General features: G+C 43.0%; 56 protein-coding genes (2 of these 56 cut by a window edge). 37 read left to right on the forward strand and 19 right to left on the reverse strand.

Annotation, left to right across the window (positions count from 1 at the left end):
- The 4 genes in view from IEV61_RS05370 to IEV61_RS05385 are tightly spaced (at most 50 nt apart) and all read left to right on the forward strand, a layout consistent with a single transcriptional unit that may run on beyond the window.
- Positions 1 to 2,265, forward strand: the 3' portion of a protein-coding gene (locus IEV61_RS05370) for an efflux RND transporter permease subunit (RefSeq protein WP_188414536.1). It extends 855 nt beyond the left edge of the window; only the last 2,265 of its 3,120 coding nucleotides appear in the window; its start codon lies beyond the left edge, outside the window; its stop codon occupies positions 2,263 to 2,265.
- 7 nt (positions 2,266 to 2,272) lie between these two features.
- Positions 2,273 to 3,607, forward strand: coding sequence for a TolC family protein (locus IEV61_RS05375; RefSeq protein ID WP_188414537.1), 1,335 nt, complete (start codon positions 2,273 to 2,275; stop codon positions 3,605 to 3,607).
- A 50-nt stretch (positions 3,608 to 3,657) separates the two neighbouring features.
- A complete protein-coding gene (locus IEV61_RS05380; protein ID WP_188414539.1) occupies positions 3,658 to 4,041 on the forward strand; it encodes a response regulator in 384 nt (127 codons plus the stop codon).
- On the forward strand, positions 4,038 to 4,904 hold the full coding sequence (locus tag IEV61_RS05385; protein ID WP_188414540.1) for an N-acetylglucosamine kinase: 867 nt from the start codon (positions 4,038 to 4,040) through the stop codon (positions 4,902 to 4,904). Before IEV61_RS05380 ends, IEV61_RS05385 begins: the two co-directional genes overlap by 4 nt.
- A gap of 695 nt (positions 4,905 to 5,599) precedes the next feature.
- On the opposite strand, the gene IEV61_RS05390 is transcribed toward IEV61_RS05385, so the two are convergent.
- The 8 genes from IEV61_RS05390 to dapF form a co-directional block, all read right to left on the reverse strand.
- A complete protein-coding gene (locus IEV61_RS05390) occupies positions 5,600 to 7,027 on the reverse strand; it encodes a hypothetical protein (protein WP_188414541.1) in 1,428 nt (475 codons plus the stop codon).
- Positions 7,028 to 7,165: 138 nt separating this feature from the next.
- Positions 7,166 to 7,966 (reverse strand): hypothetical protein, encoded by an 801-nt coding sequence (locus IEV61_RS05395; RefSeq protein WP_188414542.1) that lies wholly within the window; start codon positions 7,964 to 7,966, stop codon positions 7,166 to 7,168.
- Positions 7,967 to 7,972: 6 nt separating this feature from the next.
- Positions 7,973 to 8,455, reverse strand: coding sequence for a heavy-metal-associated domain-containing protein (locus IEV61_RS05400; protein WP_188414544.1), 483 nt, complete (start codon positions 8,453 to 8,455; stop codon positions 7,973 to 7,975).
- 83 nt (positions 8,456 to 8,538) lie between these two features.
- Positions 8,539 to 8,940 carry an HYC_CC_PP family protein gene (locus tag IEV61_RS05405; RefSeq protein ID WP_188414546.1) on the reverse strand — a complete coding sequence of 134 codons (402 nt, stop codon included), beginning with the start codon at positions 8,938 to 8,940 and terminating at the stop codon, positions 8,539 to 8,541.
- A gap of 107 nt (positions 8,941 to 9,047) precedes the next feature.
- Positions 9,048 to 10,244 carry an MFS transporter gene (locus IEV61_RS05410; RefSeq protein WP_188414547.1) on the reverse strand — a complete coding sequence of 399 codons (1,197 nt, stop codon included), beginning with the start codon at positions 10,242 to 10,244 and terminating at the stop codon, positions 9,048 to 9,050.
- A gap of 33 nt (positions 10,245 to 10,277) precedes the next feature.
- Positions 10,278 to 10,652 (reverse strand): hypothetical protein, encoded by a 375-nt coding sequence (locus tag IEV61_RS05415; RefSeq protein ID WP_188414548.1) that lies wholly within the window; start codon positions 10,650 to 10,652, stop codon positions 10,278 to 10,280.
- 10 nt (positions 10,653 to 10,662) lie between these two features.
- A complete protein-coding gene (locus IEV61_RS05420; protein ID WP_188414549.1) occupies positions 10,663 to 11,334 on the reverse strand; it encodes a hypothetical protein in 672 nt (223 codons plus the stop codon).
- Positions 11,335 to 11,366: 32 nt separating this feature from the next.
- Positions 11,367 to 12,191 (reverse strand): diaminopimelate epimerase, encoded by an 825-nt coding sequence (gene dapF / locus IEV61_RS05425; protein WP_188414550.1) that lies wholly within the window; start codon positions 12,189 to 12,191, stop codon positions 11,367 to 11,369.
- Between the two features lie 170 nt (positions 12,192 to 12,361).
- Here dapF and IEV61_RS05430 point away from each other — a divergent pair, with 170 nt between their 5' ends.
- The 3 genes from IEV61_RS05430 to IEV61_RS05440 all read left to right on the forward strand — a co-directional run bounded on the left by IEV61_RS05430 (position 12,362) and on the right by IEV61_RS05440 (position 16,203).
- Positions 12,362 to 13,927 carry a trypsin-like peptidase domain-containing protein gene (locus IEV61_RS05430; protein WP_188414551.1) on the forward strand — a complete coding sequence of 522 codons (1,566 nt, stop codon included), beginning with the start codon at positions 12,362 to 12,364 and terminating at the stop codon, positions 13,925 to 13,927.
- A gap of 197 nt (positions 13,928 to 14,124) precedes the next feature.
- Positions 14,125 to 14,736, forward strand: coding sequence for a hypothetical protein (locus IEV61_RS05435; RefSeq protein WP_188414552.1), 612 nt, complete (start codon positions 14,125 to 14,127; stop codon positions 14,734 to 14,736).
- A gap of 9 nt (positions 14,737 to 14,745) precedes the next feature.
- The gene (locus tag IEV61_RS05440; RefSeq protein WP_188414554.1) at positions 14,746 to 16,203 is read left to right on the forward strand and encodes a rhomboid family intramembrane serine protease; all 1,458 of its coding nucleotides are present in this window, start codon (positions 14,746 to 14,748) and stop codon (positions 16,201 to 16,203) included.
- Positions 16,204 to 16,238: 35 nt separating this feature from the next.
- Here IEV61_RS05440 and IEV61_RS05445 read toward each other — a convergent pair whose 3' ends face one another.
- The 4 genes from IEV61_RS05445 to IEV61_RS05460 all read right to left on the reverse strand — a co-directional run bounded on the left by IEV61_RS05445 (position 16,239) and on the right by IEV61_RS05460 (position 20,306).
- Positions 16,239 to 17,159, reverse strand: a complete 921-nt coding sequence (locus IEV61_RS05445; RefSeq protein WP_188414556.1) for a helix-turn-helix domain-containing protein — start codon at positions 17,157 to 17,159, stop codon at positions 16,239 to 16,241.
- 12 nt (positions 17,160 to 17,171) lie between these two features.
- The gene (locus IEV61_RS05450; protein WP_188414558.1) at positions 17,172 to 18,071 is read right to left on the reverse strand and encodes an NmrA family NAD(P)-binding protein; all 900 of its coding nucleotides are present in this window, start codon (positions 18,069 to 18,071) and stop codon (positions 17,172 to 17,174) included.
- Positions 18,072 to 18,249: 178 nt separating this feature from the next.
- Positions 18,250 to 19,395, reverse strand: coding sequence for a hypothetical protein (locus IEV61_RS05455; RefSeq protein WP_188414560.1), 1,146 nt, complete (start codon positions 19,393 to 19,395; stop codon positions 18,250 to 18,252).
- A gap of 17 nt (positions 19,396 to 19,412) precedes the next feature.
- Positions 19,413 to 20,306: a TssN family type VI secretion system protein gene (locus IEV61_RS05460; protein ID WP_188414562.1), complete on the reverse strand. Its 894-nt coding sequence runs from the start codon at positions 20,304 to 20,306 to the stop codon at positions 19,413 to 19,415.
- A gap of 116 nt (positions 20,307 to 20,422) precedes the next feature.
- On the opposite strand from IEV61_RS05460, the gene IEV61_RS05465 reads away from it, so the two are divergent.
- Positions 20,423 to 21,361, forward strand: a complete 939-nt coding sequence (locus IEV61_RS05465; protein ID WP_188414564.1) for a type VI secretion system baseplate subunit TssG — start codon at positions 20,423 to 20,425, stop codon at positions 21,359 to 21,361.
- Here IEV61_RS05465 and IEV61_RS05470 read toward each other — a convergent pair.
- Positions 21,358 to 23,205 (reverse strand): type VI secretion system baseplate subunit TssF, encoded by a 1,848-nt coding sequence (locus IEV61_RS05470; protein ID WP_188414566.1) that lies wholly within the window; start codon positions 23,203 to 23,205, stop codon positions 21,358 to 21,360. The two genes, IEV61_RS05465 and IEV61_RS05470, sit on opposite strands and share 4 nt — an antisense overlap.
- 3 nt (positions 23,206 to 23,208) lie before the next feature.
- Positions 23,209 to 23,643 carry a GPW/gp25 family protein gene (locus IEV61_RS05475; RefSeq protein ID WP_188414568.1) on the reverse strand — a complete coding sequence of 145 codons (435 nt, stop codon included), beginning with the start codon at positions 23,641 to 23,643 and terminating at the stop codon, positions 23,209 to 23,211.
- Positions 23,644 to 23,840: 197 nt separating this feature from the next.
- Between IEV61_RS05475 and IEV61_RS05480 the strand changes: the two genes are divergently transcribed.
- The 19 genes from IEV61_RS05480 to IEV61_RS05570 all read left to right on the forward strand — a co-directional run bounded on the left by IEV61_RS05480 (position 23,841) and on the right by IEV61_RS05570 (position 42,037).
- A complete protein-coding gene (locus IEV61_RS05480; RefSeq protein ID WP_188414570.1) occupies positions 23,841 to 24,359 on the forward strand; it encodes a type VI secretion system TssO in 519 nt (172 codons plus the stop codon).
- A 5-nt stretch (positions 24,360 to 24,364) separates the two neighbouring features.
- The gene (gene tssO / locus IEV61_RS05485) at positions 24,365 to 24,859 is read left to right on the forward strand and encodes a type VI secretion system TssO (RefSeq protein ID WP_188414572.1); all 495 of its coding nucleotides are present in this window, start codon (positions 24,365 to 24,367) and stop codon (positions 24,857 to 24,859) included.
- Between the two features lie 42 nt (positions 24,860 to 24,901).
- On the forward strand, positions 24,902 to 25,861 hold the full coding sequence (locus IEV61_RS05490; protein WP_188414574.1) for a PKD domain-containing protein: 960 nt from the start codon (positions 24,902 to 24,904) through the stop codon (positions 25,859 to 25,861).
- Between the two features lie 16 nt (positions 25,862 to 25,877).
- Positions 25,878 to 28,259 carry a type VI secretion system protein TssR domain-containing protein gene (tssR, locus tag IEV61_RS05495; RefSeq protein ID WP_188414576.1) on the forward strand — a complete coding sequence of 794 codons (2,382 nt, stop codon included), beginning with the start codon at positions 25,878 to 25,880 and terminating at the stop codon, positions 28,257 to 28,259.
- Between the two features lie 20 nt (positions 28,260 to 28,279).
- Positions 28,280 to 30,760: an ATP-dependent Clp protease ATP-binding subunit gene (locus tag IEV61_RS05500; RefSeq protein ID WP_188414578.1), complete on the forward strand. Its 2,481-nt coding sequence runs from the start codon at positions 28,280 to 28,282 to the stop codon at positions 30,758 to 30,760.
- A gap of 98 nt (positions 30,761 to 30,858) precedes the next feature.
- Positions 30,859 to 31,299, forward strand: coding sequence for a type VI secretion system contractile sheath small subunit (locus tag IEV61_RS05505; RefSeq protein ID WP_188414580.1), 441 nt, complete (start codon positions 30,859 to 30,861; stop codon positions 31,297 to 31,299).
- 39 nt (positions 31,300 to 31,338) lie between these two features.
- A complete protein-coding gene (locus IEV61_RS05510; protein ID WP_188414582.1) occupies positions 31,339 to 32,727 on the forward strand; it encodes a DUF5458 family protein in 1,389 nt (462 codons plus the stop codon).
- Between the two features lie 116 nt (positions 32,728 to 32,843).
- The gene (locus IEV61_RS05515) at positions 32,844 to 33,413 is read left to right on the forward strand and encodes an NAD(P)H-dependent oxidoreductase (protein WP_188414584.1); all 570 of its coding nucleotides are present in this window, start codon (positions 32,844 to 32,846) and stop codon (positions 33,411 to 33,413) included.
- A 114-nt stretch (positions 33,414 to 33,527) separates the two neighbouring features.
- Positions 33,528 to 33,929, forward strand: a complete 402-nt coding sequence (tssD, locus tag IEV61_RS05520; protein WP_188414586.1) for a type VI secretion system tube protein TssD — start codon at positions 33,528 to 33,530, stop codon at positions 33,927 to 33,929.
- A gap of 76 nt (positions 33,930 to 34,005) precedes the next feature.
- On the forward strand, positions 34,006 to 34,398 hold the full coding sequence (gene tssD, locus IEV61_RS05525) for a type VI secretion system tube protein TssD (protein ID WP_188414587.1): 393 nt from the start codon (positions 34,006 to 34,008) through the stop codon (positions 34,396 to 34,398).
- 88 nt (positions 34,399 to 34,486) lie between these two features.
- Positions 34,487 to 35,389, forward strand: a complete 903-nt coding sequence (locus tag IEV61_RS05530) for a hypothetical protein (RefSeq protein ID WP_188414589.1) — start codon at positions 34,487 to 34,489, stop codon at positions 35,387 to 35,389.
- A 54-nt stretch (positions 35,390 to 35,443) separates the two neighbouring features.
- Positions 35,444 to 36,001 carry a hypothetical protein gene (locus tag IEV61_RS05535; protein WP_188414591.1) on the forward strand — a complete coding sequence of 186 codons (558 nt, stop codon included), beginning with the start codon at positions 35,444 to 35,446 and terminating at the stop codon, positions 35,999 to 36,001.
- Positions 36,002 to 36,019: 18 nt separating this feature from the next.
- Entirely contained in the window at positions 36,020 to 37,897 is a 1,878-nt protein-coding gene (locus IEV61_RS05540) for a type VI secretion system Vgr family protein (protein ID WP_188414593.1), read from the forward strand.
- A 5-nt stretch (positions 37,898 to 37,902) separates the two neighbouring features.
- Positions 37,903 to 38,976: a PAAR domain-containing protein gene (locus tag IEV61_RS05545; RefSeq protein ID WP_229747049.1), complete on the forward strand. Its 1,074-nt coding sequence runs from the start codon at positions 37,903 to 37,905 to the stop codon at positions 38,974 to 38,976.
- Positions 38,977 to 39,106: 130 nt separating this feature from the next.
- Positions 39,107 to 39,397, forward strand: a complete 291-nt coding sequence (locus IEV61_RS05550; RefSeq protein ID WP_188414595.1) for a hypothetical protein — start codon at positions 39,107 to 39,109, stop codon at positions 39,395 to 39,397.
- Positions 39,398 to 39,504: 107 nt separating this feature from the next.
- Positions 39,505 to 40,041: a hypothetical protein gene (locus IEV61_RS05555; RefSeq protein WP_188414597.1), complete on the forward strand. Its 537-nt coding sequence runs from the start codon at positions 39,505 to 39,507 to the stop codon at positions 40,039 to 40,041.
- 9 nt (positions 40,042 to 40,050) lie between these two features.
- Positions 40,051 to 41,211, forward strand: coding sequence for a hypothetical protein (locus IEV61_RS05560; RefSeq protein WP_188414600.1), 1,161 nt, complete (start codon positions 40,051 to 40,053; stop codon positions 41,209 to 41,211).
- Between the two features lie 20 nt (positions 41,212 to 41,231).
- Positions 41,232 to 41,531 (forward strand): hypothetical protein, encoded by a 300-nt coding sequence (locus IEV61_RS05565; protein ID WP_188414602.1) that lies wholly within the window; start codon positions 41,232 to 41,234, stop codon positions 41,529 to 41,531.
- A gap of 59 nt (positions 41,532 to 41,590) precedes the next feature.
- The gene (locus IEV61_RS05570; RefSeq protein ID WP_188414604.1) at positions 41,591 to 42,037 is read left to right on the forward strand and encodes a hypothetical protein; all 447 of its coding nucleotides are present in this window, start codon (positions 41,591 to 41,593) and stop codon (positions 42,035 to 42,037) included.
- Between the two features lie 83 nt (positions 42,038 to 42,120).
- On the opposite strand, the gene IEV61_RS05575 is transcribed toward IEV61_RS05570, so the two are convergent.
- Complete coding sequence (locus IEV61_RS05575; protein WP_188414606.1) at positions 42,121 to 42,462, reverse strand: zinc ribbon domain-containing protein YjdM; 342 nt, start codon at positions 42,460 to 42,462, stop codon at positions 42,121 to 42,123.
- Between the two features lie 220 nt (positions 42,463 to 42,682).
- The gene (locus IEV61_RS05580) at positions 42,683 to 43,897 is read right to left on the reverse strand and encodes a peroxiredoxin family protein (RefSeq protein WP_188414608.1); all 1,215 of its coding nucleotides are present in this window, start codon (positions 43,895 to 43,897) and stop codon (positions 42,683 to 42,685) included.
- An 845-nt stretch (positions 43,898 to 44,742) separates the two neighbouring features.
- Between IEV61_RS05580 and IEV61_RS05585 the strand changes: the two genes are divergently transcribed.
- Both IEV61_RS05585 and pnuC read left to right on the forward strand, forming a co-directional pair.
- Entirely contained in the window at positions 44,743 to 46,785 is a 2,043-nt protein-coding gene (locus tag IEV61_RS05585; protein WP_188414610.1) for a M13 family metallopeptidase, read from the forward strand.
- 132 nt (positions 46,786 to 46,917) lie between these two features.
- Complete coding sequence (gene pnuC, locus IEV61_RS05590) at positions 46,918 to 47,541, forward strand: nicotinamide riboside transporter PnuC (protein WP_188414611.1); 624 nt, start codon at positions 46,918 to 46,920, stop codon at positions 47,539 to 47,541.
- On the opposite strand, the gene IEV61_RS05595 is transcribed toward pnuC, so the two are convergent.
- Positions 47,538 to 48,314, reverse strand: a complete 777-nt coding sequence (locus tag IEV61_RS05595; protein WP_188414612.1) for an SDR family oxidoreductase — start codon at positions 48,312 to 48,314, stop codon at positions 47,538 to 47,540. The two genes, pnuC and IEV61_RS05595, sit on opposite strands and share 4 nt — an antisense overlap.
- Positions 48,315 to 48,502: 188 nt before the next feature.
- Between IEV61_RS05595 and fumC the strand changes: the two genes are divergently transcribed.
- From fumC to IEV61_RS05615, 4 genes are all read left to right on the forward strand, one after another.
- The gene (gene fumC, locus IEV61_RS05600; RefSeq protein WP_188414613.1) at positions 48,503 to 49,900 is read left to right on the forward strand and encodes a class II fumarate hydratase; all 1,398 of its coding nucleotides are present in this window, start codon (positions 48,503 to 48,505) and stop codon (positions 49,898 to 49,900) included.
- Between the two features lie 45 nt (positions 49,901 to 49,945).
- The gene (locus IEV61_RS05605) at positions 49,946 to 50,473 is read left to right on the forward strand and encodes a fumarate hydratase (protein ID WP_188414614.1); all 528 of its coding nucleotides are present in this window, start codon (positions 49,946 to 49,948) and stop codon (positions 50,471 to 50,473) included.
- A 13-nt stretch (positions 50,474 to 50,486) separates the two neighbouring features.
- A complete protein-coding gene (locus IEV61_RS05610) occupies positions 50,487 to 51,278 on the forward strand; it encodes a S1/P1 nuclease (RefSeq protein WP_188414615.1) in 792 nt (263 codons plus the stop codon).
- Between the two features lie 81 nt (positions 51,279 to 51,359).
- Entirely contained in the window at positions 51,360 to 51,809 is a 450-nt protein-coding gene (locus tag IEV61_RS05615; protein WP_188414616.1) for a low molecular weight protein-tyrosine-phosphatase, read from the forward strand.
- On the opposite strand, the gene IEV61_RS05620 is transcribed toward IEV61_RS05615, so the two are convergent.
- Entirely contained in the window at positions 51,803 to 52,309 is a 507-nt protein-coding gene (locus IEV61_RS05620) for a GNAT family N-acetyltransferase (RefSeq protein WP_188414617.1), read from the reverse strand. The two genes, IEV61_RS05615 and IEV61_RS05620, sit on opposite strands and share 7 nt — an antisense overlap.
- Positions 52,310 to 52,378: 69 nt before the next feature.
- On the opposite strand from IEV61_RS05620, the gene hisS reads away from it, so the two are divergent.
- Entirely contained in the window at positions 52,379 to 53,809 is a 1,431-nt protein-coding gene (gene hisS / locus IEV61_RS05625; RefSeq protein ID WP_188414619.1) for a histidine--tRNA ligase, read from the forward strand.
- 32 nt (positions 53,810 to 53,841) lie between these two features.
- On the opposite strand, the gene IEV61_RS05630 is transcribed toward hisS, so the two are convergent.
- Entirely contained in the window at positions 53,842 to 55,437 is a 1,596-nt protein-coding gene (locus IEV61_RS05630) for a S41 family peptidase (RefSeq protein ID WP_188414620.1), read from the reverse strand.
- A gap of 97 nt (positions 55,438 to 55,534) precedes the next feature.
- On the opposite strand from IEV61_RS05630, the gene murQ reads away from it, so the two are divergent.
- The 3 genes from murQ to IEV61_RS05645 all read left to right on the forward strand — a co-directional run.
- Positions 55,535 to 56,350 (forward strand): N-acetylmuramic acid 6-phosphate etherase, encoded by an 816-nt coding sequence (gene murQ / locus IEV61_RS05635; RefSeq protein WP_188414621.1) that lies wholly within the window; start codon positions 55,535 to 55,537, stop codon positions 56,348 to 56,350.
- Positions 56,351 to 56,382: 32 nt separating this feature from the next.
- Positions 56,383 to 56,949, forward strand: coding sequence for a hypothetical protein (locus IEV61_RS05640; protein WP_188414622.1), 567 nt, complete (start codon positions 56,383 to 56,385; stop codon positions 56,947 to 56,949).
- Positions 56,950 to 57,065: 116 nt separating this feature from the next.
- Positions 57,066 to 57,671, forward strand: the 5' portion of a protein-coding gene (locus IEV61_RS05645; protein WP_188414623.1) for a Bax inhibitor-1/YccA family protein. It continues 126 nt past the right edge of the window; only the first 606 of its 732 coding nucleotides appear in the window; it begins with the start codon at positions 57,066 to 57,068; the stop codon falls past the right edge of the window.

Raw genomic sequence — 57,671 nt, forward strand, 5'->3', positions numbered from 1 at the left:
GTGCCGCAACCGGGTGCTAATTACGTACAGATAGCCAAAGATTTTTATGTAAGGCTGGCACAGGTAAAAAAAGACCTTCCTCCCGATATTAAACTGGAAGTAGCGTTAGACAATACCCGCTTTATTAACCAGTCTATTGAAGAGGTGGAAGAAACGCTGGCTATATCCTTTGTGCTGGTAGTTATTATCATCTACTTGTTCTTCCGCGATTGGCTCATTGCTTTCCGCCCGCTGATAGATATCCCGGTATCGTTGATCGGGGCTTTCTTTATCATGTATGTGTTCGGGTTCTCTATTAACATTTTGACCTTGTTAGGTATTGTACTGGCCACCGGTTTGGTGGTGGATGATGGTATTGTGGTCACGGAGAATATTTATAAAAAGATAGAGGGCGGTATGCCGGTAAGGCAGGCCGCCTTCGAGGGTTCGGCAGAAATTTTCTTTGCGGTTATTTCTACGTCGGTAACGCTGGCGGCTGTGTTTTTACCTATCGTATTTTTGCAGGGATTTACGGGGCGCTTGTTCCGGGAGTTTGCGGTGGTAGTAGCCGGGGCAGTATTAATATCAGCATTTGTGTCGTTATCATTAACGCCTATGCTTAATGTTATTATGGCACGCAAAAGCAATAAGAAATCGGCCTTTTACGAAAAAACAGAGCCTTTCTTTGAGCGCATGACTAACGGGTATACCGAAACGTTGATCTCATTTATGAAATTTAAATGGGTATCGGTAGGTATCCTCATTGTGTCTATCGTATTGGTGGGCATCTTAATTAAGATCATCCCATCGGAATTAGCTCCCTTAGATGACCGCAGCTTGCTTCGCTACACCGCAACCGGGTCTGAAGGTGCCACCTACGAGTTCATGAACAAGTATATGGATAGGGTGGCTCAACTGGTAGAAGATTCTATCCCCGAGGCCAACATTAATATCGAGATCGTATCGCCCGGCTTTGGTTCGGCTTCCACCAACTCGGGGTTTGGCCGTATTGGTTTGGTAGCGCCCGATAAGCGTACCCGAACGCAGGCCCAAATAGCCGATTGGCTAAACGCCAAACTCAAACGTTTTCCGGATGCCCGTGCGCTGGTAGTGCAGGAGCAAACCATAAGCGGCGGCGGTAGCGGTGCCCGTACCTCGCTGCCCGTACAGTTCGTAATTCAGAACCAGGATTTTGAGAAGATCCGTAAGGTATTGCCCGACTTTTTTACCGAGGTAAGCAAAAGCCCTATCTTTTCCAGTTCGGATGTGAACCTTAAATTTACCAAGCCCGAGTTACGTATAACCACCGACCGCGACCGCGCGCGCGATCTGGGTGTGTCGGTGGCTTCCATTTCGCAAACGTTACAGTTATATTATAGTGCCGGCCGCTTAGACTACTTTTTAATGAGTGGCAAGCAGTACCAGGTTATAGCCCAGGTAGATCGTGCCAACCGCGACGAACCCCTGGACCTTAAATCGGTTTATGTACGGAGCGATAAAGGCCAGCTGATACAGTTAGACAATGTGGTTAAAGTAGAAGAAAGCGCTGCCCCACCAGCCATTTATCACTTTAACCGTTATAAATCGGCCACGGTACAAGCCGGTTTGGCCGAGGGTTATACTATTGGCCAGGGTATTGAAGAAATGCAGCGCATTGCCAATAAAATGCTCGACCCAAGCTTTAGTACTGCCCTAAGCGGTCCATCGCGAGATTTTGCCGAAGGATCATCCAACATCTTATTTGCCTTCGGTTTTGCCTTGCTTTTGATCTACTTGGTATTGGCCGCCCAGTTTGAAAGCTTTATGGACCCGGTAATTGTAATGCTTACTGTGCCGTTGGCTATCTCGGGGGCATTCATTTCCTTATGGCTGTTCAACCAAACGTTAAACATCTTTAGTGAAATTGGAATGATTACCCTGGTAGGTTTGGTAACCAAGAATGGTATCCTGATAGTAGAGTTTGCCAACCAGCGTATGGAGCATGGCCTTAAAAAATATGATGCCGTGGTTGAAGCCGCCACCGCCCGTTTACGCCCTATTTTAATGACCAGTTTTGCGGTAGTGTTAGGTGCCGTGCCTATTGCCTTTGCCTTGGGTGCAGGTGCTAAAAGCCGGGTATCATTAGGTATTGTTATTATGGGCGGTATGATGTTCTCGCTCATTTTAACGCTATATGTGATCCCGATGATGTATGTGTTGCTGGCCGCCAAAACCCGCCGCGACCCTGATACCGAACCACCGGTAGATACTACGCCAAAAGAACCCTTATTAATTGAAAACCTGTAAGCTGTTTATGAGATCAAGTAAATTTATCTGTCTTGTTTTGAGCTTAATTATAGGGGCAACTACTGTAAGGGCGCAAAACAACAAGGTGCCTAACGCCCCCATACTTACCCTTAAAGATGCTATTGAGATATCGCTGCAAAATAATTACGATATCCGCCTGTCAAGAAACACATCGGTTATTGCGCAAAACAACGTAACCCTGGGTAACGCCCGCTTTTTGCCTACGGTAACGGGCAGCTATACCATTGCCAACAGTATTCAAAGTACCACGCAAACCCGGTCAGACAGTACCGTGAACCGTATTAATGGTGCCAACAATACCGGCAGTAATTATGGGGTAGACCTAAACTGGACCATATTTGACGGCTTTAACATGTTTGCCACGTATGATGCCTTGAAGCAGCGCAGGCAATTAGGCCAGGTGCGTTTGCAGGATACTGTTCAGCGTACGGTTGCAGCGGTAATAACCACGTATTTTGACCTTATTAACCAGCAAAAGCAAATTGAGGCTTTGCAAAGTGTTATTGCCATTTCGCGTACGCAGCTACGCTATGCTAACGACCGTTTCCAGGTAGGCCGCGTGGCGCGGTTAGATGTGTATAATGCACAGGTGGCGTTGAATACCGATACGGCCACACTCATTGGCCAGCAGCAAACCTTTAAAGCCAGCAAAATTGAACTGAACCGTATCCTCTCGCGCGATCCGCAAACAGAGTTTAACGTGGCCGATACCATTGTGGTAGATCAAGGCCTTATTTTAGCCAACATCATTAACCAGGCGCAAACACAAAACCCGACTATTTTGTCGGCGCAAATTAGCCAGCGGCTATCCGAAATCAATCTGAAACAGATCAGGGCTACGCGTTACCCGCAGGTATCGGTTACTACGGGTTATACCTGGAGTAACAGTAGTAATCCGGCTGGTTTTGCACGGGTGCAAAATTCGAGAGGCTTAAACTACGGTTTGGCGGCTACTGTAAATATTTTCGACGGTTTTAACCAGTGGCGAAGAGAGCGTAATGCCAAACTGCAAATAGACAACTCAAAATTAAATTCGGCACAAACCCGTATAGAGGTCGAAGCGCAGATCAGCAACTTATTCAGCAGCTACCTTTCGGGTTTAGAATTGATTAAGCTGGGGCAGTCAAATGTAGAACTGGCCCGTAAGAGTTTAGATATTTCGTTAGAGAAATACCGCCTGGGTACCATTACTCCACTGGAAATCAGGGAGGCACAGCGTAATTTTTTGAATGCCCAGTCAATTTTCTACAATTCGCAATACCAATCTAAAGTTGCCGAAACTACCTTAAAGCAAATAACAGGAGCAATTAGCCTTCAGTAAAAAGTAACTGTTATTTTTTTATTTGAGTTAAAAGCATAAATTTGGTCACAATGTTCAATGGCTATAAAACCTGTTTACTGATAGACGATAATTACATCGATAATTTTGTGACGCGCAGAATATTGGAAAGCAGTAATTTTGCCGAAAAAATTATTGTGCAACAATCTGCCGCGGCAGCCATTGACGCCATTAGAGACGGTTCTATTAGGCCAGATGTTATTTTTTTAGACCTGCGTATGCCTCTCATGAACGGCTTTGAGTTTTTGCAGGAATACGACAAACTGAAAGAACAGGACAAGAGCGCTACTAAAATATTCATGCTTTCTTCATCGTTAGACCCGGTTGATGTAAAGCGCTCGGGCCAAAATAAATACATTACCCAATTCATCCATAAACCGCTTACCCAAAAAATACTGGAAGAACTAAGCGCATGATATTAGTAGCCGATAGCGGATCTTCAAAAACCGACTGGGTGCTGGCATCAGATAAGCAAACGCCGGTAAAATTTAGCACAGGCGGCTTAAACCCCTACTTTTTAACCGAAAAGGAAATTATTAAGATCATACAGGAGCAGGCTCCCGTTATGGTAAACCATTTTCCGCTAATTGAAGAAATTTACTTTTTTGGCGCAGGCTGTTCCAGCCCTGATAAGCGCGAGGTGGTTTCTAATGCCCTCAGCCAGCTTTTTCCGCGTGCCTTTATTAGTGTAGACAGCGACTTGCTGGGTTCGGCGTATGCCACCTGCGGTCATCGCAAAGGTTTAGTATGCGTATTAGGTACAGGCTCAAATATTTCTTACTTTAACGGTGAAGAGGTAGACGCCGGCAAGCATGGCTTGGGTTATATTTTGGGCGATGAAGGCTCGGGTACGTGGTTTGGCAAAACTTTAATTACCCAATACCTTTATGATACCATGCCTGCCGAGGTAAGCACCTTGTTTAAAGCCGCCTTTCCCATCAGCAAGAATGATGTGATAGAGAACGTGTATTTGAAAGGAGCAGGCAACTCTTACCTGGCCTCGTTTGCACGCTTTTTAACCGATATACAACACACGGCCTACGGCAAGGCCCTGCTGCGCGAGGGACTGCTCGAATTTATTAATGTTAACATTAAATCGTACACACAATACCCCGAATACACCTGCCACTTTGTAGGTTCTATAGCCTACTTTTTCCGCGAAGAATTGAAAGCTCTCTGCGAAGAAAGTGGCGTAAACGCCGGCAAAATTATACGTCAACCCATTGATGAACTCGTCAGCTTCATCGTCTCCCGTAACCAAATACAAGCGGGCGAGTAGCCGCGGGTGTAGTTTCCCACACACGTTAGCCGTACTATAAGGCGCCAATCCTGCACAGCAACAAAGCACCTGTTACTTTGAGCCTGTCGAAGACTTAGCAAAGCGACGAATGCTTCGACAAGCATAGCATGACAGATTTGATAAACCCACCGTAAGTTCAAGCGTCCACTCTGCACGACAATATAAGACCTGTCAGTCTGAGCCTGTCGAAGACTTAACCAAGCGGCGAGTGCTTCGACAAGCTCAGCATGACAGATCAGTCAACCATCGCACATTAAACGTAAGCGTGGACGCTTACACCAAGATACGCACAGGCATGGACGCCTGTACGGGCGGTAGTAAATATTTAATGAGCTAAAAGCACTGCCCAATTCTTTTCCTCCCGCGGCATCAGTGTTTTGCGGGTAGCACCAGCCTATTTAAAGCACTAACTTTCATAGCAAATAAACGTAGCCGCAAGTTTTTTCACAGTTATTTGTTGTTGGTGTTCATGAGATCGCTTCGCTATGTTTTCTTTGGTTACTTTCTTTTTGTACAAAAAGAAAGTAACATCCACTGCCGTGAGGCAAAGCACATCCTAATCTTAACAAGGCACAGTTCAAAGTAGCAGCATCAACCCAATACCTTGCAACCAAGTAGGCGGAGGGTCGAGCGGCGAATTCTTCGACAAGCTCAGCATGACAGGTTAATTATTCTTACATATTCATTCCACTCATATCCATACCCGCTTTATGCTGATGCCCACCCATCATCTTCATTAACGATGGACTGATGCGGATATAAACCTCAAACCCTACCGGCATACGGCCATAAAACGGCTGAAGCATTTGGGGCGAAAAGTTGAGCGTAGCTTGTGCACCTACACGCAGGTCGGTATTTTTAACGGTGGTCAGGATACGGTTAGCACCGACGGTTGCCGCCTGGATGTTAAAGTTTGGATCTGACGGGAAAATATGGAAGTCGAGTTCGTGGGCATCTTTGCGTACATAAGTATAGCTGCCATACAGCGCCGTTTTGTGCAGTTGCAGATTACTCTCGAACACCAGCCCGGGCAGGGTTTTACCGTTATTGCTGTAATGGTTTTGCCCGTAAACCAGCGTTGCATTGAAGTGGCTATCCTCAGCTAACCTCTTGGCATACATAGCCGATGCGGTAAATAGTTTTACGTTTGCCTGCGGTTCCAGCGCTTCGGGGCTTTTGATCCACCCGTGCGATACTTGCAATGCCCAATTTTTTGACGGATTGTAAGATAAACGCATGGCGTACGAATCAAATTTTGGTGCATCAAAACCATAACGCTCTTCATCAGGCTCCCGGCCTTTGAAGGTAGATCCTTCTATTTTTAGGTCCTTGTAACGGAAACCTAAAGTGGCTACACCGAAGGTAATATGCGTAGCATCGGCATAGTGGTGCTGCAAGGGTGCATCGGGGTTATTGGTGGCCGATAGCCGGTGCATAAACACCGGCGGACCCAAAGCCGGTTCGGCCGGGTAACCTACAGATACATAAACATCAGTATTAGGGGCAATACGTTGCGCGTAGGAAATGTTGAGTTCGGCAAACAGGTCGTGCGGGTGCTGGCGGTCTACCAGTTTTTGTCCTTTGTAAGATTCGCCGGTTTGATAAAGCAACGGATAGCCGTCTAACCCCACCAACAGCGGGTCTAAAGAGATCATGGCATTGGCCGAGAATAAGCCGTTGCGGCCAACCTTTCGCTGGGTCATGCCCATAAGCCAGTTTGGTGCGTCGAACTCGCTGCCGCCGCGGGTTCCTTTATTAAACAGGTCTTGTTTAGTATAGCGGGCAAACACGTTGCCGTGAACCATGCTCATCCACTTTTTGCCATGCACCATGTATCCGTACACAGGTGTTTCATCAGGCACCCAGGAAGTACCCGAACCATTTCGGCTCATAGGCAAATCGCGCGAGAGCTGGCTGCTCATCATCATTTGTGTAGTATCGGTTTGTTCCTGTTTAGGAATTAAGCGGTGACGACTATCAGGCGGGTTCATCTTTTTACGATGCTCGCTGTGAGCGGCGCTGTCCATTTGCATATGGTCGTGTTGCGCTAATGCTATCGTGGTTGATAGCAGGGTTATCAGGAATATGATATATGTTTTCATTAGAGTTTGTAAATCCTTATTGTCATCTCGAACGATAGTGAGAGATCCTGTTTAGTAAGACAGGTTGACGACTGGTTACATCGAACAAGATTTCTCACTATCGTTCGAAATGACAGCATGCATTAAAAGGAATTGTTGTTAGAAGAGGTTAAACAAATTATACTCTACCCTCACCAAATACATGTTTTGCGTATTACGCACCATGCGGTTGGTTAAGGGCGTGCGGTACGAAAGGTCTACACGCAGCACGCTGTTAAAAATAAACTGTACGGCGGGGGCAATGTCCAGGTAACTCTGGCCTTTGCCCGGGTTGGTTTTACCCAGCAATTCGGCATACAGGTTAATGTTAGTTTGCTCGTAGTTAGTATACTGCTTAGGAAACATCAGGTACCCGGCAGATAGGGTGTAGCCCACGCTGTTACGCGTAAGTGGCTCATAACCTCCCCGGTTTTGAAATGCACGCAGGTAACTTACCGAACCCGACAGGGCCAGCTTATGCAGCAGTTGCGTAGCTACAAGGCCGCCCTGCATACCCGAGTTATCGCCCTCCAAGGCAATTTCCTGATTAGGAATGGGATTGCGGATGCTGGCTACCTTGGCAAAAGCCGCTACCCTAAAATGCCGCTGCACCGAATCGGCCGAATAGAGGCGATACTTGGCATAAGCACTTACGCCCTCAAAACGTTGCTTGCTTTGGTAATAGTCGGACATGTAGAGCGTGCTATGCACCATAAGGTTCCTGTTCACACCATACATCAACTCCAGGATGCTTCGGTTTTTAAACCCTGGCTTAAAGTAACCCTGGTTCTCTAACCTGATACCTAATGAGTTGGCGGCCATATTACTGGCGGGCTCGGTGTTAACGTATAACTCCTGCGCCATGGCAACGCACGCGCAAAGCAGCATACCTATCGTAAGCCGTATTACTTTACTGAACATAGCTGCTTAAATAACCAGTTGGTAAGCCTTGCCGTTAGCCGCGGCATTATACTTTTTCACCACAGCCGCAGGTGCAAAACCCTTATTCACTACGGTTACGGCTACTTGGCCGTCCAGTTCTTTACCGGCACTGTTAAGCACCTGGAAAGTATCGCCGGCATAGTTAAAGCTGCTGTTGCTCACCTTGAGTTTGTCAAAATCGAGCGTGGCTTTAAGCTGGTTAATGGAGAAACCCGCGCTTTGAACTTTTTTGCTCATTTGCTCCAAACTTACCGGGGTATTGGCCTTAAAAGTAATGGTAAATAAGTTGCGGTTAAGGTCGGGCTTAATATCGCTGATGAAGGGTAAAGTACGCAACGATTTTTCGGTTGCCTTGGAGCACATGGAGCAGGTGAGACCGCTTACCTGTAACTCGGCTTTAACAAATTGGGCTTTGGCTGCGCCGATAGACACCGCACATAGAAATATGAAGATTTTTAAAGTTTTCATGTAATAATCAATAAATAATTGTGGAAAAATGAACAGGCATGAACCGTTTAGGCCATGCTTTACATAGTACAATTATAAATTGATCAGATACGGATGTTGCAGTTGCGGATGAACGCAGCCACCTTACTACCGGGCTGCCTGGCCGGCGGACCGCGGTCAAAGAATTTTTCGAGCAGGGCTTTTTGTGCCGAAAATACAAAGTCTTCGAAAGGCAGCTTAGGCATTTCAAAGGCGAATACTTTAGCTAAAAACGAGGATTGCTGCGTTTCATGGGCATCTTTAACCTTTACATCAACCTGATGGTTTTTGCAGCAGTTCATTTTCATGCCGCAGGTGGCACCAGTTTTTTTAGCATCCTTGTTAACCGGGGCGGTAATTTTCACCGAGGCTACTTTGGCGCCGCAGTAATGTAAGTTCAGGGCGAAGCCTAACACCGTAATGGTGTATAAGATGGCTAAACTTAATGCTCCCGACCTTTTAAACATGCAGCAAAGGTAAGGTGGAAAATAATGCAAAGCAAATTATTTTAAAGATAACTTACTGAAAAGTATGATGTTATAACACTTACCCAAACCCAGGAAGCAACCGTTCGTTATTCTCCAACGCTTTGTATTGAAGAGCTTTGCGTTTCTTTCCTGTTATTAAATAATGCGGCCAAACCCAGTATAGGGCCTATTGCTAATAGCATGTACAGGTAGGTAGCATTGGCTTCGGTACGCAGTGCACTAACCAATTGTATACTAACAATGGTGATAAAAAAGCCGATGCAGTTGACTATAGTAAGCGAAGAACCTTTGGAATCGGCTGGCGCATTTTGCGCTACCAGGGTCGAAAACATAGGCGAATCGGCAATGATAACTACACTCCAAAAAAGCATAAAAGCCAGCAATAAGGTTATCTGTCCTTGGGCTATAAACAACGGAGAAATCAGGCAACACAGGCAAGAGAGCAGCAGTGCTATAGTGGCAGTTTTTTTTGCGCCCCAATATTGCGACACGTAACCGCTTAATACACAAGATAATGAACCCATCGCTATGATTAAAAACGACCACAAGGCAACGTTCAGTTGAATGCCCGGATGACGTTGTTGATAGGTTATTAAAATAACCGGCACAAATACCCAAAAGGCATATAACTCCCACATGTGCCCAAAATAGCCGAAGGCAGCAGCTTTAAAACGGAGATTGCGAAAGCTATTTAAGGAAGCTTTCCAGTTTGGTTTTTTGCCGAGTACAGCGTAAGGGCCTTGGGGCACCAGCAAATACATGGCTATGCCGCCCAAAACCGATAACAGGGAGGTAGCCGCTACGATATACTGCCACGGAAAGCTTGCGGACAGGCCCTTTAACAAATGTGGAAAAGCCGTACCAATAACCAGTGCTCCTACCAAATACCCTAAAGATTTGCCCAAACCTTGCTGGTAATGGTCGGCCGCTATCTTCATCCCAACTGGGTAAATGCCCGCTAAGAAAAAGCCAGTGGTAAAGCGGAAAGCAAGTAATGTTAAGGTCGTAATGCCCGGCAAGCAAATACCCAGGTTAATTATTGCTGCGACAATAGCGCATACCATGAATACCCGGGTGGATAAAAAACGGTCGGCTATACTCAACAACGCAAACACCAGGGTACCGGTAATAAAGCCGGCCTGTACAGCGCTGGACAGGTAAGCTAAATAGGCAGGCTCAAGCTGCAGTTGCCTGGCTATATCGCCAATTACAGCATTGCCTGCAAACCACAGCGAAGTGCAAAAGAATTGTGAGATCACAATAACAGGGAGTATCCGCTTCATAGTTAGCAATCGGGTTGAAGGTTTATGAAACCCTTATTCCTGTTCAAAAATGTACCCCTCTACGGCACCGCATAAAATGAAGTCGTTATCGTCTTCGGAGATGCCGTCGTACCCTTCTTCGCTTTCATCCGGATCGGCCGAGAAGTATATTTTGCTGCCGATGTGATAAAATTTACATGAATCTATTTGGTAAGGCTCCGCCGCCGGGTTGCCTTCAAAGCCATTTTTATAGATATCAGTAAAGGTGAGCATCACATCAGCATCGGTATAAGCCAGCTCAAACAATATACTTACCGCCGGACCACCCTCCACCTCGTGGAGTTTGTAACTTTTAATGGTTGCATTAAGCAACGTAAGATCGTTAACGAGGTAATTAATTATGTCGGAATTATAACCTATAAGTTTCATGTGTTATACTTTAATTCAAATCAATACCAAACAATACCCCTATCCAGGGTTTGCCATGGTATATCCAGCTGCTGCGATTCTTATCTACTAAAAAATCGGTGCCAACGGCCAAGCCTATGTTAAACTTCTTGGCATCGTAAATACCGGCAAACCCACCGTTAATAACAAAGCCGTCGTATTCGTAATCTATAGCGTTTTGTGTTACGTACGGGTTCATAGCTACAGAGCCGAGGCCAATAAAGCCGCCGTAACCGTAACCCGCACCGGTAAGCTGCAGTTTAGAGTTTCCCCGTGTTTTAACATTCTTAATGGTATAATTGTCCCGGCGCTTTCCTAAGTACAAAGCCGCATCAAAATCGGCGGTTAGCTGCTCAGGAAAGCCTCTGACCGATGGTCTTATTTTAAAGGGAACAGTTAAAATATCAACATCAAAGGTGTTGCGGTGCAATTTGATCTGCTTAATATCCCACAGGTTTACGATAAACGGCTTGCTATGTTCTGTAAGTGGTGTAAACATAAGCGTGGTATCAGAAACCTGCTCTATATCCATTTTTACCAGCTGATGCACTTGGCTTACCGTATCAAACAGCTGGTAGTCTTTAGGCTGAATGAGGTAAGTATCGGTAGGTAATTGAGTGATAGAGTGTATGCTTTTACAAGAAAAGCATACACATATAATCATAAAGCAAATGTAGATATAGTAGCGTTTAACCATTATGCAGGCTGATTTACAGCTTTATGGTCGGCTGTATATTCTGCCTCTATCTCTCCCTCAAAAACCTTTACCGCCGGGCCTTCCAAAAATATTTGGGTAAATTTTAAGCCATCGTAATTAAAGCGGATGTTGAGGTTACCGCCAAGCACTTTAACGGGTGTGCTAATCTGCCCTGTCAAACCATTTTCTTTAGCCATTGCCAGCGCAACGGCGGTAACACCCGTACCGCAGGCATAAGTTTCATCTTCTACGCCACGTTCGTAAGTGCGTACAAAATAGCCATTATCTAAAGGCTCAACAAAATTTACGTTGATGCCTTTGGCCAGGTAGGTAGGATTGTTGCGAATGGCATAACCCTCGTTGTAAACATCTTTATGTTCAAGATCGTTGGTTAGCTGCACGTAATGCGGCGAGCCGGTGTTTAATACGTAGGCATCGACATCACGGTTCACGGTATCAACATCAATCATTTGCAGGCTTACCCAATCGCCGCTTGCTGAAATTTTGGCATAATGCGGACCATCAACTGCCAAAAAGTTTGTTTCGGTACCAATTACGTTGAGGTACTTTGCAAAGGCCACAATACAGCGACCACCGTTACCGCACATGCTGCTGGGCTGACCATCGGCATTGTAATAAACCATTTCAAAATCATAACCATCGGCATTTTGCAAGAACATCATCCCATCGCCGCCAATACCAAAACGCCGATCACATAATTTACTGATTAACTGTGGATTATGGTGATCGATTTGTCCGCTACGGTTATCAACCAATATAAAATCGTTACCTGCTCCCTGATATTTGTAAAAAATAAGCTTCATTTGATGTTTAAGTTAAAACAGGCCAACACCTTACAACAACGTAATTGTAATATGATTAGGCATTTAACATTTTTTAACAAAAATGGCAATAACTTATTATTGTTCCTATCGTCTTAATGGTATTAAATTTGAAAAGTAAATAACGAACCTAGAATTAATTGAATAATAATATGAGAAAAATTGGTTTAACCTTGCTAACTGCCTTTGCTGGCGGGGCAATGGCGCTCGGTACTTATAAAGTATTCGAGAAAAATCCGGCTGAGGGCATGACCTTTGAGGATCGCCAGAAAGTATATTTTGCCAGCAATAAAAACACATCTAACGTGGTATCATCTGCGGGCGATGTTGACTTTACCCAGGCTGCAGCAGCAGTAACTCCTGCCGTGGTTTACATTCGTACTACCTACTCAGCACAACAAGGCCGCAGCAGTGGCCGCGACCCTATTGAAGAAATGTTTGGCGATATGTTTGGCCAGCGCATGCAGCCGCAGCAAAGCCAGCCACAACGTGCATCGGGTTCGGGCGTAATTATCTCAACCGATGGTTATATTGTAACCAACAACCACGTGGTAGCTAACGCCAGCAAAGTAGAAGTAACCACTAATGACCACCGTGTATTACAGGCCAAAGTAATTGGTACCGACCCAAATACCGACCTGGCCCTGATCAAAGTGAGTGCTACTAACCTGCCTATTGTAAAGTTGGGCAACTCTGACGATGTACGCGTGGGCGAATGGGTATTAGCCGTAGGTAACCCTTTTAACTTAAACTCTACCGTTACCGCAGGTATTGTAAGCGCCAAAGGCCGTAACATTGGTATTATTGGCAGCGAAGATAATGACGATCAGCAAAGCAGCCCGTTTGGTAGCCGCAGCCGTTACCAGCAACAACCTGCAGCTCCGCGCTTAAATAAAGCTATCGAGTCGTTCATACAAACTGATGCTGCCATTAACCCTGGTAACAGTGGTGGTGCCTTAGTAAACACCAAAGGCGAACTGATCGGTATTAACTCAGCCATTGCATCGCACACAGGTTCGTATGAAGGTTATGGTTTTGCCGTACCGGTTAACCTGGCTAAAAAGGTATTAAATGACCTTGAAAAATTTGGCTCAGTTAAACGTGGTTATATTGGCGTAAGCTTCCAAGAGCTAAATTCTGATGTGGCACAAACACTTAAAATAAACACTACCAACGGTTTATATGTTAACGAACTGGTAGCAGGTGGTGGTGCCGAAGCAGCGGGCTTACAAAAAGGTGATATCATTACCAAAGTGGAAGGTAACAAAGTTTACGAATCTTCTGACCTGCAAGAACGCGTTGGTCGTTTACAACCTGGTGATAAGATACACCTGACTGTATTACGCGCTGGAGCCGAAAAGAACTTTACCATTACTTTAAAGGGCGAACCGGCAGCAACTAACCGTACAGCAGCCAACAGCAAAACAGCTGAGGAATTGTACAATAAGTTAGGTGCCAGCTTCCAGCCTTTAACACAGGCACAAAAAAGCAAGTTCCGCTTAAACTCAGGTGTGGTAGTAACCCAGGTGCGCCGTGGTGGTTTCTTTGAAAACTACGACATCCCAGAAGGAACTATTATTACCGGCATTAACGGACAGGCTATCAATAGCACTAATGATATTGATAAAGCCATAACCAACCTTAAAAATGGCCAAATGGTTATTGAAGGTTACAGCGCCGATGGTATGCGTTTTAGAAACAGTTTTGATGTGCGTTAAGCCATTGCTGTTGATTATATAAAGTTCATCAATTTTGAAAAAGTCCGGCTACTGGAAACAGGCCGGACTTTTTTTGTATTTGACGCGTGCGTTAATTCATATACCACAACCCGTAATGAATAATAAAACACAAAGCAAAATTTGAAGTTATTACAGATATTTATTCAGCCTATTACAACCAAAAGCACTATAACCATATGATCTTAACTATCGGCTTTGTGGTAATATTGCTGTTGATATATGCCGGTGTTTTAAGCCTTGTTGTTAAACCTCATCGCCAAACCAAGCCTTTAACCTTTTTGCCCGGCACCGAAGTTATTTTATTACCTCCACATCGTATTGCGGCTACGGGTATAATGCTCATAATGCTTGGCGTATTTGGTGTTGCCGGGGCAGCAGTTATGCTTTCTCAATCGTTCAATTATACCTCTTCGTTGTACTGGGGGGCTTTACTCCTTTTAGCAACCATGCTGGGCATCACCGTTTATGGCTTACACTTATATTTTATCCGCCAGCAAATCGTGCAGCTCCGTTTAGAGCCAAACGGCATGTATTACCCCGATTTAGGTTTAACACCTATGCGGCGGCCCTTCTGGACGTTACTGCAAAACAAGAAATTCAAATTTGTTAAGTATACCGATATAGAAAGCATTGAACTGACGGAACTTTTTGAGGGCTGTAAATTGGTGATCAGAACCTACACAGGCGGCTTTACAATGCCTTTTTACGATAGAGACAAGTATAGCCTTGAAACACTGCTTCACAAGATCAATCACAAGCGGCAACAACAAATAACGGCAGCACAATAAACGAAACGCATGGCAAAATATATACAAACCAAAACCCTGGATGGACTTTCAACGGAGCACTTTCTTGTTGTAGCCTTTGAGAGTATCAGAGAACTGGGCTGGCGCATTAAATTTGTTTCGGATGCGGGCGTTATTGCTTACACCGAAAACGGAGGATTTTCATGGAACGGTGAAATAACGGTGAAGCTTGAAGGCGAAGTGGCCAGCATTGAATGTATCTCCATTTCAAACGTGGTAGAGGATTATGGCCACAATAAAACCGCGGTAGAGCAGTTCATAGATACCTTCGACAGATTGAAAACCACTTTTAATGAGGAGCAGATAGAACACCTGTATGCCGAGTATGAAAAAGACTTTTTGCCCCCTTACGAAGATACCTTAAAACCCGACACCAGGCCAACCTTCAATTATTTCAGCAACTTTTGGTCGTACTTTATACCGGCCCCCAATTACTTTATTACGCCCATTATTGTTAACCTCAACATCATCCTCTTCATTATTATGGTGTGTACAGGCATCTCCTTTTTTGAGCCCGATGCACAAAGTATGGTTTCGTGGGGTGCCAACTCTACTACAACCACTTTAGACGGACAATGGTGGCGTTTACTTACCAACTGCTTTTTACATTTCGGCGTTATTCACCTTCTGCTTAATATGTACGCCCTGGTTTTTGTAGGCTTACTACTGGAGCCTTTTGTAGGAAAGGTAAAGTATATAACCGCTTATCTTTTAACGGGAATTATTGCCAGTCTGGCTAGTCTTTGGTGGCACGACTATACGGTAAGTGCCGGCGCATCGGGTGCTATATTTGGTTTATATGGTGTTTTCCTGGCTATTTTAACTACTAACCACATAGAAAAATCTATGCGTAACGGGTTAATGGTTAACATTGGCATTTTTGTGGTTTACAACCTGGTTTATGGTGGTTTTAAAGGTGGTATTGATAACGCCGCTCACATTGGGGGCCTGGTAAGCGGCATTGCCGTAGGCTACCTGTATGTACCTGCTTTAAGAAAGCCAGGCAATAAAAAGCTGAATCAGCTTATCGTAGCCGGATCGCTTATTTTCTTTTTAGCAGGCGCAGCACTGTATTATACATATTTATCAAAAAGTGACCGCATTGTTTACTTTAAACGTATAGAAACTTTTTACAAACTGGAAGATAAAGCACTGGAAGTTATCAAAAACCAGGAAAAAAAATCAGGCGAACAAATGCTGGCGGGTTTTGGCCAGGGCATTGGTTATTGGCAAAAGAGTATTGCCCTGCTCGAAGAGTTGCAGCAGCTGAAACTTCCGGATGATGTAGAACAACGAAACAAGCTTCTTATTCAATATTGCAGGCTCAGGCTAAAAAGCTATGAACTAATGCATGAAGCTATAGCGCAAAATAGGGATGCTAACGAAATACAATTAGGAGCTATTAACACCAACATCAAACAATTGCTCGATCAGCTTTCATCACGTTAACAAACGTAAATGAGGTTGCTAATTGAGCAGAAACGCTAATTGAAAGCTTGCCTGAATTCTTGCGGCGACATATTAGTTTTACTTTTAAAGAGCTTACTTAAAGACTGTGGATAATTAAACCCCAACTCGTAGGCAACCTCGCTAATCGATAGTGTGGTAGACGAAAGCCTTTCTTTAGCCTTTTCTATCAACTTATCGTGAATATGTTCCTGGGTGCTTTTACCAGTTAAGGTTTTGAGCAGGCCGCTTAAATAATTGGGCGATACATTTAAAGTGTTAGCTACATCTGTTACGGCGGGAAGGCCTTTACTGGCTAAATCATCACTATTAAAATATGCCGAAAGCACCTCTTCCAATCGGGCAAGCAGGTTGTGGCTATTTATTTTGCGGGTAATAAACTGCCTTTGATAAAATCGCTGTGCGTAGTTGAGTAGCACCTCCAGCTGGCTGATGATAATGTTTTGGGTATATTGATCTATACAGGTTTTATATTCCTGTGAGATACTTTGCATGATGCCCGCTACGGTAGCTTCTTCCTGCTCTGAAAGAAATAGCGCTTCGCTTACCGAGTAATCAAAATATTCATATTGCCGTATGGTTTTAGCCAATGGTGTATTCCACAAAAAATCTGGATGAAAAATGAGCAGCCAACCGGAGTGCTTAATAAGCTCATCCGGATTTACTTCGATGCCTATCTTTTGCCCTGGCGCCATAAACGTCATTACACCTTCATCAAAATCATATACCTGCTGACCGTATTTAAGCTTCGCATTGAAGTTGTTTTTCAACGCAATGGCATAAAAGCCAAGCACCCAGCTACGCGGATGATCTTGAGCCATGTCCCAAATATCCTCGAACCGCAGCACGCTTATTAACGGGTGCACGGGCCCGGGTTGCGCTCTAAGCCGGTGAAACTCCGTAATAGATTTAATAAGAAAAGGCTGTACGTTGGCCATAACACAATATACTTATTTTTGGTGATAAGCTGCAGCAAACTCCTTTGCAAAATCGGTCATTTTAATTTTACCAAGTACCGCCGGCCTGTGCAAGTTATAATCCTCGGCAATAATACCCCGGTGATGGCCAGCCTGAAGTTCTACCAGCAGTGCTGCAGACCGTGGCGGCAAACCCGCAGCTTCCAGATTTTGCTGTGCCTGTTCATTAGAAATAAGCTCCCATTGTAAATGGGGTTTGCCAATAGCCTCACCTAACATACTGGCAACCTCGTTGCAGGTAAGCTCGTCGCTGGCTACATAACGTACTTTTCTGCCTTCGGTTATGCTTTCGAGTTCTTCACATACGGCAGAGGCAATATCGGCCGGAGCTACCAGGACAGTACGATCGGTATCGCCATAGTTAGCTGCTATTTTGCCGGTATACTTAATGGCGGGTATAAAGCTGTATAAATTATAATAGAAAGAAGTGGGGCGAATGTGCGTGATACTTATAGTCGCAGGCAACTCGTTTAAAATCCGTTCCAAATAATAAGTACCCTTAATACCGCCCGTACCATCTTCACGATGCGCTCCCCAGCTGCTCAAATTAACAACATGGGGCACGCCCGCTTTCATTATAGCCGCAGCATAGTTTTTCCCTATTGCGCTAAAATGCTTAACAGGGTCTAAGTCTACCTGCAAATAGCTTACAGGCGGCACCATGGTGTATACAGCGTCGGCCCCGGTAAAGGCAGTGGTTAAAAATTCCGCATCCTGTACGGAGCCAATAGCGGCGGTTGCACCCATGCCCTCAATAACCACCTTTTTATCCGGGTTACTGCTAATGATAGTTAGTGCATGGCCTTTAGCAATCAATTCCTGGGCAAGAGGCTTGCTAATGTGTCCTAATGATCCTGTTATAACGATTTTCATAGTGATAATTTATATAACAAAGTTGCATTTATACGCCACCATATACCTAACCAAATCTATGCAAGTTGTGCTCAAATCTAATTATTGACCTCGTGGAGGTCTATAATTAGTAAACAAATCCACTTCAAACAAAAAAAGCCCTTTAAGGGGGCTTTAAAATCTATTTAAAAGAGCATTTTTAATCCAACAAGGTCCAGCTGCGTTTAGCCTGTACGGTTTGTACCATTTGCTGCTCGGCAACCACGATGTTTTCTTTGCGTTGGCCAATGTACTCTAATGTGCTTAGTTTGTTCCAAAGTGCTGTCAGCACCCGTAAAAACTCATCTACAACCGTCATGGATGTACGTATATCATGATGGTTATAAACCACCTCAATTAAACGGGCCAGCAGTTCTTCAAAGTTACCCGGCGTAACGTCTTTCCATTCGTAAAAATACTTCAGCAGTTCTTCACGCTCATTACCCGCAATACTTTTAATGGAACTGAAAAAGATGTGTGCCATTTCAGAAAAGTAACCAACCAAAACAATGGGAGGTTGCTGAAAGGCCACATTACGATAAGAAAAATAGATGCGGGCAATATAATCCAGCATTTTATCGCAAAGCATTTTTACGTTTCTTCCAATAGGCGATATCGTATCCTTAGAAGTGATTTTGTCTATTATACGGAACGACAATAACTGAAACTCGTTAAGCTGGTTACTAAAAACCTCATAATACTTGATCAGATCGATATGGCTCATTAAAGTATTACATGGCGGTATGTAATCATTAATAAGTTGTACGCCTGTGCTGCTTCGGGTAAACTTGCCTATTTCTAAATAATGATTATTCTTGCTGCTTATTTGCGAGGCCGACAATATGGTAATACCATAAAAGCTGCTCACCTCGGGGTATCTTAAAGGGGTTTCCTCAGGGTCGGGCTTACCTGCTGGTACCCTTTCGTGCGGGTTAACGGTTAATACAATGTAGTAGGTTTCTACTACATCGCTTACAGCATCTTGCGTAAAATAGTGGGTATAAGTAAACTCTTCGCCCAGTGCCTGTGGTGTAATATGAATACGATACCCCTCTGAGGTTACGGCATTGCATTGCCTTATTTTAACCTGAATGTGGTTAGATGCGCGCTCGCTGATCTGAATGTCTAACGACGTATTTTCACCGTTAAAAGGAGCCAGCAAACCAAAGTTGTTATTGTTTAGCGTCAGCGAGTTGCTATCTCTTATAATGTCCTGAATGAAATTATCCGTTTGCACAAAATGACCGCTTGAGATCTTCATGCCGTCAACCCAGTTCACGGATTTATATTTTAATGGTAAATACATAGTTAAGGCTTTAATACTTATAAATAAACGGCTTCATCGCCTTTGCGCTCGGTTACACTGGCTACTTCCGATACCCGTTTGGCAAAAATGGCGTACGACTCGGTAATATGATTTTGTTCTATATCCAGATCTGGGTCAACAAACTGCCTTTGTTTAAAAAACGAGGGCTTTATGTAAAAGATCCATTTATAATACTCTGTGTTTGCCTGGGTATATTGTATAGGCGATTCGGGGAACTTAAGGTTATAGTCATCAATAAACTTTTGAAACCACAGCCCGAAATTCATGTTTCGCGGTGCCTTGGCCTTTACTTTGAGCGGCTCAGCATCATTAGTATTCTTGTATAAGTTTACCTCTAATACCAGCAAACGGTTAAAGTCGAGGTGCTCCATGCTTATATCTGCCGGAACAGTAGGGTATTGCCATACTTTGTAAATTTCTAACGGTATATTTAAGAAAGCTATGTAAGCCCACCAGAAAAGTGTTGGCAGTAAAAATATGAATACAGAAGAAGCAGCCCAAATGCCGTATTTCAAATCGCTAAGCCAATCGAACGCCAGCTTAAACAAGAACGCGCCAAGCAGGGTGGTTATTAAACTGCAAATGAAAAAAAAGCCCCGGCGCTCCAGCAACTCATCCTCGTAGTAAAGGCTGGCCAGCCAAACAAAAACAACACCCAAGCTAATATAATAGAGTTGACAGATAATGTACCCCCAAGGCATAAATTGCAGGTTTAACATGCCTAAAAAACCAGGCAGGCCAAGCGCTACAGCTGTAAGCAGCATAATAACGATGAGCTTTTTGTTGTTTAGAACTTTGTTTTTTTTGTTGATAACCGTCATGATTGCGGTAGCAACCATGAAAATTACAGGGAACAGCAGGTAGCGAATAAAAAAGGATTTAACGTCCATAAAAGTATAGGTCTGTATATATAGAAAAAGTCCACTAATTAAATGTGAACTTTTTCTAAATCAATTACCAATAATTGGGGTTATTTGTTTTATAGCCATGCACAAAAAAAGGTTAAATGATTGTTAGCCCAAACCAACTCGAAACCGATTTCAAAGCCGTTACCTTAGCTGCCGAACTTATTGAGCAGGGAAACACCCCTGCAGACAATATCGTAATACTGCCCCTCGGCCCTAAAAAGCGGGCTTATGCCAAAGAAATAGATAGTATTACCAATTATACATCGGCCTATCGTAACCGGCAAATGCTGTCAATCAACATCAATCGTGAGGGATTGTACGACATGCTGCCCGAGGGGTTATTTCACCAGTCGCCGGCATCAAGCGTGATGATCACCGAGGAGGCAATGGTTAAAGACATTGTTACCCGCCGTGAGGAAGAAAAGCAGGCACGCTTGTTTTTTGCTCCTTTTGAAACGGAGTTGTACCACATTCGTACCGTAGTTGAGCTTTATGAAAGCCGTCTTGATAAGAAAAGCGACTATGATGAACTTGTAAATATTTTTCTAAAAGAATGGCGTGAGTTTAAGTGTTTTACTAACCAGCAAATGGTAATACTTATGCATGTATTACCGGTTATACATGAGCAGCGCAATAATCTAACGTTCATCAGCAGTGTGCTTAGCATTATGTTTCATGCCGATTTTGAATTGCTTTACGAGTTAAAAGACGCAAAACCCTCACCTGCCGAAACCGGCCCGTTGGCAACCCAGCTTGGATCGGGCGTTTTGGGTGTAAATTTTATAGCAGGCCAGGTTTTTGAGCCCGAAGAGGAACTTACAATTACCATTGGGCCGGTTACAGCTAACCAAATGCTCAACTATTTGCCTGGAACACGTACTGCACAGGCGCTGGAGGTATTTCTTTCTTACTTTATACCATTGCAAACCACCGTTAATACCCGGTTTGTTGTAGAGCCCGATTACCAGAAAACGGTTTTGGGTTTTGAGCAGGAAAACGCTTGCCTTGGCTTTACCACATATCTTGGCAGCAATTAATTTTTCACGAATAGACGATAATTTGAGTTAATTACACTCCTGCTGGTTAGTTTCGATTCCAACAGCGTTAGCAGTGTATCCCATTCTTCTGCTGATAGTTTTACCTCGTCAGCAGGTTTTAAATAGACGTCAACCGTCTTTTTAAAGCCCTCTTTAGGGTTGCTCGATACCATCAGGCCTTTATCAATTTTTACGTCGGTAACCTTGTTGCCCAATTCATAATAGCAAAAGCTAATCAAATCGGCCTGGGTAACTATACGATCTTTAGTGGTTAAGCCGTACTTGTAGGCCTGAATACGTTCGGTTGCACCTAATCTATCGCGGCCGCCAATGGTAGAGGTCATTAACCGCAGGCTATCGGCTTTAATTTTTAGTGTTTCAAATTGCTGCAAGCGAGCACCCCGGCGTATATTATTTGCGGCATCGGCAAGGGTGGTCCAGTATTGCAGATAAAGCATAGTTGCTTTGGTATCGGGCTTTACAATAATGTAATTGAACGGCTCATGTCCATCTTCAGACATCCGTGTTTTTTTCTCTATAAGGGCGAGGTTTTGTTCCAGGGTTTTCAACACACTGTTTAAAAAATCGGTACCGTAGCTGGCAAAGGCAGCTTTTTCATCGCGCAGCAGTTCTAAAAGATAGTCAATAGTTTGCCGGGCATTACGCGAATCAAACCTTTCGGCACCGCCATTCCTGATAGAGTAGCTCCCTTCAAAATTTTGAGCTGCCTGGGTGTAGGGTATTTCGCTGTAAAAAATGTTCCGGTCATCATGTACCTCTTTAACCGAAAGAAAATGGTCTTTATTAGATACTTTAATAGGGATAATATTATTTACATCTCTTAAACGGTATTTGTGTTCGTGCCGTTTTCGGTTGAGCACCGGAAAGCAATTTAAAGAAACCTGCAAATCCTCAATAATCCCCGGCGATATGGCAGCAGGAAAGGTAAGTTTTAACCAAACACAAGGCTGTAGCCTGCTCAACTCGGCCGGGTTAAATATGTTCGCAAAAGCTTCGGGAAAAGCCTGGCGGTAACTGCTAATGTCTCCTAACTTACTATCGGTTACAGATATAAAGCGGTTGTTATAATATTCTTTAATATCGCGGGTTATCAGGTTAATTACATCCTGCTCATAAAAAACCGGGCGGTTACCGGCCACTAAGTCTTCCTTGTAAAGAAGACCTGGCCTGGTTTCGATCTCTTCGTTGTTTACATAGCATTTTACTACCGACAATAGCTTGTAAAAGTCATCATTAGCGGCATAGTCCGACCATTCAAAAAATAAGGACAGGTTTTGCAGGGAGCTCAAAGCTGGGGCACAATCAATCCCTAACCAAAGGGTATTAGGTTCAGTATTTAGTTTGGACGAAGCAGTTAGTACGGTATTACGCCTCATGGCCTCATCATATTCATACAGGTTAACACCGCTGCAGGTATAACGGATGCCTGCATTAAATAACCCCACCTCTCCCGCCGGAGAAAAGAATACATCGTTACCCTCTGAACGGGAGCTTTCGGTAGATAGTTGCCTTTTATAAAAGAAATGGTTATTTATAGTAACACTCTCCCTGGTTTCCACCGGCTGCCCTTTAAGTACAGCATGCGCAGGCAGAGCCGAAGTGAGGTAATCTGACGCTAAGATTCGAGATATTTTGCTCAGTATCCTGTTTTCAAGGTTCTTTACATCATTTGATACGTTAAAGAGCTCGGTACTAAGGGCCTCCACCAAAAGCCTTACCATGGGGTCCATGTCATTAATATTGGTAGTGCCCCAATAATCCATGGCATTACGCAGCATCCGTGTCCTGATGTCTTCTTTGGTATTAAAAAGTATAGTGCTCATAGTTTAGGCAGATAATGGACTTAAGAATAAAGAAGTAGTGAATACATAGTTTTCGCCGGTTTGCTGCATTTTACCGCTTACCACAATCTCAACCTTCTTCTTAATTTCGCTTACGTTTCTTAAGGGATAAAATTTATTTACTTCTTTAATATGTACATCAATATTTACATCATAAATACGCTTTTCATAATGGGTTATTGATCGTAAAAGAGATTGCCGCAGTTTCTCTTCCCACATGCTTTCACTAATAATCAGCTCAAAATCAAGGTCCCAAATTTCGCAGCCGAAGTCGGGCTTAAACCGGTGCTCGCCGTAACGGGTAAAAATGATAAGTTCGATATACTGAGAAATGGAGGCGCCAACATCCTGTTTATCAATATCTTGCCCGTTAAAAATATTGCTTAGCTTGAAAGGCTTTTTGTATAAGGGTACCGACATAAAAATAGCAAATACTAACTGGTGGTTTAAATTTTACTTGTCACTAAACAAATCATTTCTTAAATAGTTGTAACTACAATCTTTATGGTTAATAATATACCTGAAAGACGATGATAAAATAAGCAACACCGTTCTACATATTGCTTAGTGCTGGGGGATTTTTTAGAAGTATTCGTAAATTTTTTTGATGATTTTGAATGAAACCGGTAAACAGTAGCGATCTGCGTAATGCTTATATAAGGTTTGTACTATACTTTGTAGCGCTTATTGCTTTTAGCATATTAGCGTTATATTTCTTTTTCCTTACCTCTAACCGCGAAGTTACCATGCTTAACGAGCGGGTAAAACAGTCAGACGATCTTATTGCCGTACGGAGCGATATCAACAATAATTTCGACATTATTTTACAGCGTATGCAGCAGTTATCGCAATACACAAAAATGAATGCCGAAGAAATGAATAATCAAACCTTACTGCTTAACGATATTCAGGAATGTAACCTAAAAATACAAGACAAGTTGCACCAAAACCCTGTTGCCTTAAAAAGCTTTGAATTGTATAAAAAATTAAGCGATAATATTTCAACAGCTGCCAATGTTAAGGATTCGTTGTACACCACGCGGTTTCAAATTGAAAGCCTGCGTTCGCAGCTGGAGTCTTGTAACCGCACCAACAGATCGGCAGTTAACAGAATTAAAGGACGTTTCGGACGATAAGCACTATGATGAAGTTTAGCATTAAAGAACGACGGGAAAAGTTCCTTTTCTTTTTAGGCATGTTCTTGTTTACAGCTGTAATATTATGTGTAGCCATATTTTACAATTACGATAACGGCAGCAACATATCAAAAGAAGAATTCTCTAAACGTTTGCAGGAAGAGAATAGGTTTGAAGCAGCCGTGGCAGAAGCTATGCCCACTATAGATACCACTTATACGCGTATTGTGAAGTTTAACCCTAACGTGCAAGCCCTTTTCCTGGAAAATGATATCAAGAATTCCATTACCGCAATACGGTCTTACTACAATGCAAGGCCTTACGATGCGCGTTACAAGTGCTTTATTTACGCATCTAAAATACACGAGAACCTTTTTTACGATAAAAGAGAGCTCCGGGGTAATTCATACAACGACATTGTGCGCCTCAATAAACTTTTAGATGATTGCAAGCTTTCTACCCGGCAGTTGCAGCAAAGCCTTAGCAGCCCCGGGCGTTAAATAATCAATTGATCCTGTACAACACAACATCACCTAAAACCAATGCAAGACGATTACAACAGCGGAAGACCAATTAACACCAACAGGCAAAACTATCTGTTTCTCTACATTATAGTTACCATACTGTTGCTGGCCGGCGTTATCTTTTTACTTAAAAGTTCTTTATTCGATAAAAGAACTGTTAACGCACGAATTCTGAAAGATGAGATATTTTTAAACGAAGACTTAGTTTATTCGGACAATACCAGCAACGCCAAATCATGGCAGTGGGAGTTCGGTAACGGCGAACGCTCTAAACAGCAAAACGGTAGCTATCGCTTTAAAAAACCGGGAGCTTATATTGTAAGAGTAACCGTTGATGGAAATATGCAGCAGCAATTTCCTATCAATGTTAAGGATACCTTAGTTAGTGCAGTTAGAGATACCCTGTTAACCATTAACGGGCCGACACGTGGTATTGTTAATGAAGAAGTAAGGCTCGAAGCCCAGGGTAATGCACGCATTTACGAGTGGTCTTTTGGCGAAACCGGCCGTGTTGATATCAAAGGACCGACTGCGCTGTATGTATACCACAACCCAGGTACCTATTTTGTACGCCTTCGGGTTGATAATGCCAGCCGTCCCATATATCACAAAATCCTGATCACCAACCCCGATTCTACCATTAACGCCATTGTTGCTCCAGGCGAGGGCGAGCAAAAAGTAGTTGATGATATCCGTGCACATTTACAGGCTATAGCTAACGGAGCCGATTTTAATAATCACTATTACTACCTGGTAAATAAATATTTCTGTGGCGACGAAAAGGTATCTGTGAACATGGAAAGCAACGGGGAGAAAAAACAAACTGATTTTTACTCTTACTGCATGCGCTTAACCTTTGGCGGTGGTGTAACTATTGATGAAGCACAGGTTGCACTTAAAGCAAAATCATCATGCTCAAACCTGCTAACAGTTAAACAGCATTCGTCAACCACAAACGGTATTAAACGTACACGATAATCAGCCTATCCTCTTTATGAAAAACATATTATCTGCACTTATCATGCTGCTTGCGGTAACAGCAAGTGCACAATCACCGGTATCTATCAGTAAAAAGGTTGCCACTCTGCCTGCAGCCTTCGAAAAGCCTAACAATAAAACCAACGTATACGATGATGGTAAAACCACATCATTACCTTGGATAGTTTTCTCAGACCGTGACGAAAACTATACTTATACTTCGCCCGGCGGCTCGTTGGTGATGAAGAAAATTAAGTTTATGGAGCCCTTTTATGTGAGCACTGCACGTAATGGCTATGTTAAACTGATCAAGTACCAGCCTGGTATTGTACAGGGACGCAAGCTTACCAACAAAAAAGGCGCACAAAGCTACGGCTGGATCAGTAAAGACAAAGTATTACTGTGGCAATCGGCTTATATAAGTGCTACCAGCGGTTATCCTGAAAAGGCTATAGCTGTAGCATCGGGCAAAAATTCTTTAACGTCGCCGGCTACTTACTATGACCGTACCGATTCGCTTTACGTCTTCGATTCGCCCGAAATGGAGCATAAAAAATCGAAATTAGCCTTGCACCAGTTGCTGTATGTATTCAAAAAGTCGGCTGATGGTAAGACCCTGTTAGTAGGGTCGGACCCGCAGTTAATTGCCGATAGTGCTGCCCGTAGCATATATGGCTGGGTACCTTCTGATGCTGTGCATAACTGGGGAAGCAGGCTTTACATTGGCTCGGCAAAAACCGGCTACAATGCCGATGACTCTGTTGCTGCAATCCTTAATAAATCTTTGCAATTTAATGGGCCGGGCAAAGCTACCTTTGCTTTTGACCCGCTTATAGACCAGGATCAACCTTTGCTGCGCAGCATACCGGTAATATCGTACCCAACTGCAAACTCGTCAACCGGCAATATGGAGTTAGGTATCCCTACCGATGTTTACGATAAATCTAATAATAGCATTCTTAACATTAAAGGCGGACGCATAAGCTATAAAGACTATCTGGCTATCCGCAAAAATATCCGCAAAATCAATGTGGTGTTTGTGGTAGATGGCGGTAGTTCTATGCGCAATTACTTTTCGGGCTTAACCAGCACCATCCAATCCTTCGAAAACGTATTCAACAGCTATAACAAAGGCAATCAAATTAGCTACGGGGCTGTAGTTTATCGTGCTGAAAACAATTGCTCCGTAGGCGGCGTGGAAAAACAAGCCTTTAATACCGACTACCGCAAAGTAGTTAGCTTTTTAGATAAGCAAGCCGGCATCACCAATTCATCATGCGTGGCTGCAGCTAACAGTCAGCCCGTGTTCGATGGATTACATACTTCATTGGGTATGTTCAATAACCACAAAAATGAAACTAACCTGGTTGTATTGATTGGTAGCACCGGCAATAGCATGGAAACTACAACGGTATATGACATGGCTACCGAAGTAGCTAATGCCGATGCTCGTTTACTTGCTATACAAGTGTACAGCGATTATAATCCCATTTATAACGATTTTGTAATACAGGCACGTAAACTGGTATCTGAATCGGCCACTCAGCTTGCCGAACGTAAGAAGAACCGCATGGTGGTGGGCGAAGGCTTAAGCAATACCCAGCAATTTAACGTTTCCTTATCCGATTCCATTTCTTTCTACCTTGATTATCCAAAAAACAGTTTAATACAAGGTGCGGTTATTTTCCCGCCAAAAGGAGTAATTAAATCTAACCTGGCTATGGACGGCGCCCTTAAACGCCTGATGCAGGAAACCCAGACCGATATTTACACCCAAGTTCATTCTTTAGATAGCGCATTCAGGCTTACCGGTCGTGAGCATCGTTATGTAACGCCAGTGGTGATGTCACAATTTCAGGCACCTGTATCTGCCGATTTGGGCGATAACCTGCCGCATAACGCATTCAAATATTATTTAACTGCGCAGGCACCTACTAATATTGTAACCAGCAATCCTGCCGAGTTGCAATACCTGCTTATTCTGAACGAAACGGAGTATAAGCAAATGAACGATGTGCTCTCTATGATGATTGGTGAAAACCTGGAACAGGATGCCGGTAATTACCGCAAGAAATTATTTAAGAACTACTTGAATATTGTGCGCCAATATATGGGTCAAAAAGACGCCTCCCGTTCAGAAATTAAGAACATGCTGTTGAGCGATTACATTCAAAAAGTAACAGGTATGGTAGTACCTGCCAGTGTAAAGGAGCAGTTTAATTATAAAGTAATTCATTTAAAGCGCAATGGCAGCATGCCGCAAGCGCAGTTTGAGGCGTACATTAATTACTTAATAAAAAGCCGCAACACTATTAAGCAACAAGCCTTATTGCAGCAACACTTTACCTCTAACGGTAAAATGTATTATTACATCACCCAGGCTAACTGGAAAAATTAATACCCAACCTGTAAAAAATCATGAGCGTAATTAGTTTAAGCGAGTCGGTTAAAACCGGAGTAAGGGTAGCCCAGTCGTTAGCCAAAGAATACCATCATAAAGAATTTGGCCCCGCCCATTTATTAAAGGGTTTGATGCACCAGGAAGTAGGGTTAAGAAACTTTTTAACCTCTATTGATAAGGATGCAGCCTACATAAGCGATTGGGCCGATGTGCGCATGGAAGAGTACCCGCAGTCGATCACCGTGCCCGACGAAATGCTGGGCAATGATGCGGTTAAAGTGGTATTTGATGAAGCTGATAACGTTCGTGTTAAGCTTGGGCTCGATGCTATTACCCCCATATGTATTTTAATTGCACTTACTAAACCCAACGTTGGCTTCGACGCAGGGCAGCTAAAATCATTCCCTTTAAAAGAAAAGGAATTATTGGATGTTTACATACAGGATGAAGGTGTGCAAAATGCGATAGCTTCGCCATCTGCAGATGGTTCAGGTGCTGCTTCGTCTGGTGGTAAAAGTACTGGTGCGTTGTTCAAGTATTGTGTAGACCGTACCGATCTTGCTCGTCAGGGAAAAATAGATCCTATTATAGGTCGCGATAAGGAAACGCGCATGGTAATGGAAATATTAAGCCGCCGCACCAAACCTAACGTTATTATAACCGGCGATGCAGGGGTGGGTAAAACTGCCCTGGTTGATGGCTTTGCGTTGGATATCGTGAATAACCAGGTTCCGCAATCACTTTTAAACGTAAGCCTATTTGAGCTGGATTTAGGGTCGCTTATTGCAGGCGCTTCTTATAAAGGCGAAATAGAAGACAGGCTTAAAAACATCCTGAAAGAAATTAAACAGTTTGATAAGGCTATCTTATTTATTGATGAGATCCACACCCTTTTAGACAATAAAGGCCCTATTGGCGGAGGTGTAGGCAATTTGCTTAAACCCGAGCTGGCCCGTGGCGAAATTACGGTAATTGGTGCAACTACGATTGATGAATACCGCAAAATTATAGAACCTGAGCAGGCCTTTAGCCGCCGTTTTGAGGTTTTACAGGTAAATGAGCCCGATATTGATACTGCCATCAAAATGCTGGAAAAGCTGGTGCCTTATTATGAGGAGCATCATGGTTTAAAAATAAGCAATGATGCTGTGCAAGATTGCGTACGCCTGGCCAAACGTTATATGAAAGACCGCCGCCTGCCCGATTCGGCTTTCGATTTGATGGACCGTACCATGGCCGCCATAAGGTTGATGAACGATACGTCGGATATGACTTTGGCTGAGTTGAAGGAAAAGTTTAACACGCTTAAAGATGCCGAAGAAGACACCAGCACAAGCGAGTATAAATGGCTTTACAGCTTAATGCAAAATAAAACCAGTGCTGTACTGCTTGGCAAGTTAGAAGACGAAACACAGGTTAGTGCTTTTGAAACTGCCGATGAATACATAGAGTACTTTAACCGCAACCTGCCTTTGCTGGAAGAACTGGCTCAAAGCAAAACCAGCGAAGTAGAAAAGCAGGATATTGCTGCCATCATCTCTTATAAAACCGGCATCCCGCTAGGAAAAATTCAAGCCCAGGAAAAAGAAAGGCTCCTGAACATGGAAGGTTTCCTGAAAAAACGGGTAGTAGGCCAGGATCAGGCTTTAAAAGCAGTGGCCGATGCTATCCTGGAATCGCGCAGCGGTTTAAATAAAAAAGGTCAGCCCATTGGTTCATTCTTTTTACTCGGCCCAACCGGTACCGGTAAAACCGAACTGGCGAAATCCATTGCCGATTTCCTTTTCAACGATGAAAAGGCGATGATCAGGTTCGACATGTCGGAGTTTAAGGAAGAGCATTCGGCGGCACTGCTTTATGGTGCGCCCCCAGGATACGTGGGCTATGAAGAAGGCGGCTTACTGGTTAATAAAATACGCCAACAGCCTTACTCGGTACTGCTTTTTGATGAAATTGAGAAAGCGCACCCTTCTGTTTTCGATATCTTCCTGCAAATACTGGACGAAGGCCATATGCATGACAGGCTGGGTAAAGAAGGCGATTTTTCAAACTCGCTAATCCTGTTCACCTCTAACATTGGCAGCGAATGGATTGCCGAACAACTAACCCAAGGTCATTTGCCAACTTCAAACCAGTTAATGGAGGTAATGGCCGGCAAATTCAGACCCGAGTTTTTAGCCCGTATCTCTGAAATAGTACCGTTTAAACCTATTGCAGAAGAGAATGTGGTGAAGATATTCGAGATACAGTTGAAGAGCTTAATTGAGTCGTTAGATAAAATGGGTATCGGCTTTTCTATCAGCGACGAGGCCAAGAGCATGCTTGCTTTGGGTGGCTTTACACCTAAGTATGGTGCAAGGCAGCTATCGGGCGTTATACGTAACCAGTTAAGGCGGCCAATATCCAAATATATCATATCGGGCGAGTTAAAAAAGGGGCATGCAATAAGTGTTGATAAGCAGCCCGAAAGCGAAGAACTTATCTGGGCAATTAATTAATTATTAGCTGGTTAATTACCATGTTGTTTACGAAAACAATTTTGAGCTAAAAGCATTTATATAGAAATAATAAGCACATACCACTTTATCCCATACCTATGTTTAACTACGAAATAGGAGGAAACGAGAAAAAAGTCGATACCTCAGAATCATTTGGCGAGATATCTCCCAATAAAACATTGTTTATACAAAAACTTACAGACAATGAGCCTTTACGCCCCGAAAAGGTAGAAGGTTTAAAAACTGTTGAAGAAGTTTTTGAGCACTATAAACCCAATGTAAATGTAGCACTCGATAAACAGGATGGTTCGGTGGCTACCGAAAACCTGAAGTTTACTAACCTAGGCGATTTTGGTGTAAAAAACCTGGTACAGCAAAGCAGTTACCTGCGTAAACTGAACATTGAGCGCGAAATGTATCTGAACATTATTAAGCAGTTAAAAACCAATAAAACGTTAAAAACTACGCTTGATAACGAAGAAACAAGAGCCGCTTTTGTAAGCGCGCTTAAAAACTTTGTTAAAGAACTTGATCAATAATAGTACGCTACAACCTTAAATAGTAATATACCTACCATCATGGCAACACCAAACGAGCAAGCCTTAAATGAAACCTCATCGGCGCAAGGCTTTAAGCCCGCAGAGAAGGCTGCTGAACAAGAACTTACCTTAGCACAAAGTTTAGATAAACTGTCGAGAGTTGGAGGATTTGATTTATTGGAAACCACCATAGATGGTTTGCAAAACCTGAATCCTGAACGTAAGGCACGTAAGCAAATATTTTTAACCGACGACGAAAAGAAACTTGAGCGTGAAGAGCTTAAACAAAAGTTAAACCAATGGATAAATGCACTGGAAACAGGTACTTCTGTTGGCGAAATGGTTGAAAATAGCACCGAGAACCTTCAGCTTGCCGAGGAAAACTTAAATAAAAACGTTCATAACGTATTGGAAAGCACCCGCGAACTAGAGCAGGCTTACCGCTCGCTGCATTTGTTCTACAAGAACACCGAGGCTGATAAGGTTAAGAATGTAACCATCATGAATGCCTCGCTCGATCAGTTGAAAGAGCTGGACAACCCTAGATTTATTGAGTATGTAGGCGACGAACTTAAGCAGAATTATGACCGTTTAGATCTGCGCCAAAACTATTCTATCATGGTAGTTCCCGGTTACCTGGGTTCTAACAAAGTGGTAGAACGTTGGTCAAAAATGGCTTTCGATAACAAAGTGATGCTGGTAACCGATTTTGCCGATCTTGACCAGCCAGATGATGTGGTAGATTTATTTACCTCTGCTAACCTGACCGGTGGTGATGCCTTCAAATCAAACACCATCATGACCTGTAACTGGATGGTTGGACGCAGCAAGGTAGCCGAAGTAGGCGAAGAAGAAGATTTATATGTACCGGCATCTGCAGCTTTAGCTGGCAAAATGTATTATACCTTAATGTCGCAAGTTACGGCTGGTAAAAAACATGGTGCTATAAACGAGGTTGATGGCGTACGTTTCGATTTAAAGAAGAGCGAAATCTCGCATTTGGAAAGAATTGGTTTAGTGCCTATGGTTAACGAGTATGGTAAAGTGATGGCCTTTTCTGCTAAAACTTTATTCAATGGCGATAACATAGGCTTACAAACCTACTCCGTAGTACGTGTATTCGATTACATTACCAAAGTACTGTTTGACTTCCTGAACAGACGTGCCTTTGAAAACTGGACTTCTAAAACGGAGCAGGACTTACGCTCGCAGATCGTAAAGTTCCTTGACAATATTCAAGGCCCGGACCGCCTGATAGAACGCTTTAAGATCATCAAATTTGAGCGTGACGAGGTGCAGAAAGACAGAATACACCTGGACATTAACATTACTCCTTATTTCCCCGCCAAAAGCTTCGTAGTTAAGCTGGATGGACACAAGGGAGAAGACGGTAGCGCGACCTGGAATACAGATTATAAGCAACAATAGTTGTAGTTTATTAAATAACCCGTGTTGGTATACAACATGGGTTATTTAATTTATGTTAAAGGCAAGTTAACAAGCGGTTGCCTTTATTGTTATTATCTGTAATTTTGTGTGGTAACATGAAGCAGGTAGTAATTATAAACGCAGACATAAACCGGGGCGAAATAACCCAGGCCCTTATTAATGCCTACCGTGAGGGAGCCGAAAGCGTACAAGCCGTTGTCAAAGAAATTATAATCACTAATTTACGGTTTAACCCTAACCAGCAACTGCCAGACAGATCTGCCGAAATGGAGCCTGATTTGGCCGATGCGGTAAAAAAGCTTAAATGGGCCAGCCACGTAGTTGTTTTTTGCCCGGTTTTTAAAGAGTCTATCAATTTTAAGATCAAAGGTTTTTTCGACCGTGTATTTTTACCGCACCGGGTGTTTGTTTCCAATACCGATTATTTCGATAGTGATTTTTCTGGAAGCTCCGCGCGTATAGTCTCTATTTTGGATGAAGAAGCCTGGAAAGACTGGCAAACTACGCAACGAGCAACTTACCTATCCATCAAGCGCTCAGTGCTTGAAAAGCGCAATATTAAACCAGTATATACCAGTACCGTTGGTTACCTGTATGCGTTAGAAAATGAGTATGCTCAAAAGTGGCTGAAAAAGCTATTTAACTTCGGCGCAAAAATTCTTTAAAAAATAATTACCGCGTAATAATATTTCTTTAAAACAATATATCTTCCTGTTTGTAGTTAATACATACGATAAGCCGGTGGTCGGTTTATTATTATAACCTCAAAATTTATCGTTATGGCTTTCAAAGCAAGATTAAATTTTTCGGGCAAAGAGTACGATGTGCTTAATTGCTCTTACGCGTTAAACCGTGATGTAGACTCAAAAGGACGCCCGTCTTCAGGAGTTTACGGTGGTACTATCGATATCGAAGTTGAATCGACAGAAGACACCTCGGTAATCGAATCAATGGTAAACAATCAGTATAAGCCACTTGCAGGCACCTTGCTGATCAAGAAATCTGAAGAAGATTCTAAAATGAAAGAGCTGACCTTTGAGGATGCTTACATTGTTAAATACTCTGAAGGTTTAAACATTGTTGGTGATACCCCAATGAGTTACAAATTCACTATATCTGCACGCAAGCTTAAATTAGGCAATGCAGAACATGTGAACGACTGGCCGGGTGTTAACGCCTAAGCTAAGCAGCTTATAGTAAATTGGGCCGCGCTTATTCGGCGTGAGTCTTATCATAAACCATTTAACATTTATTATTATGGCTTTCAAAGCAAGAATCAATATAGGTTCAAAAGAATTCGACGTATTGCAGTGCAGCTATGCGTTAAGCAGAGATGTTGATGCGAAAGGTCGCCCATCATCAGGTGTATACGGTGGTACTATTCAGGTTGAAGTAGAGTCTACCGAAGATACCTCGGTTATCGAATCGATGGTTAACAACCAATACAAACCACTTAGCGGAACTATTACCTTCAAAAAATCTGAAGAGGATGCTAAAATGAAAGAATTAACCTTTCAGGACGGCTACATTATTCAGTATAACGAAGGATTATCGATCATTGGTAATTCGCCAATGTCTTTAAGTTTTGTGATTTCGGCACGTACCTTGAAAATTGGTAATGCCGAGCACGAAAACGACTGGCCTAAATAAGAATAGCCAACATTAAGATACTTAATGAGACGGAGAGGATGGAAAGAATCTTCTCCGTTTTTTATTTCCGATCAGTTCTCTTATTCTTATGAAAAAGAAAAGGACAGTTAAGCACATTTCCCCAACCATTAAAAAGAAGGTAAAATCTATAGCCCCAACGGCAATGGAGTACATTATGCTTTTTAATACCTGCGAAATAAAGAAAGAAAAGATAGCGGAGATTGATAAGGTTATTGATGAAAAGATCGTAGTAAACCGAAACAGGTACGAGGGTGTAAGTAATTTAGTAAAAGGCGGCGGCGTTAATAATACTTCGTTATTTGGTAGTCAGCCTTTATTTCAATCTTCGTATATCCCGTTTTACAATCGTTTCAATACAACGCCAGCTACCGTTGGTTCAGCATTTAACGTTAATCCTTTCAGTAATCCTAAATCAACGCAAGATATTTTTGCCAGCCGAACAGCAGATGTATTCAGCAATAATTTTGTGGATAACAGCAATGTTTTTGGCCTGAACAGGGATATTTTTTCGGGTAGTACTTTTACTAATGGTGCAGGCGTGCCTTGGTATTTCATAGCCTGTGTGCATTATCTCGAGTGCTCCTTCAGCTTTAAAAAGCATTTGCATAACGGTGACCCTTTAACCGGGTATACTGTGCACGTGCCTGCTCACCGTCCTAAAGTTGGCCATGCGCCACCATTTAATTTTGAAGAAAGTGCGGTAGATGCTATTAAGCTCATGAAATATGATCATGTTACCAATTGGAGTTTACCATTTATTCTGTTAAAGCTTGAGGGTTACAACGGTTTTGGGTATAACAGGAAAGGGATCCGCACACCTTATTTATGGAGTTACTCTAACCATTATACCAAGGGTAAATACGTTAAAGACGGTGTTTACGATGCCAACGCCGTGTCGAGTCAATTGGGAGCAGCAGTCATATTGAAAAGAATGGAGCAGCGGGCCTTAATTAACATACCCAGAAATTAGACCGGTATGAGTTGGGTTAAGAAGATTAGCTATCATATTGCTTTGCTCTTGTTAGTGCAAACAGCTTTAGGTTGCAATAATAAACAACCACAAAATCAGGAACCGGCCAGGAGCGTCGCTGTTGTTGATAAACCTAGGGCTGTTAACGATAATTCCGTAGGGGATGAGGAATTATTCAGGAACTGTCTGACAAAATTTAAGAATGCTGTAAAGGCTCAGAATAAAGCAGGGATAAAAAGCGTATTCAATTTTCCTTTACAAACATTACCTCAATGGGCCAACGATGAAATAAAGAACTCGACAATTAGGCCACAGGATGGAATGATTAAGCAAACTGAGTTCTTAACCTATTTTAATGATATTTTTACCAAAGATGCTACAAAGCTAATCGTGGCAAGCAAAGAAGATGATTTATCGGAGATCGAAAAAAGCACTTCAGAAAACTATTATATAACCTTACAACAAGTAACTGATAAAGGAAGTACCTTATTTGAGTTGCAAAAACAGTACATGCAGGACAACGGCCAGGAAACCTCATTTGGATTTGTGTTTGGAAAAGTTAGAGGTACCTACAAGATTATAAGCTATTACCGTCCCTGGCCTTTAAAGTAACACACTAAGCCTCATACCATGGAAACCAAGATAAAAATTGATATTAGCATAGAGGGTACGCCCATAACGCACTTTTCGAGTTTTAACCTGGATCAGCGCTTTAACGAGCATCATACCTTTCAGCTGCGTTTTAACCACGATCAGATTGAAAATACTAATAAAATCACGCTCGAGCGGTCAAAAGACTTTATTGGGAAAAACCTGACCGTTCAATTTGGCAGGGGCGAAGATTATGAGCACCAGTTCATCGGTAAAATAACCCGGGTAGAAATTGCTCAAAGTCACGGTTTTCAGGGTGATATTGTAGTGAGTGGATTTAGCCCCAGCATACTTATAGATCGCGGACCCGATTTGGGCTCATACTTAAACAAAGATCTTAAAACCATTGTAGAAAAGGCAACAGCCGATGCGCCTCAAAATGATTTGAGCATGAGCATAGCACCTGCCTATACTTTGCCTATCGATTATATTATCCAGTATCGTGAAAGCGATTTTGAGTTCATCAATCGCCTATCGGCCGAGTATCATGAGTGGTTCTATTATGATGGTGTGAAGCTGAATTTTGGTAAACCCGCCAAGCTGGACGAAGCTACACTCATTTACGGACGCGATTTGAATAGCTTGCAATACGGCATGCAAATAGCCCCCCTTAACTATAAAAAGTTCTCTTATCATTCGCAACAAGATGAGCTGCTTAGTTCGCAACCTTCGGGCAATAGTGGTGGTTCTCCCGATCTTTCTCATGCTATCGACGCTTCAAACCAGGTATACAGCAAGAGCTATAACGAACCGCTGGAAGTAAGGGTAAATTCGCAGAAGGAGATAGACACCTTTGTAAACGATGAGCACAAAGCCATTGTATCTGAGCTGTTAAACATTATGGGCAATGGCGATAATCCGCGCGTTAAGCTGGGCAGTATTGTAAGTATCAGTACCAGTATGCGCGGCATTACCGGCTTTGAGGTGCAAGATTTTGGCAAGTTTTTAGTTACAGCCGTATATCACCAGTTAGATGGCGTTGGGCATTATCAAAATACATTTGAAGGTGTATCGGCCGATAGCGAAAAACTATCAGTTAAGCAAGCACAAAAGCCATCGCCCGATATGCAGTTAGCCATTGTATTAGATAACGATGATCCTAAAAAACAAGGACGGGTTAAAGTGCAGTTTAAATGGCAATGTACCTCCAATGATCCTACCGAGTGGTTACGTGTTATGAGCCCCAATGCTGGCCATGGCGACACCGGCAAAAACCGTGGCTTTTTAGTGGTGCCCGAAAAGGGCGACCAGGTTATTGTAGCCTTTGAAGAAGGCAACGTTGCAAGACCCGTAATTATGGGTAGTGTATACCACGGCAATAATGTAGATAGCAGTGGTTTTGTAAATAGTAATATCAAAGGTATGACCTCCAGAAGAGGCAGTACCCTAATATTTAATGATGACAGGCATCACCTTACTTTAGGAACTAACAAAGCCAATTACATCAAGATTCAAAACGGGGAACAGTTTTTAACAGCAGAGGCCGGCAGCAAAATTGTTGTTCATACCGGTAGCAGTACCATAACACTCGATAAAGACGGCAATATTTCAATATCCGGAAAAAATATAAGCATATTAGGTACACAAAGCGTAGATATTCAATCACCTAAAATCACAATGGGCAACCTGGCTCCTGCCGAGGGCGCAACCAAAGAGCAAACGGCAGCAGCAACCAACACCATTGACATCAAAGCTAAGAAGATTGATATTGAAGCGGAGAACGAGTTAAAAGAGCATGCACAGGTTATTAGATCTGATTCAAAGCTGATGACAAAAATTAAGGCAGGCAGCTACATAGAAGTTGATGGCGGTAAGGTTACCGATATTAAAGGTTCAACAGCGGTTAGAATTAATTAAGTATTATGGCAAGAAGACTAGCTGCCAGGATGGTTATTGATAAAGGTGCTCACCAAGGGCCTATCAAAACATCGTGCAAAAATGTGTTAATCGGAGGCTTTTTAGCCGCGTGTAAAGGTGATGCTTTAACCTGTTCGGCACATGGGGAAGCTTCGATAGTTGAAGGTTCGGCAACTGTTTACATCAATGGCAGGCCCGCTGCCCGTAAAGATGATAAAACAAGTTGTGGTACACCACCCGAGCTAACGCCACCTGTTGGGCCTCAAGCGGCTAAAGATCAATATAACTTTATTAGTGTAATACCTAAAGATAAAAGCAGGGAGGATGGTACCGCAAAAGCCAGTACAGATCATGTTGATATTAAAGTATTGAATGCTTACGCTAATATGAAAGATAAAGACAAGGACGGTAAGCTTGATTACCTAAATTCTGGTGCGGTATTAGCAGAAACTACTTTTAAAGGAGATGGTTATATTGGCGCGAATAACGATACAAACCTGAAAGGAAATATTGGTTTTTCGGTGGCTAAAGGTGAAGTTAATTCGGGTTCATACGATGGAAATAACGGCCTGTATGGCACCGAGTCAGAATACAAAGCCAGCGTACTTTCTGGAAAGGCTGAAGGAGGCATAGGTGATGCGTACAGTTCTACAAGTGGTGCCGTAACTGCCGATGTGTTGTATTCTGAATCAAGAGTAGAAGCTGTTACTTATACCGGAGGCCCGGATAAGCGGTATGGAGTACAATTAGAAGCTTCAACCGATGAAGGGGCAATGAGGGTAGAGGCCAGTGGTGAAAATAACACTTTGGGTATCATAAAAACAAAGGGGAAAATTGGTTTAATGGGTGGAGCAGGAGCTATTGGCGGAAAGGGAGGATATTATCTGGATCTTGATGATATGGAAATTGGTGCTAACGTAGGCGGTGAATTGGCTTTAGAATTAGGACTTAAATTCGATTTGTCGGTAGCAATTTCTATTAAGCCCATATGGGACCTTATAACTGGAAAGGGTTATACTTCTGTAACAGCTATACCGGGAGTTGTACTCACCGGATGCAAAAACGTACTGATCGGATAATATGAAAATTGTAATTTATATAGTCTACTTTTTAGTATTTACTTTTTGTTATTACTTTTTAAATAAAAGGTTGCCCACTAAGTGGGTATTTATTTTATACCCATTAATATTTGTGGCCTCTATATATCCAATGAAACTTTGGTATAATTATGCCCACCCCATATACGGCGAAGCTCTTGCAGGCAGCTGGCTTAAAATTATATTAATGATGTTTGCCAGTTTGTGTGTATTTAACATAATATACGGCTTTGTTAGTATTGGGGTAAACACGCAGGTAAACTTTCAGCAAACATATGGCAATGCTCAGTCAAGCCCGATAAAAAACTTTATTGACAACGCTTCAAACCTTAAAGGCGCATTACACTTTTTATTTTATTTAGGGGGAGTAATCTTAATGGGTATTGCTACCGCCAAATACTAACTTATATGATAAAAATATTGAATAGGCTATCCTTACTTGTTTCTTTTGCTGTAATTTTAATTAGCTCTGCTTCGTTTGGCCAATTTAAGGCTACATCTTCAAAAAAAATGGCTCAAATAGAAACGATTTCCTTCCCGCAATCAACCGGTTATAGCCTGGACTACCTTAAAGCTAATTTTTGGCGTTTAAACTACAGCTCTGCAGGTCCGGCGCTTGCTTACCGTATTGTAGTGCCGGTTAAAATGAGGCCTACTAACGTTAAACCAACCACGGTAAGGGACATAGGCATCACCTTAATTGGGGAATATCAAATTATTGATAAAACTATGCCTTATCTGGAGGTACAGGTGGCTTATGAAAAAGTTAGTAACGTGCACCCGGATATTAAGTCGTGGTTCAATGAAAAACTTAAAAAACTAAAGGGTACTTTAAGAGCAAAAGCGGCTATTAATATAGCGGGTAAAAATGGCTATGATGTGCTGTTTACCCGTACACTAAAAAGCGGCGAGCAATATATTACCCGGGCAAGTATGCTTGTTGCCGGAGATAATTACGTGATGGTAACCGCTATGTCTTCCAAAGCAGATTACGATAAATCGGCTAAAACGATATATCATATACTATCAAACTGGAATATGCAATAAGACTTTAAAATGGATTATATCTTCAACAAAGACCATAAGCTTACACCAAGCTATTTGCAAAAAAAATTCTACAAAATTAACTATTCGCTTAGCAAGGAAGCAGTAAATTACTGGGCGGTATTACCCAATTTTGTTGAGCAGTTTTCCACACTGGAAAAAGATGTTGAACGCCTGGGTGTTAAATTAATTGGGCAGTACGTATCAAAAAACGAAACGTTTTTAGACGTAGAGGTTTTTTACGAACACTTGGATTATGACATAAATCCGTCAGACTGGCTGCTTCGGAAAGTTGTAAAACTAAAAGAAACCGTATTAGCCGAAAATGAAGTAAAGGATAAAAGCACTGGCATTTACAACGACTTATTAACATACAAAGAAACGGATGGGGCAGATAAATTCATATCGCGCATTACGGTAAAAAAGAACTTTGATATGCAGTTGGGCGGGGCCAATTATATGGCCCTAAGGGTAATGTGCCGTGAAGAAGAATATAATAACTTGGCCGACATGATGCTTCATACGGCCTATAACTGGGATTTTAAAGACAAAGGCACCTGGCAGCTGGCCGAGCGAATTATTCCTTTGACCATACCTTTATATAATAATACAATAAGCTTCTACACCTTTGAATCGTGGAAAGTTTACGGTGAAGATGTAAAGCCGCTTACTCGTTTAATATTGCATCAAACAGATAATAGCGACAATAAGGGCGCCATCAATATCATTGAAACAAAGCCTTTAAATAAAGACAATGTGAAGGATGTGTTTGATGCGTTTATTAACAGAGTAACACTTACCAGCATTGAACTTGATGAACTTAAAGAGGTAACTAAAAGTATTTTAAACCCTAAGATAACACATGCCTGGACTACACAGGGATTAATAAAAAATGCTGATGAGCAATTTGAGGGCTACGTAATAGCTTATCTTATACAAACCGAAAAGTCTGGCTACTATATCGAATCAATAAGTTCGAGCCCGAATTTTGAAAACTATAATTGGGAGATCAACAAACGGCAGGTTGAAATGATACTCAACTCTTTCAACAACCCGTCGTTTGAACAAGAGCAAAAGAAAGAAGCTATAGAGCAAATAATTATCACGCCAAATATAAACAAGGGCGGTGATGAAAAAAGTGACTTTAAGAAAAGCTCAATATTTTTCAAATAACACAACTACCTTGTGAACAAATGAATTTAAAAACCACTTCAATTATAATTGGCTTGTTGCTGCTTATTGCAGGTATACTCTTAATAGTGCTTAAACCCGAGGTACTTATTGCTTACCCGGTTGCTTTAATTGCAGCAGGAGGCTATCTGTTTGCAACTGGCTTAGCATCCACATTACTCACCAGAATGTATTATAAAGACACATCAGAAGCAGCGGCCCCAAGAAACAAGTTGATACGAATGATAGAAATGTTTGCTTATAGTATTATGGGTATCATAATGGCTATTACCATAATTCTTCTATTTACCGTTTTGAAATAAATCCAATTATTTTACTGTCAATTATCGCTGCATCACCCCATGTATCGTATTGATTCAATATGGATATTATAGAAATACGAAAGATTTTTAATACAGGAAATCAGCAAGAAATTGAGATGATGGCAAGAAATATTCTTGTCCACGGCCGATCTCATGAATATATGCGAAGGCTGAGCCATTGTGCTGACGAGTTCAACAGTTTACTGTCTATCTTCAAACCCGACGATAAGGATTACTTGGCATTGGTTTACATATTTGCCGATCATTTAAAAGAGATAAAAAATGGCGCATGTGCCTGCTCAATTGTTAAAAAACCCATGTACAATAGTCCGGAACGGCTTAGCGGAATTTTAGAAATATTGGACGAAAAACCAGATGTTGACAATTATGGTATACGCGTTCACACCAGATGTTTAGCTTGCGATAAAGAGTACGAATCAACAACAGTTGAAAGTGGGTTTGGTCAAAAAGTAATATGGAATGATCTACCTTATCCTACATACTGAATTGGGGCACACCCGTGGAATAGAACGGTAAAGCTGTTGACTGCACATTATGGTATAAGCAGCGTGAAAAATGGAATGACAGATTAGGCCTTTTTAACAAACTCCGATTTTAACGCCATTGCGCCGAAACCGTCAATCTTGCAGTCAATATTATGATCACTGTCCACCAAACGGATATTTTTTACCTTGGTGCCTGCTTTTACCGTTTGCGAGGTGCCCTTAACAGGTAAGTTTTTAATCGTGACAACGGTATCTCCATTGGCCAATGTGTTGCCATTGCTATCTTTTACAATAAAGATGTCAACACTTTGTTGATCGTCAACACTGCTCCACTCATGCCCGCATTCCGGACAAACCAGTAAGTTTTCCAGCTCATAAGTGTAGGGGGATTGGCAGATTGGGCAAGGAGCTAATTCTTTATTCATTGTATAATATTCGAACGTCAAAGGTAGCAAATGAAAGCAAGTATTGAATTGAAGATGCTTAGATTAGGATATTAGTAAGTTAGCATAGCATTATCGGCACCGAAGTCTAAGGGATACCTTCAGTGAAGAATAAGAACTCACACAAGTAAATGAAGCTTACTTCTACGTAGTGAAATATAGCAACATGTTAGCCCGAAATAGGGAATAGATAGACTACCCACTACTTCTCCGCCAATAAACTCTCGGTCAGCCTTTCAAACTCGTTTACAAATTCGGTATAATGGCTGCCGGTACCAGGGCCGCTAAAGCCGGTGTATATTTTGCGCACATTGCCGTTTTTATCAATAATAATGGTGGTAGGAAAAGCCAGGAAGTTACTGAGCATGGGCAGGCTTTTAGCAGTTTCCTTTTTATTGTTGGTATAACCGGTTAGCAGTAAAGGATAAGGAACATTAAAATATTGCTTTTCTTGTAATACAGCTTTCTTAGATTTTTCAAAGTCGGCTGTGCGCTCATAGGCAAGGCCGGCCACCTCCACACCTTTAGCGTGGTATTTTTTGTAGTAATTGACCAGGTACGCGGTTTCGTCCATACAATTAGGGCACCACGAGCCCATAACCTGTAGTATGACTACTTTGTTTTTAAAACGGGCGTCGTCAAGACTTACCTTTTTACCTTCCAGATCGGGAAAATTGAAGCTTATCTTTTTATAGCCTGGTTTTAAAACCGTTAAGGAGTAAGCGTCGGGAAGTTTGGCATTCGCATTTTTTACGGCTGCCCAGGGGGTATTGCCAAACAAGCCGTTGGTTAGCGTTTGTACATCCTGAATATTGGCAGTAAATAAGAAGGCATGCCCACCATCAAAACAGGAAAGGTAGAGCTTGCTGCCACTTACGGTACCTTCCAGGTAGCGGTAATCACCGGTGGTGGTTAAAAAGGTGCCGGTTATTTTATTTTCGGTTTGCACAAATTCGCCTACGGTGGTATCGCGGTCGGTTCCCTCGCCAAACACGGCACTCCAGCGGCCTGATATATTATATGCAGGTTTTTCGGGCGCTTGAAAAAAGCGCCATTTAATACCTTGTTTTGCGGTGAAGGGCGTAATAGCATCCCTGTCGCCCAGGTGTTTTATAAAACGGCCGGTTAAAGCCATGCCTTTCTCCTGTTTCAACCTGAACTCCGAATCGAACAAAGGCATGCGGATAAATACAGAATCACCCACGAATTTCACATCGTTCACCTTAAAACGCTCCTTAGCATTCAGTATAGTTAGCTGCTGGTGGCCTGCGGTATCTTTTACCTCGAAATTAAAAGGAAGTTCGCCGGCAGCGGGTTTAAGCACTCCACGCCAGCTACCCGTTTTAAGCTTGGTTTGCGCTGTTGCTAAAAACGATGAAACGCATAATAATATAAAGATGTAAAACTGTTTTTTCATGAGTCATTAAACTATACTTCAACAAATAAAAGCAAAAGGAATTATAAAGTCTACCAGTTTGATAGAATATGACGATAAAACAGGAATGGTGTTTAATCAGCAATTTTTGTCAAAAAAAAAGAGAGCCACTTGCGAAGCTCCCTTTCCCCTAATTAATTTAAACTATTGATTAAACCCAAAACAAAGAACAAAATCATCTCAGCTTGGGCGCCTGAGAATTCACTTTACAAATGTTGTAACATAGGTAGATGTTACGTGTATTTATTTTTCACTTAGATGCAGAGTCATCAAAATGTTATCAAAAGTAAAGCCATAAATTTATTCGTCAACCTCTTGCTTCTTTGACAGCGGTTAAATATCTCCCTCTTTAGAGCGCTGTAAGTATTTACATAGATGGGCATAATCAAAGTGGGTTTCATTAAGATAATTTATTATTATCTGAAAATCAGAGTTTTATGTAATTTATAAAAAGTGGGGTCAAATAGCTATGGAGTGTTTTTAAATGTGCTATTGTTTACAATTAAAAGATATAATTAATTATTAAATAAAAAACGCGCTCTTTTCACTGCTTAAGTGTACTAACAATTTTAAATATTAATTTGTAGGTTAAGTAGCCATGCGCATAAACAACCTGTATTATTTTTACAACAATTCCATTATTATATACAAAGCTTTTAAATGTTTGTATTTTAAAATATACAAACTGTGTGAATTTACGACGTTGTAAATTACTTACTATGAAACTGCAGTTTTCGGTGCGTTTGTAAAAAATCTGTTTGCCTTAATATGACAATCATAATTTCTTTATGTTTAGGGCGCTATTCACTTCAATACAAAAGATTATAATGTTCACTATAAAGAAAATTGCCCTTTTAGTAGGTGTTGCCGTTCTTGGGCTTTGTGCATACCAACTCCCCATTAGCCTCGGTAATGACCCTGTTTATAAAGACATTGACCCAACCGTAAAACCGGGTGATGATTTTTTTGCCTACGCCAACGGCGGCTGGATAAAGCGTAACCCTATCCCGGCGGCTTACTCAAGCTGGGGTATAGGTAACGTGGTAGGCGAAGAAATTCGCGACCGTCTGAAAAAGATCAACGAAGATGCTATGAATGCCAATGCACCCGTTGGCAGCAACACGCAAAAAATAGGCGACTTTTATTACAGTGGTTTAGATACCCTTGCTTTAGAAAGAGAAGGCGTTAATCCCTTACAGGCACAACTAACCTTGATTGACCAGGCCCGTACCGCGGCCGATATTGTGCATGTAGCAGCTTACCTCAGTACCTATGGTACTCGTAGTTTTATAAGTGCTGGTGTTGGTCAGGATGCTAAAAATAGTTCTAAAATGATAGTACAGCTGCGCCAGGGCGGTTTAAGCCTGCCCAACCGCGATTATTATTTTAAAACCGATGCCCGTACCTCCAAGATCAGGAACGATTTTCAAACCAACCACCTGCCCACCATGCTCAAACTTTCGGGCTGGGACGGGCAAAAGGCGGCTAAGGGCGCCGAAAGCGTGTATAAAATTGAAAAGTTTTTGGCCGACAGTAACCGCCGCCTCGAAGACATGCGCGACCCTTACCGTAACTACAACAAAATGACGGTAGCCAAGCTTAACGAGTTAACGCCCGGCATCAACTGGAGCACCGTGTTTAAAGACATGGAACTGAAAGCGGTAGATAGCGTCATTGTTGGTCAGCCTGAATACTACCGTGCAGTAAATACGGCCTTAAAAACATTTACGATAGATGATTGGAAAGCTTATATGCGCTGGAAACTCATATCTTCCAATGCTGCTTACTTAAATAAGGCATTAGACGAAGAGAACTTCCGTTTTACGGGTACCGTATTGGCAGGCCGTAAAGAACAACTACCCCGCTGGAAACGTGTGCTGGATACCGAAAACGGCATCATGGGCGAATTACTGGGCCAATTGTTTGTAAAAGAATACTTCCCGTTGGCTGCCAAAAAGCGATATGCCGATATGGTAGAAGCCATGCGTATAGCTTACCGCGAGCACATTGAAAAGCTGGACTGGATGAGCGCAGCAACTAAGCAAAAAGCGCTCACCAAGCTTAACGCCATTCAACCTAAGGTAGGTTACCCTGATAAATGGAAAGATTTTTCGACGCTGCAAACCGATCGTAAATCGTACGCGGGTAACGTATTGCGGGCAAGGCACTGGGCTTATTTAATTAATGCTAATAAGTTAGGTAAACCGGTAGACCATACTGAATGGGGCATGACACCGCAAACTTATAATGCCAGCTACAGTCCGTCAAACAACGAAATTACATTGCCGGCTGCGCAATTCATCATCCCGGGTGTTAAAGATGCCGATGTAGATGATGCGGTAGTTTATGGTTATGCGGCCGCTTCGACTATAGGTCACGAAATTACTCACGGTTTTGACGATCAGGGCCGCCAGTTTGATGCCAAGGGTAATCTGAAAGCCTGGTGGACTCCGCAAGATTCGGCCAAGTTTACCGCCCGTGCACAAATGCTGGTTAACCAGTTTAATAACTGTGTGGTGCTTGATAGCCTGCACGTAAATGGCAAAGCTACCCTGGGCGAAAATATAGCCGATTTAGGGGGTATAGCCATTGGTATCACCGCGTTTAAAAAGACAGCGCAGTATAAAGAAGGTAAAACCATTAACGGACTTACGCCTATGCAGCGTTACTTTTTAGGCTACGCACTGGGCTGGCTGGGCCATGCGCGTAACGAATCGTTGGCTAACCAGATCTTGACCGACGTGCACTCACCCGGCTTTTTACGCGTAAACGTTCCTTTTAGCGATACCCCCGAGTTTTATGAAGCCTTTAAAATTAAAAAAGGCGATAAAATGTGGGTAGATGCTGATAAGCGGGTAAAGATCTGGTAAACCTCACCCCAGCCCTCTCCAAAGGAGAGGGAGAATAATACATATGTCAGTCTGAGTTGAAGGCTTAGCAAGACGTACAGGTCTTCGACAGGCTCAGACTGACATAAGATTTGTACATAATAACACTGTTACATGCAAGCATTCCACGCCATAACACAATGGTTGCAAAGCCAAAGTCCGCTCGAATTAACGGGTGTGGTTACGGGTTTGCTCTGTGTTTATTTGGCGGCTATTAACAATATCTGGAACTGGCCTTTCGCCATCATCAGCACAGGCATTTACATTTTCATTTTTGCACAGGAAGCCCTGTATGCCGATGCTTTGCAAAACATTTACCTCTTTGCTATTAACATTTACGGCTGGTATTACTGGAGCCGCCAACCGGCCAATGCACCCAAAGTTCCGGTGGTGCGTATTACCCATAAGCAAGTTGTATTTCTCCTGCTAATTGCTGCCCTTGCTACACCAGTCTTAGGTTTTACACTGGTTAGCCTCACCAAAGTTTTGCACTATCAACCTGCGGCATACCCTTACCTCGATAGCTTTTGCACGGTAGTAAGCCTTACCGCACAGGTATTCATGGCGCGCAAGGTTTTAGAAAACTGGCTTATATGGATCTTTGTAGATGTGATCTACGTGGGTATTTACCTGGCAAAGGGTTTAGAGCCTACCGCCATTATGTTCGGTATATATGCTGTGCTGGCGTTGGTTGGTTATATAGATTGGCGAAAAGATTACCGCAAGCAGTTAATCTAATAAACGCTTCGGCTGGCGCCACCATCAACCGGTATGGTAGTGCCGCTAATGTAGGAAGCCTGTTCTGATGCCAGGAACGCTACCAGGGCAGCAAGTTCTTTTGGATCCCCTATGCGACGCAACGGAATATTGGCCGCACGCTGTTGCATAGCTTCGTCGGGGTCCTGATCGGGCGGCAGAGTATGTTTAATTCGGTCGGTTAATATGAGGCCAGGGGCTACATTATTTACCGTAATATTATAGGGGCCCAATTCATCAGCCATCATCTTAGCCATGCCCACTATACCCATGCGCATACTGGTAGAGAGTACCGAGTTGGCCAGCACCGATTTTACTGACCCACTAATAATATTAATAATGCGCCCGCTGCCCGTTGTTTTCATATGCGGCAAGGCCAAACGGCTTAAACGGGCAAAGCTCAATAAATTCAGTTCAAAAGCCTTTTGCCATTGCTCATCATCAAAGGTTTCAAAAGCCGCAAAGGGAGGCCCGCCGGCGTTATTCACCAAAATATCTATCCGGTTGAACTGCTTGGCTACCTTATCAATTAAATTTTCGGCATCAGCAGCCACCGATACGTCGGCCTGTACAACTACTACCTCGCCGCCGGTCAACTGCTTTATTTCAGCCGCCGTTTTATTCAGTTCCTCCACATTACGCGAGGCAATAATTACGGTGGCACCTTCCTGCGAAAGTATGGTAGCAATAGCCTTGCCCAAGCCTTTGCTCGAGGCCAGTACCAGGGCTACCTTGTTGGTCAGTTTTAAATCCATGGGGTTGATGTTTAATGGTAAATATATAAACTTGACCAATCTGTACTGCTTGTGCTTTGTAAAAAAGGCATTACCTCGTGTCAAATAGCTATGATAACGCTTTGTTAAGGCATTAAAAACTCTTTCATCACTATGCGGTATTATGCTGCTAATCCATAACTTTGCAGCGCAAAAATTATAGCAAAACTATGAGTTTCAGAACCGAATACGACACCATGGGCGCGGTACAGGTACCGGCCGATAAATATTGGGGCGCACAAACCGAACGCTCACGCAACAATTTTAAAATTGGCCCTGAGGCTTCGATGCCTAAAGAAATTATTGCCGCTTTTGCCTACCTTAAAAAAGCAGCAGCCTATACTAATACCGATTTAGGTGTACTTCCTTCCGAAAAACGCGACCTGATTGCCCATGTATGCGATGAAATTTTAGATAACAAACTCGACAGCGAGTTCCCATTGGTAATCTGGCAAACAGGTTCGGGCACGCAAAGCAACATGAATGTGAACGAGGTAGTAGCCAACCGTGCACACGTATTGCAAGGCAACGCCCTGGGCGAAGGCAAAACTTTCATTCACCCTAATGATGATGTGAACAAATCACAATCATCTAACGATACTTACCCTACCGCTATGCACATTGCGGCTTACAAAATATTGTTGGATGTAACCATCCCCGGTATTGAAAAGTTGCGCGATACCTTGCAAGCCAAAACCGAAGCTTTTAAAAGCGTGGTAAAAATTGGCCGCACCCACTTAATGGATGCTACACCTTTAACCCTGGGTCAGGAGTTTTCGGGCTATGTATCTCAACTAAACCACGGCTTAAAAGCCCTGCGCAATACCTTAGATCACCTTTCGGAGCTGGCCTTAGGCGGTACTGCAGTAGGTACAGGTATTAATACGCCAAATGGTTATGACGTAAAAGTGGCCGAATATATTGCCGAGTTTACCGGTATCCCCTTTATTACGGCCGAAAACAAGTTTGAAGCATTAGCTGCTCATGATGCCATTGTGGAAAGCCATGGAGCCTTAAAGCAAATTGCGGTATCGTTGATGAAAATTGCAAACGATATTCGTATGCTGGCTTCTGGTCCGCGTTCGGGTATTGGCGAAATTCATATTCCTGATAATGAGCCGGGCTCATCTATTATGCCTGGTAAAGTTAATCCAACTCAAAACGAAGCGGTGACCATGGTTGCTGCACAGGTAATGGGTAACGATGTAGCTATCTCTATCGGTGGATCTAACGGCCATTATGAGCTAAATGTGTTTAAACCTTTAATGGCTGCCAACTTCCTGCAATCGGCCCGTTTAATTGGTGATGCCTGTGTATCGTTCAATGACCATTGCGCTGTAGGTATTGAGCCTAATTATGAAGGAATCAAGAAACACCTGGAGAACTCATTAATGCTGGTAACTGCATTAAATCCGCATATTGGTTACGAAAATGCCGCTAAAATTGCCAAAACTGCGTTGAAAGAAGGTTTATCGCTCCGCGAAGCCGCTTTAAAACTGGAATTGCTCACCAACGAGCAGTTTGACCAGTGGGTGCGCCCCGAAGATATGATCGGTAGTTTAAAATAAAAAATCCCTGCCAACCCTCCCCGGAAGGGGAGGGCTTTATATAATATGATCAAAGAACCATTTGCCTTTAACCTCTCCCCTTTAACCCTCCTGGTTCTTGGTTCTTGCCTCTTGTTTCTATCTTCCTGCAGCAGCAACCCTGCTTTTCAGGGTAAAGGGCAGGGCTATGTGCAGGGTGAGTGGCAGCAAAAGGCCGAAGCGGTAGATCAGCAGTTGCTCACCTCTACCTTATACCATTTTAAATTTAGCTGCGATTCGTTTTTTGTAGCTATGCAAACCACCAGCAAGGTAAATTACGGGGCCGATACCTGCATGAACAGCGGTCATTGGGCCGAATATGCCAAAGGTAAATACGAGCAGCATACCGATACACTGGTAATGAAAGGCTTTTTTTGTAATGCCGATTACAGCCTTAAAAATATAGGCGGCTGCTTCCGCGCGGGGGTGTACGAAGAATATTTTAAGACTGCTAAAATAGCCGATACGCTACTGCGTTTAACCAGTACATCGAGCGTTATGCCTATCAATTTACACCTGATCAAACGGACAACCTGTGTCCCCAAACCTTTGTAATAAAACAAAACTCATGAAAATTAATTTTTGGAAACTCTTAGTGTGTGCCTTACTGATGTATGCACCGCTGCAAACTATGGCCTGGGGCGATAAAGGCCACCGCATTGCCGGCCAAATTGCTTCCACCTACTTAACCACAAAAGCAAAGGCCGCTATCAAAGCCATTTTAGGAAACGAAACGGTAGCGATGAGTAGTACCTGGGCCGATTTCATTAAGTCTGCCCCGGCTTATAATTACCTGTCTACTTGGCATTATATTGATTTTGACAAGCCTTTCAACTACCCGCAGCTGCAAAGCTTTTTAAAGCAGGATACGAGTGTAGATGCCTATACCAAGCTGCAGTTCATGATTGGCGAATTGAAAAAGAAGAACCTTTCGGCCGATAAAAAACTGCTTTACCTGCGCATGGTAATCCATATTGTGGAAGACGTGCACCAGCCTATGCACACCGCCCATACCGATGATAAAGGTGGTAACGATTTTAAGGTAAACTGGTTTAACGAGCCCAGCAACATGCATTCGGTTTGGGATAGCAAACTTATTGAATTTCAAAACCTGAGTTATACTGAGTATGCCAACGCTATTAACTTTACTACCCCTGCACAACGCGCTGCCTGGCAAAAAGAGCCGATCAGCAAATGGCTGTTCGATAGTAAAGAGATTGCCGAAAAAATCTACGCATCGTCAAAGCAGGACGACAAGTTGAATTACAAGTATAATTTTCAATTTATAGGTACGGTAAACCAACAATTGTTAAAAGCAGGTGTGCATTTAGCAGGTTTATTGAATGAGATATTTGCCTAAACAGCTCTTAATTTTAAGTTTAATTAAACCCTTTTTTAATTAATGCGTCCATGTACACGCACTTAAAATTAAATATACTTAATGAAGATACTAATGATTTGCCTGGGCAACATATGCCGCTCGCCGTTGGCCGAAGGTATTATGAAGCACCTTGTAGCCGAACAGGGGCTCAATTGGACGGTAGACTCAGCCGGTACCGGCAGCTGGCATGTGGGCGAAGGCCCAGATCACCGCTCGGTAAAAACCGCCCGCCAGTTTGGTGTCGATATTAGCAAGCAGGTTTGCCGCCAGTTTAAGGTAAGTGATTTCGACGAGTTTGACTTGATGCTGGTGATGGACAAAAGCAATTTAAGCGATGTGCTTTCCCTTGCCCGTAACGAGCACGATGCTGAAAAAGTAAAACTGCTGCTGAACGATAAAGAGGTACCCGACCCCTATTACGACCCCACCCAGTTTGAACCGGTATACCGGTTAATTGAAGGCGGTTGTAAAGACATTATTAAAGCATACACTCAAAAAGGCGATCAGTGATCGCCTTTTTTTATGATATAAAGCGGAATATATTTACCAAACATCAACACCGTTTCATTAGTGGTAAACCCGGTTTTTTGTAGTACCCGTTGTGAAGCCTTATTCTCCCCATCGGTTATAGCACATATTTCGGCCAACCCGGTTTCAAAACCATAAGCTACCAGGGCATTCACCGTTTCGGTGGCTAAGCCCTGTCCCCAATAGTTGTAATGCAGGTTATAGCCTATTTCTGTTCCGGTTAATCCTTCGCGTGCTGCCATGAGCATGCAGGTGCCTATAAATTCTCCGCATGCTTTGTCGATGATGGCCCATCTGCCAAACCGGCTCAAGGTTTTGTATCCGGCTAAAATCTGCTGAAACAGTGATTTTATCTCTTCATCAGTACGCGGCGTAACGTAGCGCGTTATCCGCTCATCGCGGCCCATAGCAACGAGCAGGTGCTCTTCATTTGGTGTAAATTCGCGGATAATTAACCTTGGGGTTTCTATAACGGTATACATGCGGATATGGCAAAGCGCTATATTAACGCAATTGACTGATTAAACATACCATTTTTTTACCTTTGCCCCATGGCTTCTGTTAAACCCTCGGTACCTAAAGGCATGCGCGATTTTTCGCCCATCGAAATGGTAAAACGCAATTATATTTTTGATACCATTAAATCTGTTTTCCGCAAGTACGGCTATCAGCAGATAGAAACGCCGACAATGGAAAATTCAGCTACTTTGATGGGAAAGTATGGTGATGAGGGGGATAGGTTAATATTTAGGGTACTGAATAGTGGAGTTTATTCTGATAAAGTTCAAATTAGGAAAGATCAGTTTGCTTCAATTTCAGCTAATCTGGAACTGCATAATCAAGATACAATTCCTTTAAGATTTCTTAAAAACGAGAGACAACTTACAAATGAACTCTCCGAAAAAGCCCTCCGCTACGACCTTACTGTGCCCTTTGCGCGTTACGTTGTCCAACACCAAAACGAGATCACGTTCCCTTTCAAACGCTTCCAGGTGCAGCCGGTATGGCGTGCCGACAGGCCGCAAAAGGGTCGCTACCGCGAGTTTTACCAATGTGATGCCGATGTGGTAGGCTCCGATTCGTTATTGAACGAGGCCGAGTTCATCCTCATTTATGATGAAGCATTGAGCAAATTGGGTCTGACAGATTTTAACATCAAGATCAACAACCGCAAAATACTCTCAGGCATAGCCGAAATTATTGGCAAGCCCGAACTCATTGTGGATATGACCGTAGCAATTGATAAACTGGATAAGATTGGCTTAGATGGTGTAGTGAATGAGTTACTAACCAAAGGCTTTACCCAGCAAGATATTGATCAATTAGAGCCGGTGATATTACTACAAGGCACCAATACTGAAAAGCTGGAAAGCCTGAAAACAATCCTCGCTTCCTCTGCCATTGGCTTAAAAGGGATTGAAGAACTGGAAACCATCTTTACCTACCTGCAAAGCTTCAGCCTGCAAAAAGCAACCGTAGAGCTGGATATTACCCTTGCACGCGGCTTAAACTATTATACCGGCGCCATTTTCGAGGTAAAAACCAACGAAGTGTCCATGGGCAGTATAGGCGGCGGCGGTCGTTACGATGATTTAACCGGTATGTTTGGCCTCAAGGGCTTAACTGGTGCAGGTATCTCTTTTGGGGCCGACCGTATTTACGATGTGCTGGAAGAACTACAGCTTTTCCCCGCATCTAACACCCAAACTACTCAAGTATTAATTTGTCCGTTTGATAAAGCCGGTGAAACCTACGCTTTGCCTATGTTACAGCAACTGCGTAAGGTAGGAGTCAACGCTGAACTATACCCGGCAGGTGCCAAAATTAAGAAGCAGTTGGATTATGCCAACAATAAGAATATTTCTTATGTGGTGGTAATTGGCAGCGACGAGATGCAAAGCGGCCTGCTCACTTTCAAAAACATGGAAACCGGTGAGCAGCAAAAATTATCGGCCGAAGCCATTGTAAAAGCAGTTGTATAATATCACTGCGGTATTAAAGTATCCGCTAACGTTTAATTAACTGCCGCAACTGCTTTTAGGATAGCAGCATCATTTTGGTTAATTACGCGGTAATACCATTCGTTGCCCCATTTAAAACGCGCAGCCTGGGCTTTGATCAAAGTTTTAACATAATCTTTAGCTATGCTGATCTCGTGTGAGTCCATTTGCTTTAAGGTAGCCGAAGCGTAAATGATGAAGTGGGTAAGCTCATCATCGCTGACCGTATAATTTTTGGCAAAATCGGCAGCAGTGGTATATTCTTTCAACACAGGTTGCATGCGGTCTATAGCAAAGGCGCTGAACAGTTGATTGCGGGCCAGTTCCTGAACCAGCAGGCTGTTTTCGGCTGCGGCTTCGGGTACAAAAATATCGGGCATAATGCCGCCACCGCCATAAACGGTTTTACCGGCGGTGGTATGGTACGGCACAGAGGTATTGAATACGCTGTCTCCTATATTATTTTCGGCTATATAAAGCTCGCCTTTTTGCAGGCGGTCGGCCAGGTCGTTACGGTAGCTTTCGGCGCCGTTCTTATAAGATTTTTGGATGCTGCGTCCTGATGGCGTAAAGTACCGGGCCACGGTAAGGTTAAGCGCTGCTCCGTCGTCAAACTTAAATTGTGCCTGTACCAAGCCTTTACCAAAAGAGCGGCGGCCTACAATAACTGCCCGGTCTAAATCTTGCAGTGCGCCTGCCAGTATCTCACTGGCCGAGGCCGAATGCTCATCAACCAATACAGCCAGTTTACCCTGCTCAAAATCGCCCGAATCAGTAGAAAAGTAATCGGTACGGGGTTCGTGCTGGCCTTGCGTATAAACGATCAGTTTGTTTTTGGGTAAAAACTCATCGGCCAGGGCGGTAGCTGTGTTAAGATAACCGCCACCGTTCCCGCGCAGATCGAGCAGCAGCTTGTGTACACCGTTAGCTTTTAGTTTTTTTAAGGCCGTCTTAAAATCCGTATCGGTAGCCGAGCCAAATTTACTGATCTTGATATACCCTGTACCCTGGGCCACGGTATAAGCCGCATCTAGGCTGCTCATGTTTACATGGCTGCGCCTTACGTGGTAAACCTTTGTTTTTTTATCGGGGTATTCTAAAACACCCAGGTCAACACCGGTGTCTTTTTTACCGGCAAAAGCTTCGTTAACTTTTTCGCTGGTTAAGTGTGTGCCCGAAAAGGGTTTGCCGTTAAGCATTACTACCCGTGCGCCGTTGGGTAATCCCGCTTTGGCGGCTGGTCCGCCGGCAATTACCTGGGTCACAAAAAGGGTATCGCGCAATATCTGCGATTCGATGCCTATGCCGTCAAAGCCGCCTTCCAACTTTTCAGATAACGATTGTGCCTGTTTTTTGTGAAGATATACCGAGTGAGGATCAAGCTTTTGCAGCAGGTTGTTTATAGTTACACCTTCTACGCTGTCAACATTAATGGAGTCCACGTATTTTTTACGCACCAGCTGCATTACCTGATCAAGCTTGTTGTTGCCATCGGCATACAAAGCGTCGTCGTCAGGAGTTGAGCGCTGGTTATTAATAAGCAAACCAATAGCCATACCGGCCAGTAATAAAATTACCGATCTGAAAATAATACCCGCTGTTTGCTTCATAAATCCCTGCTAACAAAAATACGCATTTGAAAGCGGTTTGCCCTCTTGTAGTTGACGGAATTTTAACGAATTTTGTTACAAATTTGCAAGAATAAACATGATTAACACCACCGAGCAGGATTCGCATTACAGCAGCTTAGAGCAACTCTCTGTAGCCGAGCTTTTACAGCACATTAACCGCGAAGACAAGACCGTGCCCGATGCGGTGGAGAAGGCTTTACCGCAGATAGAAAAGCTGGCCGTTGCCGTGGCCGAAAAGATGAAAGCCGGTGGCCGCCTGTTTTATATTGGCGCCGGTACCAGCGGCCGTTTAGGTGTGGTAGATGCCTCGGAGTGCCCGCCAACATTTGGCGTTTCATTTGATATGGTGGTGGGTATTATAGCCGGTGGAGATAGCGCCATACGCAAAGCGGTAGAGTTTGCCGAAGATGATGCAGAGCAAGCCTGGATTGACTTGCAGGAATACAGCATCAGCAGTAAAGATGTGCTGGTGGGCATAGCGGCATCGGGCGGTACGCCTTATGTAATTGGTGGCTTACGCCGTGCCAACGAAGAGGGATTAATTACCGGTTGTATTGTTTGTAACGCAGGCAGCCCGGTAGCCGCCGAGGCGCAGTTCCCGGTAGAAGTTGTTACGGGCCCCGAGTTTGTAACGGGCAGTACCCGCATGAAAGCCGGCACCGCGCAAAAGCTGGTTTTAAACATGCTGAGCACTACGGTAATGATACAACTGGGCCGCGTTAAGGGTAATAAAATGGTGGATATGCAGTTAAGTAATCATAAATTAATTGACCGCGGCACCCGCATGATTATGCAAGAAATTGGTGTTGAGGAAACAGTAGCTGCCAGCCTGCTAAAAGAGCACGGAAGCGTGCGTAAGGCGGTGGATTTTTATACAAATAATAATAGTTAAAAGCCTCCCCCTTGGGGAGGTTGGAGGGGTAAATGCACGAGATAGAGCCATATTACAGGTGGAGAGACGATTATGTTGCGGCGGAAGATGAGTATTCACCTTTTTATGCCACAGTGTATAATGAGTTTGAGTTTGATAAGCAGATCTATAATTACCTGCTGCACCCACAGTGGGATTCTTTTGGGTCTAATACGTTATACCTGAAAGTGCTGTATGCCGATTACGACCGCGGCTATGTGATTATAGAATTTATAGGTGAGTGGAACGATGCCATTAACAACGACATCATGATGCTCAAACGCGAGATCATGGAGTTGATGATAGACAACGGCATCAATAAGTTCATCCTCATTGGAGAGAATATCCTGAATTATCATTCATCAGACGATTGTTATTACGAAGAGTGGTTTCAGGATGTGGAAGATGGCTGGATTGCCGGTATCAATTTCCGTGAGCATGTGATCAATGAGTTTAAACAAAACAACATTGACTACTATATTAACTTTGGCGGCGGATTGGATGAAATAAGCTGGCGCAATTTAAAACCGTTGCAGGTGTTTAAGTTAGTAGAGGATCAATTAACAAGGCGGTTAACTTAAACTCCTTAGCCACTAGATGGAGAGATTAATCGTAGAATGCATTAAACTTAATGGCAGTTTAACCGTCTAATAATTACAAATTTTAACAATACCTTTATCCTGTTTAATTTACAACAATGGAAAATAGAAATTTTGAATATCAGTATGATAGTATAAAAGTAGATGGCAGTAGCGACGCCTCCCGTAAATTTATTGCCAACGTGTTTTTATGGATGTTTGTGGCTTTAGGCGTGTCGGCCTTTTGTGCATATATATTTAACACCAACGCCCAACTGGCCGATATGCTGCGCGACCCTTTAACTATGCGCAGAACAGGTTTGGGTACCATCGTAATGTTTGCACCTATCGCATTCGTTATGATCATGTCGTTCGGCTTAAACAAGCTCTCTTCGCTTGTATTAACTTTGCTTTTTATTGTGTTTGCAGTGTTAATGGGGAGTAGCTTAAGTTTTATACTATCGTTATATACCGCTTCCTCGGTTTTGGGCGTGTTCATCACCTCTTCGGCCGTGTTCGGTATAATGGCAGTAGCTGGTTACACCACCAACCAGGATCTCACCAAGTTTGGTTCTTTAATGATCATGGGCCTTATAGGAATGATCATTGCCTCGGTTGTGAACATGTTTCTACAGAGCGAGGGTTTAAGCCAGGCCATTAGTTATATAGGTGTGGCTGTGTTTGTAGGCTTAACAGCGTACGATGTGCAAAAGCTAAAACGCATT

The sequence above is a fragment of the Mucilaginibacter galii genome, from assembly GCF_014635825.1.
Classification (GTDB): Bacteria; Bacteroidota; Bacteroidia; order Sphingobacteriales; family Sphingobacteriaceae; genus Mucilaginibacter; species Mucilaginibacter galii.

Coding starts and splice junctions, on each gene's coding strand:
- IEV61_RS05375 (WP_188414537.1), top strand. CDS start 2,273: ATGAGATCAAGTAAATTTATCTGTCTTGTTTTGAGCTTAATTATAGGG.
- IEV61_RS05380 (WP_188414539.1), top strand. CDS start 3,658: ATGTTCAATGGCTATAAAACCTGTTTACTGATAGACGATAATTACATC.
- IEV61_RS05385 (WP_188414540.1), top strand. CDS start 4,038: ATGATATTAGTAGCCGATAGCGGATCTTCAAAAACCGACTGGGTGCTG.
- IEV61_RS05390 (WP_188414541.1), bottom strand. CDS start 7,027: ATGAAAACATATATCATATTCCTGATAACCCTGCTATCAACCACGATA.
- IEV61_RS05395 (WP_188414542.1), bottom strand. CDS start 7,966: ATGTTCAGTAAAGTAATACGGCTTACGATAGGTATGCTGCTTTGCGCG.
- IEV61_RS05400 (WP_188414544.1), bottom strand. CDS start 8,455: ATGAAAACTTTAAAAATCTTCATATTTCTATGTGCGGTGTCTATCGGC.
- IEV61_RS05405 (WP_188414546.1), bottom strand. CDS start 8,940: ATGTTTAAAAGGTCGGGAGCATTAAGTTTAGCCATCTTATACACCATT.
- IEV61_RS05410 (WP_188414547.1), bottom strand. CDS start 10,244: ATGAAGCGGATACTCCCTGTTATTGTGATCTCACAATTCTTTTGCACT.
- IEV61_RS05415 (WP_188414548.1), bottom strand. CDS start 10,652: ATGAAACTTATAGGTTATAATTCCGACATAATTAATTACCTCGTTAAC.
- IEV61_RS05420 (WP_188414549.1), bottom strand. CDS start 11,334: ATGATTATATGTGTATGCTTTTCTTGTAAAAGCATACACTCTATCACT.
- dapF (WP_188414550.1), bottom strand. CDS start 12,191: ATGAAGCTTATTTTTTACAAATATCAGGGAGCAGGTAACGATTTTATA.
- IEV61_RS05430 (WP_188414551.1), top strand. CDS start 12,362: ATGAGAAAAATTGGTTTAACCTTGCTAACTGCCTTTGCTGGCGGGGCA.
- IEV61_RS05435 (WP_188414552.1), top strand. CDS start 14,125: ATGATCTTAACTATCGGCTTTGTGGTAATATTGCTGTTGATATATGCC.
- IEV61_RS05440 (WP_188414554.1), top strand. CDS start 14,746: ATGGCAAAATATATACAAACCAAAACCCTGGATGGACTTTCAACGGAG.
- IEV61_RS05445 (WP_188414556.1), bottom strand. CDS start 17,159: ATGGCCAACGTACAGCCTTTTCTTATTAAATCTATTACGGAGTTTCAC.
- IEV61_RS05450 (WP_188414558.1), bottom strand. CDS start 18,071: ATGAAAATCGTTATAACAGGATCATTAGGACACATTAGCAAGCCTCTT.
- IEV61_RS05455 (WP_188414560.1), bottom strand. CDS start 19,395: ATGTATTTACCATTAAAATATAAATCCGTGAACTGGGTTGACGGCATG.
- IEV61_RS05460 (WP_188414562.1), bottom strand. CDS start 20,306: ATGGACGTTAAATCCTTTTTTATTCGCTACCTGCTGTTCCCTGTAATT.
- IEV61_RS05465 (WP_188414564.1), top strand. CDS start 20,423: ATGATTGTTAGCCCAAACCAACTCGAAACCGATTTCAAAGCCGTTACC.
- IEV61_RS05470 (WP_188414566.1), bottom strand. CDS start 23,205: ATGAGCACTATACTTTTTAATACCAAAGAAGACATCAGGACACGGATG.
- IEV61_RS05475 (WP_188414568.1), bottom strand. CDS start 23,643: ATGTCGGTACCCTTATACAAAAAGCCTTTCAAGCTAAGCAATATTTTT.
- IEV61_RS05480 (WP_188414570.1), top strand. CDS start 23,841: ATGAAACCGGTAAACAGTAGCGATCTGCGTAATGCTTATATAAGGTTT.
- tssO (WP_188414572.1), top strand. CDS start 24,365: ATGATGAAGTTTAGCATTAAAGAACGACGGGAAAAGTTCCTTTTCTTT.
- IEV61_RS05490 (WP_188414574.1), top strand. CDS start 24,902: ATGCAAGACGATTACAACAGCGGAAGACCAATTAACACCAACAGGCAA.
- tssR (WP_188414576.1), top strand. CDS start 25,878: ATGAAAAACATATTATCTGCACTTATCATGCTGCTTGCGGTAACAGCA.
- IEV61_RS05500 (WP_188414578.1), top strand. CDS start 28,280: ATGAGCGTAATTAGTTTAAGCGAGTCGGTTAAAACCGGAGTAAGGGTA.
- IEV61_RS05505 (WP_188414580.1), top strand. CDS start 30,859: ATGTTTAACTACGAAATAGGAGGAAACGAGAAAAAAGTCGATACCTCA.
- IEV61_RS05510 (WP_188414582.1), top strand. CDS start 31,339: ATGGCAACACCAAACGAGCAAGCCTTAAATGAAACCTCATCGGCGCAA.
- IEV61_RS05515 (WP_188414584.1), top strand. CDS start 32,844: ATGAAGCAGGTAGTAATTATAAACGCAGACATAAACCGGGGCGAAATA.
- tssD (WP_188414586.1), top strand. CDS start 33,528: ATGGCTTTCAAAGCAAGATTAAATTTTTCGGGCAAAGAGTACGATGTG.
- tssD (WP_188414587.1), top strand. CDS start 34,006: ATGGCTTTCAAAGCAAGAATCAATATAGGTTCAAAAGAATTCGACGTA.
- IEV61_RS05530 (WP_188414589.1), top strand. CDS start 34,487: ATGAAAAAGAAAAGGACAGTTAAGCACATTTCCCCAACCATTAAAAAG.
- IEV61_RS05540 (WP_188414593.1), top strand. CDS start 36,020: ATGGAAACCAAGATAAAAATTGATATTAGCATAGAGGGTACGCCCATA.
- IEV61_RS05545 (WP_229747049.1), top strand. CDS start 37,903: ATGGCAAGAAGACTAGCTGCCAGGATGGTTATTGATAAAGGTGCTCAC.
- IEV61_RS05550 (WP_188414595.1), top strand. CDS start 39,107: ATGAAACTTTGGTATAATTATGCCCACCCCATATACGGCGAAGCTCTT.
- IEV61_RS05555 (WP_188414597.1), top strand. CDS start 39,505: ATGGCTCAAATAGAAACGATTTCCTTCCCGCAATCAACCGGTTATAGC.
- IEV61_RS05560 (WP_188414600.1), top strand. CDS start 40,051: ATGGATTATATCTTCAACAAAGACCATAAGCTTACACCAAGCTATTTG.
- IEV61_RS05565 (WP_188414602.1), top strand. CDS start 41,232: ATGAATTTAAAAACCACTTCAATTATAATTGGCTTGTTGCTGCTTATT.
- IEV61_RS05570 (WP_188414604.1), top strand. CDS start 41,591: ATGGATATTATAGAAATACGAAAGATTTTTAATACAGGAAATCAGCAA.
- IEV61_RS05575 (WP_188414606.1), bottom strand. CDS start 42,462: ATGAATAAAGAATTAGCTCCTTGCCCAATCTGCCAATCCCCCTACACT.
- IEV61_RS05580 (WP_188414608.1), bottom strand. CDS start 43,897: ATGAAAAAACAGTTTTACATCTTTATATTATTATGCGTTTCATCGTTT.
- IEV61_RS05585 (WP_188414610.1), top strand. CDS start 44,743: ATGTTCACTATAAAGAAAATTGCCCTTTTAGTAGGTGTTGCCGTTCTT.
- pnuC (WP_188414611.1), top strand. CDS start 46,918: ATGCAAGCATTCCACGCCATAACACAATGGTTGCAAAGCCAAAGTCCG.
- IEV61_RS05595 (WP_188414612.1), bottom strand. CDS start 48,314: ATGGATTTAAAACTGACCAACAAGGTAGCCCTGGTACTGGCCTCGAGC.
- fumC (WP_188414613.1), top strand. CDS start 48,503: ATGAGTTTCAGAACCGAATACGACACCATGGGCGCGGTACAGGTACCG.
- IEV61_RS05605 (WP_188414614.1), top strand. CDS start 49,946: ATGATCAAAGAACCATTTGCCTTTAACCTCTCCCCTTTAACCCTCCTG.
- IEV61_RS05610 (WP_188414615.1), top strand. CDS start 50,487: ATGAAAATTAATTTTTGGAAACTCTTAGTGTGTGCCTTACTGATGTAT.
- IEV61_RS05615 (WP_188414616.1), top strand. CDS start 51,360: ATGAAGATACTAATGATTTGCCTGGGCAACATATGCCGCTCGCCGTTG.
- IEV61_RS05620 (WP_188414617.1), bottom strand. CDS start 52,309: ATGTATACCGTTATAGAAACCCCAAGGTTAATTATCCGCGAATTTACA.
- hisS (WP_188414619.1), top strand. CDS start 52,379: ATGGCTTCTGTTAAACCCTCGGTACCTAAAGGCATGCGCGATTTTTCG.
- IEV61_RS05630 (WP_188414620.1), bottom strand. CDS start 55,437: ATGAAGCAAACAGCGGGTATTATTTTCAGATCGGTAATTTTATTACTG.
- murQ (WP_188414621.1), top strand. CDS start 55,535: ATGATTAACACCACCGAGCAGGATTCGCATTACAGCAGCTTAGAGCAA.
- IEV61_RS05640 (WP_188414622.1), top strand. CDS start 56,383: ATGCACGAGATAGAGCCATATTACAGGTGGAGAGACGATTATGTTGCG.